This is a genomic window from Viscerimonas tarda, from assembly GCF_054601255.1.
This window is the reverse complement of sequence record NZ_BAAHWV010000001.1, coordinates 1-57,671: the sequence shown is the minus strand read 5'-3', so window position 1 is coordinate 57,671 and position 57,671 is coordinate 1. Positions and strand designations below refer to the sequence as shown.

The window sequence follows — 57,671 nt, the reverse complement described above, 5'->3', positions numbered from 1 at the left end:
TCCAGTTGAAGGTCGGCTAAAACAACTTCCGCTTTCGCCTTTTTCACCGTATTCTTATTCTCCCACAACGGAATACTTACTCCGGCTACGAGACCGTGAAATTTTTCGGGATTGGAAATAACCATCTTGTAACCCAAACTGAATTTGGGCAGCGCCAAGCTTTTTGCCAAACCAACCGATTTTGAGGCAATCGTTTTTTCTTGTTCCAGATTCTTCAATTCGGGATCCACATCCAGTGTTTTCTGCAACAAGTTGTCATATCCGGCAGGAATCACAAGCTCGGAATACACCGTATCGAAAAAATGGATGATTTCACCGCCATTCAGTCCGGCCAGTGTCTGGAGGTTGTTGTTTATTTCCACTTCATTCAGCCGGGCCTCGTTCCGCACATTCAGCAACTCCAGCGCTATTTTATTTGCTTCCAGAATAGTTGCGTCTCCCATCTCCACGCGTTTCCGCGATAATTTATCCAGCCTGTCGGCGTTTTCGAGTTGCCTCTTGATTATCGACTTGTTCTTGTTCAGATAAACCAGTTCGATACACACAATTTTTGCTTCCAGTAAAATATCGCGCCGCGTAATCTGGTATTGGCTATCTGCCCGACCCAATTTCATGTTGGCAATCTTATTCTTCTGAAAATAAGCTGTTGGAAAATCAAAATTCTGAACAACAGTAAGTTCATGCTCGTTCTGATAATCTGTTACATCGTTTCCACGCACATACTCATAGCCAACATTTATGTCCGATAGATAAATTCCGGTCTTAGCATCTATTTTCTGAACCTGTGCCGATTGTTGCGCCGACCTGAGCGCTTTGTTGTTCTTTTCGATGGTCGATAATACCTGTGGCAACGAACTTTGAGCAGCTATATTTACCGATGAAAAGGAAATGACAAATAATAAAAGGTATTTGTTGATACTTTTAATAACCATAATTAAACAATTTTTTCTACAAAAGTAATAAAAAGACCCGTAACCTTAAAACCTCTTGGTTTTCGGCAACTGAAATCAGGCCCTTCTCTTTTTAATTAACGAATAAACAACGGGAATAATAAAGCCGTTGAGCAAGGTAGAAGTGATTAATCCACCCAGAATAACCTGCGCCATCGGACTTTGAATTTCGTTTCCGGGCAAATCGCCTCCCAGAGCCAGCGGAATCAGCGCCAAGGCCGAGCATAAGGCCGTCATAAGAATAGGATTCAAGCGGTCGATAGAGCCGTGTATCAGGGTATAATGGAGGTCGTGTCCTTCGTGCAACAGTTTTTCGTAATGCGACACCAGCAATATCCCGTTGCGGGTAGCTATTCCAAACAAAGAAATAAAGCCGATAATAGACGGAATACTCATCACGCCCGAAGTCATCCAAATCACCGCAACGCCCCCAATCAATGCCAGGGGAAGATTGATAAGCACCAAAATAGCCATTCTACTGCTCTTAAACTCCTGATACAACAAGCCGAAAATCACAATTAAAGCAAACAGGGACGATATGACCAGTGTTTGAGAAGCCGAGGACGCACTTTCAAATTGTCCGCTATACACAATGTGGTATCCTTCGGGCAATTTTATTTTTTCATCAATGTTTTTCTGTATATCCTCCACCACGCTTTGCAAATCCCGTCCGGCAACATTGGCCGAAATCACAATCTTTCGCTGAACATTCTCGCGGTTGATGGCGCTTGGCCCCGACGATGACACAATATCGGCCACATACGATAGCGGAACTTTCTTCAAAACGCCGCTTCCATCGTCAATATGGGCATCCAGCATTAAATTGCCGATGGATTCCATATCAAGGCGGGTATCGTCGTTCGCTTTCAATGTCAAGTCGAAGATGCGTCCGTTTTCATTCACCTGCGATACAATTCGTCCTTGAAATGCCGTGCTCACAAAATCCGTAAATTCATTCACCGGAATGCCGTATTTTGCAAGCATCTCGCGTTTGGGTTTTATTTGCAGCTGGGGCGATTCCACCAATTGCTCCACATTGAGGTCGGCAATTCCCTCTACCGCGGATATGGATGCTTTAATGTCGTTGGCCGTTGAATAGAGTTGCGTCATGTCTTCGCCAAAAAGTTTGATGGCAATATTCGCCCTTGTTCCCGAAAGCATGTGGTCTATCCGGTGCGAAATGGGTTGTCCTATTTCGTAGTTCATGCCGCCAATTTTCCCCAATCGTCCGCGTATATCGGCCAAGACTTCCTCCGGCGAACGGTCTTTCAGCTCAAACGGGACTTCAATTTCCGAGGTATTTACGCCAAACGAATGTTCGTCCAGTTCGGCCCTGCCGGTTTTGCGCCCGACTGTTATTACTTCGGGTATTTCCAGTATCTCCATTTCGGCTTTATGCGCCAATTTATCGGATTCTTCGAGCGATATGCCGGGTATTGTTGTACACGAAATAGTAAACGACCCCTCGTTGAAGGAGGGCAAGAAACTCCGTCCGATAAACAGCAACGAAATCAAGGCAACAGCTAATATTCCTCCCGAAGAAGCGAGCAATGTCTTTTTATGCTGCAAGGCTTTTCCCAACAAACGTTCGTAGCTCTTTTTCAGTGTGCGCGAAAGCCAGGGTTCTTTTTCGTGTTTCAGCAACATGCTGCCGTCGGTGAGCAGGTAATTACACAAAACGGGCGTCAAGGTCAGCGCGACCAACAGCGAGGCAAACAACGACACCACAAACGAAATGCCCAGCGGGCGCAACATACGGCCTTCCATACCGCTCAGGAAGAACAGAGGGATAAAAGTTACAATGGTTATCAGGGTGGCTTTTACGATAGAAGACCTGATTTCAACGGAACTTTCAAACACAACGGTCAAAGAGGGTATTCTTTCGTTCAGCGGTTTTTTATGATTCTCCCGAAGCCGCTTAAATACGTTTTCAACGTCAATAATGGCATCGTCAACCAGCGAGCCGATGGCGATGGCCATTCCTCCGAGGCTCATGGTGTTGAGGGTCAATCCCATCGCTTTCAGCGCCAGAACAGCTACGATTAACGACAAGGGCATTGCAATCAGCGAAATACCCGTCGTGCGCCAATTCATCAGAAAGAGGAACAGAACGATAATCACAAAAACAGAGCCTTCGATTAAAGACTTTTGAATATTATTTATCGAATTTTCGATGAACCGCGATTGCCTGAAAATGTCGGTACTCAAGTTAACATCCTCGGGAAGATTTTTCCGGAGATCTTCTACAATTTCGTCCAAATCTGCGGTCAATTCAAGGGTATTGGTATTCGGCTGCTTTGTTACCGTAAGGATGACGCCCTGTTCTCCTTTTTCGCCGGCAATACCCAGTTTGGGCGATTTATTCCCGATTCGGATGTCGGCAACATCCGATAAAAGCACCGGATTTGAATTTCGGTTGACGATGACTGTTTTCCCGATTTCCTCTACATTATCGGTCGAAACAATTCCCCGGATAATGTATTCGTTCCCGTATTCATACAGTGTGCCGCCCGATGCATTCAGGTTCATGTCCTGAACAACCTCCTCAATTTCTTCGATAGAAATACCGTATGCGCGGGCGCGGGAAGGGTCGAGCAAAATCTGATATTCCTTGATTTCACCGCCAATAACCGACACCTGAGCTACGCCGCCGGTGGCCAGTAACCGCGGACGGATTGTCCAATCGGCCAAGGTTCGCAAATCCTGTAAGGAAGTTGTATCGGCCCTCAGCCCGATGAAAAGGACTTCGCCCAATATACTCGATTGCGGGCCAAGCGTGGGAGCGCCCACATTGCCGGGCAGTTGTCCGCTTACCCCTGCAATTCGCTCGCTCACAATCTGACGCGCCTTGTAAATATCGGCGCCCCATTCAAATTCGATCCAAACCACCGAAAAACCGGTAGTAGAAGAACTTCTTACGCGGCGGACATCCGTAGCGCCATTCACCGCCGTTTCTATCGGGAAAGTTACCAACCGTTCCACTTCTTCGGGCGCCATTCCGTTGGCCTCCGTCATTACTACCACAGTCGGTGCATTCAAATCGGGAAACACATCTACCTCCATGTTTATGGAGACATACACACCGGCCAGCAGTAACAATAGCGATGAAAGCAGCACAATCATCCGGTTGTGCAGCGAAAATTGTATTATTTTATTCAGCATGTTTTCTCATTTTAATGTTCGTGTGAATGTTCGGGCATCGCCCCCTGCAACGAGGCCAGTTTTATGGCATAAGCGCCCTTCGTAACTACCTTTTCACCGGCTTTTAACCCTCTCAGGATTTGCCTGTTCAATCCATCGGAAGCGCCTACGGCGACCTCCTTTTTCAGGTATTCATCGTCATCGTCCTCCTGCTGAACAAATACAAAAAACCGGCCTTGCTCTTCGATTAAAGCGGAGATGGGCAACACAAGAGCATCGGCCACCGGTTGCGCCTTGAGGTAAATTTCCACAAAAGAACCTTCGACCACATCCCCCCGGTTGTCGAACTCAAAACTCACGGGCGTATAAAAAGCGTTGCCATCCGAACTTTTGCCAAAAGACAGTAATTTCCCGTTTAAATCGGATAAATCATACACGGCATTGTCGTAGGGTGTGGCAAAAGAGGCCGTTTGAACGTTCTTTATCAAGGGCATGTAGCGTTGAGATACATCCGCCCTTAGCACCAAGCGTTTGTTCTGGGTAACCGTTGCCAAGGCCTGCCCTATTTCGACATATTGCCCCGATTGAACAAGGATGTTTTTTACATAGCCGTTCATGGGGCTTGTTATCGCTTTCCCATTTGCCGAAACTCCGGTGGAAAGGGTCTTATAATTCAGTTCGGCTTGTTCGTAAGCCAGCTTTAGCTGCTGGTATTCCTTTTGCGAAATGATGTTCTCCTGAACCAAAGACAAAGCCCGCTCATATTCTGATTTGGCATTTTCCAGAACGGCTTTTGCCTCATTTAACCGCGATAAATGGTTGTTCTCGGACAAGCTGCTGCCTGAAACCGAAAACAGTTGTTGCTCCCTTGAAACCAGCATCCCCTCCACCAACTTGGAGCCGGATATGGTTACAATGCCGCTCATGGTGGCCGAAACCAGCACCTCATCGCCCGGGGCAGACAATATTTGTCCCGATGCTTTCACTACTTGATAAAACACCTGCGGCTTTAGGGTTTCAACGCTAAAATCGAGGATGTTCTCGGCTTGTTCGGGTGTGAAGATGATTATATTTTCTTCGTTTTCACCGTGTTCGTGGGCCTGTTCTTCGGCTTTTTCTTCATCCGATGCCGCAGCCTTCGTTCCGCAAGCCGAAAAATACAGTGTTGATGAACACATCAACAGATATACTAAATATTTCATATAATTTATTTTAAAAGTAAGCTAAGGGTAAATTTGATGGTCGCTCCTCGCAATTAGCACACGGATTACACAGAATAAACAGATAAACACGGTTTTATTTTTAACACAACCGGTTATCAGATTTATACGAATAAAAAAAAGTGTTATTCAGTATATTCTGTGTAATCCGTGTGCTAAATTATAGCGACTAGCGATTCTGTTAAACTTGGGGAGGCCCACGAAGAGAATTGGCAGCGTCAATTTCTGCCGAAGTGTATAGGTTGAAGTAAGGTTTATTGATTACTTCCGGCTGGCTGTAATCGAAATCGAAGAAATTTCCGAAAAACACCAAGACCGGAGAAAAGTGAAAATCGCAGCATACATCATGGCAGCCAAAAGCCGACTGATTCTCGTCCTGCGCGCGGATAGCATCTTGCGTATCCAAGCAGCAAGCATGTGCATTTTCCTCGTTTTCATCCTGAAAAGGGGTATCCGTATGCGTCTGTTCAAAACAAACGGTTTCGCCATGCTCGTGATGGGGAATAACCACATGCGCCATCAAAGCCAAGATAGCAGCAAACACAAATAATATGGACAATCGTTTGAACATACAATTGCAAAAATAGGCGGAAATATTGAGAAGTGCAAATGAGGAGGGAAAAACCTAGGGCAAACGCACGAAAAATTACCGCTTATGTCTTTCGATAAAATTGCTGATATGAGCAGGAGATTCCTCCCTTTGGTCGGAATGACTGTCTCCTTTTTGGGAGATGAGATGGGGAAGCGGCGGCAAAGCCGCCGCTTCCCCGTCCCTTAAACCGCCAATAGGCGAGTCATTCCGACCAAAGGGAGGAATCTCATCCGTAACAGTAGTTCTAAAATTTTTCATGGTTTACCCTGTATCATCCCCCTTTCTATTTCTCAGTTTAAAATTATTGAACTATATTTGAATCAAAATCAAGCGAAGATATGACAGCAAAATTGATAGAAAAACAACTTACCGCCTATTCTACACCGGAGAAAAGGGAATTTCTGCCCTACTTTTTTAAAACGGGGAAAGGGCAGTATGGCGAAGGCGATAAATTTTTGGGCGTGGTGGTGCCCGATGTACGCAAAGTGGCCAAAGCGAACAAGGAAATCACATTCGATGAATTGGCGAAACTGCTGAACAACGAATACCACGAATGCCGTCTTTGCGCGCTGTTGATTTTAGTTGAGCGATTCAAAAAAGAGAAGCAGGAAGACGAGCGAAAAAAAATCGTGGATTTTTACCTCTCGCAAACCACCCGCATAAACAACTGGGACTTGGTCGATTTGAGTTCAAAGGATATTGTGGGCGAATACCTTGTCGATAAAAGCGATAGAAGCATCCTCTACAATTTGGCCGACAGCACGCTTTTGTGGGATCAGCGAATTGCCATAGTCAGCGCCTTTGCTTTTATCAGAAGAGGCGATTTGACCGATATTTTCCGGCTTTCCGAAAAACTGCTGCATCATCCGCACGACTTGATGCACAAAGCCATCGGCTGGATGCTTCGCGAGGCAGGGAAGCAGGATAAAAGCGCGCTTATTGGCTTTCTGGATGTCCATTATAAAACCATGCCGCGCACCATGCTCCGGTATTCTATCGAAAAATTTTCGCCCGAAGAACGGGCATACTATATGAAAAAATAATGACGAATTTAAACTACCAGCTTCATACGCTTGCCAACGGCCTCCGAATTGCACATAAGCAAATCCCCTCCGATGTTTCTTATTGCGGTTTCATTGTAAACACCGGAACCAGGGACGAGGAAACGGATGAATACGGAATGGCGCATTTTATCGAGCACATGCTTTTCAAGGGCACCCGGAAACGTCGGTCGCACCACATCATAAGCCGGATGGAAGTAGTCGGGGGCGAGCTGAATGCCTATACCAACAAGGAAGAGACGGTTATCTACTCGGTCTTTCTGGAACAGCATTTCGAACGGGCATTTGAATTGCTATCCGATTTAACGTTCCACTCGCAATTTCCCCAAGCCGAAATTGAGAAAGAAATAGACGTAATCCTCGATGAAATCAACTCTTACGAAGACAGTCCCTCGGAACTAATCTTCGACGAATTCGAGAATCTGGTATTTAAAGGCTCTCAACTGGGACATAACATACTGGGCGAACCCGAGCTGCTGAAAACCTTCGGCAGCCATCAATCGAGCCTTTTCATCGAAAAACATTACATTCCGTCCAATATCGTCTTTTTTTCTATCGGCAGAACCGACTTCCGAAAAGTGGTCAGGCTGGGCGAAAAATACTTGTCGGAACTGCTGGCGAAAGCATTGTCAAGCCAACGCTTAGCCCCATTGGAGATAAATCCGGTTACTCGTCGCGAGGACAAAGATACATCACAGGCACACGTTATGATAGGCAGTCGCTCGTATAGCCTGCACGACCCCAAACGCCGAACCCTGCACCTGCTAAACAACATACTGGGCGGGCCGGGGATGAACAGCCGCCTGAATATTTCGTTACGCGAAAAAAGAGGCTATGTATATAATGTGGAATCGAGCCAGACAACCTACTCCGATACAGGCCTGTTCTCCATTTACTTCGGAACCGACAAGCAATATGTCGAGAAATGTATTCATCTTGTGCAAAAAGAGCTGGAAAAATTGAAGAATACCAAGCTATCGACCATGCAACTATACACGGCCAAAAAACAACTAAGCGGACAAGTAGCCATCGCCGGCGACAATCGCGAGAGCCTTGCCCTGTCCTTCGGCAAAGGAATTATGCGCTACAACCAATACGATACGCTGGAAGAAAGCTTCCTCAAAATAGAGGCCATCACAGCAGAATCGCTACTGGAAGTTGCGAATGAAATACTTGACGAGAAGCGGTTATTCAGGTTGTTGTATGTGTAGGGAAGCTTGTATGTGCTATTCCCTACGATGTCCACGCTCGCTGGCGCAGGCTTGTAACCTGTGTCCAACAACGAATTGGCATATAAGACACAGACAACATGTCCGCGCCAGCAAAGAATGGGTTAGAGGAAACAGTATAAAAATAATTACCATTTCACTTGTATAAAGGTAAATAATTACTTACCTTTACGGTGTCGAATAAGAATATAAGATATGAAATCGTCGGAACTGAACAGAAAAGCGGTAAAAGCAGGGGCGAAATTATTATATCAGGATGGCACAAGCCACAGGGTTTACGAAAAGGACGGGAAAATTATTATCATCCCTTATCACGGCTCAAAAGAGGTTCCGAAAGGGACATGCAACAGTATCTTAAAAGAATTAGGAATTAGATAGCCTTTTGGACTCTAAAAATATAAATTATACGAATTATGAAACAAATCAGAGTAATTTTAGAATTAGGTAAAGACGGTTATGGCGTATCATTTGACCAAATTCCGAATGTCTATGGATTTGGTGAAACGCTCGAAAGCGCTAAAGCAGATGCCAAAGCGGCATTAGATACTTTCAAAGAAGTGTTGTTAAAACATGGAAAAACTATGCCGGATATTTTAAAAGAAGAATATGAACTGGTATTTGAATATGACATTGAAGCCTTATTGAAATACATTGATGGAACCGTAACAAAAACAGCGCTGGCAAAAGCGTCCGGCATCAACGCTTCGCAATTGAGCCATTACAGTTCGGGCCTGAAAAAGCCGAGAAAGGAACAGCGTGAAAAAATAATTTCGGGCTTACATAAATTGGGGAAAGAATTATTATCCGTATCTTAATTTTTTTGATAGTGAGGCATCTCCCCCTTAGGGCAAACGCATGAAAAAATTTACTGCTTATGCCTTTCGGTAAGGTTGCTGATATGAGCAGGAGATTCCCAAGCTATTTTTACAAAATCAGGCTTCATTTCCAAATTTTCTCATGAAAATCAGCGGGTATTATATTTTATTTCATACCTTTGTATATTATATTTGATAATCAAATATGAAATTTACAAAAATTTATTCATTCAAAAATTTAAGAATTATGAAAAAATTGATGATGACTTTGGTCGTTGTATTGGGTATTTCCGCATCGGCATCGGCGCAACAACCAGGACAAATTTGGATTGGCGGTAGCGTTGGTTTTTCTTCTTCCAGCACAAAGGTTGGTGAAGTTAGCAGTGACTACACAGGCTATCAGCTTGTTCCTGAATTTGGTTATGTTGTAAACGACAAAATAGGTGTTGGTATTAACGTTGGATTCGGACAACAAGAGGATGCTGCAGGTAAAGAACAAACTATCGTGATTGCTCCTTTTGTACGTTATTCAGTATTGAAAGGCAATGTTGGTGGACTTTTTGTAGATGGTGGAATTGGTTATACTCAAGCCAAAAACAAAGATGCTGATGTTAAAGCTACCGGATTTGAAGTTGGTTTCCGTCCAGGAGTTGCCTTGAACGTATCGGAAAAAATAAGCTTAACCGGTAAATTCGGATTTTTAGGTTACGAAAGTTTGGAGTTTAAGGATGGCCCTAAAGGAAGTTCCTTTGGTTTAAACCTCGACCTTAGCAATGTTTTGTTCGGTATAAGTCTTGTATTCTAAGAATAGAATCGCTTTATAATAAAAATAAAGGCTGTCCCATCAGTTGGGACAGTCTTTTTTATGCGCTCTGTAAAATCTGCGCCAGCTAAACCAGGTGTTTAGTCCCGCAGGGGACAAAATACATATTCGCGGCAACGGGCGTGTGCCATACGCCCCTACGAAATACGGACGCGGAATACAGACGTGGCGCGCCACGTCTCTACTGAGAGGTTCTGCAATGCACGAGGTTTGTTCCATGCTCAGGGGATTGCGGGTCGGCGCCCGCAATGACAGATGGTGGGTATGTACATAAAAAACCTCATTCCCACCTCATTTCATTTAACTAAATAGCCTCAGTAGCAATGTATTACGACGTGTAATTTAACCACATTACCTCATTGTTCACACGTTTTTTTGTGTCGATAAATTTTGTGTAAAATATCGTAGGGGCTACAACTATTTCGCCCCTACGCATCATGATTCAGACAATATTCACACATAACTGTGTATCCCCCCAAGCAAAAAGCTTACGCCAAAAAAGGTCATGGCTACGGCTAATAGTGCAAGGCTGCAATACAGCTGGAAGTGGTAGGGCGAACGAAAAACCTTGAAGCTGTTTCTGTGCATCGGAATGGCGTAGATAATCAGGGTGATGAGCGCCCAGGTTTCTTTGGCGTCCCAGCCCCAATAACGTCCCCAGGATATATTTGCCCATACTGCCCCCAGAAAGATGCCTGTCGCCAGCAGGAATACCGCCGGATAAAGCAATTTTACATTCCACCGGTACAGCTTTTCCCGTTTCTTTTTCGAGCACAGGGCTATAATTCCCACTACGGTAATGGCAACGAGCAATGCATACGAGGCCATAATAATAGATACATGCGCTGCCAGCATCGGCGAACGCAACACGGGCGTCATCGGGTTCATCTGCGAAATGTAGTACCACAGCATGGCGACGGGGACGGCAATCCCAATCAGCCCTTTCCACGAAATCTGCAGCCAGAGCAGCCACAAGACGGCGATGGCCAGCAGGATGTAACCGGCGTATGTAACCGCTATGCCCCAAGGGTCGTGGTTCACTAGCAGGGCGCTGCCCTCCTCGTCGCTGTCGTACGACAACTGATAGAGCCGGTAGCCTTTGTGCCGGTATATTTTGTTCATCGACACCTTGCAGACTTCGCCGTCAACTATCAGGAAGCTGGTAAAATCGGCAGGATCGTCCGTGCCCGGATGGTATTCAATATCGAAAACCAGTAGCTTAACATCAAAAGGCAATTGCTGCCTGGTCTCGTCCTCTTCGGAGAGGTAATAGTTTAGTATCTGACCTTGGCGGATATGGAGGTATCCCCTGTCTGCCGATACGAAAGTAATCAGGGCGCCGGTCAGTATAACAAGAAAAGAGCAGTGTAGTAAAAACACTGCCTTTTGCTTGTATAACTTAGTGAGAATAATGTAAATGATGGTCGACATACTGAGTATGCCCCAAAGAACGACAAACCACCACGAGCCATAGATACAGCGCATAACCGTTTCGCGCCCGTATAAATTTTCCAGCATGGTAGCCGCTGCCATGCTTATAAGCAAGGCTATCAATGCTCCTGATACGCAGTATTTAATCGTTCGGTTTTTCATCATCATACATTAAATAGCTTCAAGGAATTTAACCAATGCGTCCCTGTCTTCCTTCGACAGTTTATGGAACTTATCCCTCGACCGTGCCGCATCGCCGCCATGCCACATAATTGCTTCAACATAGTTTCGGGCGCGCATGTCGTGCAAGTGGTCGCTTGCTCCTGTGTTCTTTTCCGACAGTCCGCGTCCCCAGAGAGGCGTTGTGCGGCACCAGCCTGTGCGGATGTCGTTCACCATCCCTAATTTGTGTTGCAACAAATCGGTATATGGCCATATTTTCTGATAGGGATATTGGGGCAATTTGCCTTTCACCATCGGATCGCCTGCGTAATCGTCCGGACCTGTTTTCCACGATGGGCGATGACAGGTGGCACAGCCTATTTCGTAGAAATTCTTCTTTCCTTTTTGTACGGTAGCATCATCCAGGTTGCGCGCTGCCGGAACTGCCAAGCCTCTGTGCCAAACCATGAAGTCGATATAATCCTGATCGCTCATTTCAACCGGCAGGTCTCTGGCCATTAAATCGTTGTAGATTTCGGCCTCTGTTTTATTCAATGCCTGCTGAATAGCTGTGTTCTGCGACATGGCAGTGGCATAAGCCGCCGTAATGTAGTGGTACCGGCGGTCGGAACGCGTTACGTTGGTTATGTTCCAGATGGCATTGGCGCCGGGGCCGTTTTGTAAAGTGCCGCGCGTAAGTCCGTAGGTGAAACGTCCCGGGTGCGAAGTTCCGTCCACTTCTTTGATGAAGTTTTCGGGCTGGTATTTCGCATCGTTGAGGATAAAGCCCTTGCTCTTTTCGTATTGGTACTGCGCCAGCAGCGAATCGTCGGGGATGGCATCCAACAAGCCTGTTCCGTAAACGCCGATGGTTGCTTCTAATCGTACCTTGTAGAAATCGGGTACGGGAACGTTAAATGCCGAGCGGTCGATAGTTACTTCGGGATATATCAGGCTATACGTTTCGCCGTCGGGGAATTTGTTCCCGTATTCGTCGATATGGTTCAACCAGTCGATGTGGATGCCCGACTCGTCGATAGGCGGCAAAAAAGGAGCAACCGCTTGAGTTTGGGGCATCCCTGTCAGTTGAGAGATGTAATTGTCGTTTTCGTCGGTAACAACCAGCAGGTATCCGTTTCCATAATCTTTGGAGCGGTATCTTTCCATGCGCTTTCCGTGTCCGTATCCCGGGTGGCAGGTAACGCAGGAGCTGCGGACAGATGCCGGCCCCAAGCCACTTCTTACCCCCGATGTATTGGATGTAAATTCTTTCTCAAAAAGCGCTTCGCCATATTTAAAACTTCTTGCCATAAGCGGGTCTTTTTCTACGGCGGGAGTTGGCTGTTCGTACGAAAAGTTGCTTTCGTTGAATGTTGTGCCCAGCAGTCCTCCCGAATAATATTCTTCCGATAAAGGGAGGGTTGATGAATCACCGCCTCCTTTTTCATCGTCGTTGCACGCGGCAAAGATAAGCGAAAGCGAGCATATTAAGTACAAATTATTTTTTTTCATGTCGATCATTTTTTTATATCGCCTTTTTCAGACACTCTGTATTAATTATTTAAAGCTATTTTTACTTCCTGCAATATTTCGGCCAGTTCGTTACATGCATCCATGGCCTCTCCAGCTTTTGGCGAAGTGAAATTCTGCGCAAAAGGATAGGGGATAGCATCAATTTTGGCAATAGCCTCGGTTATCGCATTTTTTACCCGTGTGTCCAGTGTCGGATTAATCTTTTTGATATAATCGCTGATAGAGGCGCCCCTTCTGGCAGCGTCAGCTCCTCCCAGATAAGTGTTTTCGATGCTTTTGATGTTGCCGATAAAATCCACTTTCGAGTTGAAGCTGTAAGGCGATTCGATGTAGTTGACATCTTCGCCGGTGTGCGGTTGACCAATCTTCGTGGTAGCCACCTCGTCGGCAATGGTGATGCAGCCTTCGATGATGGCCTGACCGGCATCTACCACACTCACGTAACCACTACCGGCTTTTCCGGCATTGAGCATATTGTCGCCATAGGAGCTGCGTCCGCCGGTGATTGTAACTTGCAGTCCCAGTTCCTCCAGCTTTTCGCGTTTTTCGGCTGAAACCTTGTCGAGGCCTGCCCAGGAAGCTTCCAAACGGAAACACTGATTGCGCAAGTCTCCCGATACGGCAATGGCATATACCAATTCTTTGTCGGTGATTCTACTCGCCGCTTTGGTTCCGCCTGCTTCAAACAAGATGTATTCGATGCCGTGAAAGCCCAGCAATCCTTTTCCTAAAAATTCGCCGACATAAGCATCTCCTTCTTCCGAATCCATTCCGTTTATCTGGCTATCGTTTTTTAGTAACGCCAACAGTTCGTCTTTTGCCAGTGGCCAGGTGTCGATATGCGGATCGATGCCAAAATCGCTTGCAGCGCCATACAAGAATGCTTCGCTCAGCTCCCAGTAGTCGCGGGCTTTTATCCATTCGTTGGCGGCAATCTGCACGTTTTCATCTGTTTTGTCGGCTCTTAATGCCACAAGCGCTTCGTGCAAGTCAATGGTTTCATCGGCCAAGGACTTGTAGGTGGCAATCACCGTATTGTTTACATACTGCGGTATGGCCTGCGACAGGGCCGTTTCTTTTTCGGTATCAAAAATGTCGCTGTCGCTATCGCTACACGATGTGGCGACAAAAGCCATTGCTGTTGCAAGCAGCGCAAATGCGGGGAGTTTAAAAAATCTCTTCATTTATTTTTAAGTTTAAAGTTTCAAATTCAGCAGCCCCTCCAACCTCCCCGGCCTCTATCCCCCTACGGGTACTTTCTCCAAAAGGAGAAAGGAAAAGGTAAAAGCTTTTGGAGGCTTTGAATCCCCCCTACGGGGGGTGGGGGGGGCTGTTGTTAATTAAAAAATCCGGCATAGGCCACGCCGATGGAAATGCTGTTTTCGTTGTTGTATTGTGTTTTCAGGATGCCGGACGAATATTCGGCTTTGATAACCACCTCTTTGATGGGGTAGTAATTTACGCCGCCCACTATCCGCTGGCGTCCGCACCATTCGTTGTCGGTAATATTGCTTGCTGTTTTATACATCGGGTCGTAGTATTCGTATTTGCCGAATACAAAAAACTTCTGCTTTTGTTTTGCCATTTCCTTCACTTGGGAAAATATGTCGTAGCCCGCTTCCACGCTGGTAGCTAAGGCATCGGAAGCCACATTGGTGCGTGCCGACGGCGACAGCTTTGGCAGCCCCTTGTTGTAGGCCGATATAATTTCGGAATCGCCCAGATGCCCATAATCGAAATAGCCGCGAGCCACCCAATTGTAGCCTTTGTATTCAAAATCGAATGAGCATATACCTACGGCTCCCTTTACTTTTTTGTACCTGTCGGCCTGGCTGGGCAAAATGCTGTTCGAGAAACTGTATCCGTAGTAACCGCTTACTCCCATGCGCAAACCTGCTATCGAATAGTTATCGAGGCGGAGCGCTCCGGCGTAGGTATTGGCTACCTTAAATTCGTAAGGCGACGCCGAGCCGTCTTTAATCCAGTTTTGTCTGCCGAACAATTCCGAGTCCAGTCCGGGTAAGAGCATAGCCTCGTATCGCCATTTGCCGATATTTCCCCAAAGGCTGACGCCTGTTTCGTGCCATGTACAAGGAAGTATGGTATTCTCTCCCTCCGAACGATAGACGGTGAAAAACTGTGTAGGAAGGTGGTTGCCGTTTGTCAGTCCAACCGGAACAATAATATGCCCCAAGCGCAGATTTATCGCTCTGTTGAATGTTTTTTCGACCCAGAATTGTTCCAGCGCTACTTCGCCGCCACGTTCCACTTCGGTTTCGTATTCACCGGCTTCTTCTGCTTCCAGTTCCACGGCGGCTTCTGTTCCGCCATGTTCAAACTCTATTTCGGAACTTATCCGCCAACCATTGCCAAAATCGTAGTCAACCGAAAAAGTTACGTGCGGTATATCGAATCTGCCATGACCGGCGGCATTTTTATAGTCGGCGGCATGTGTGTAGCGGTTGATATTATCGCTAAAAAAATTGCGGGTCATTGCAATTTCTCCATATCCGCCCAGTCGCAACTTCGATGGCGCATTCTGCACGTATATAGGCTCGTTTACTTCTTCTGTTAGCTCTCCTATTTCGACAGTTTGCGCCGGTAGATGGCAGGTAATGGCCAATAGCGAAAGAAAAATTGATGTGTATTTCATTTGTTCTGTATAATATAAATTAGCAGCTGCAAAGCTATTCGTTATTCTCTCGGGCGGCAATACCTAAAAGTTATGAATTGTTGCCGTTAAAATACTTAGATATGATGATTTGTGTTTTTTAAAAGCAAAAATAGAATCAAAAAGCTACCGTTCTCTTATTTTTGCTATATCTTTGCAGCGCTAATTCATTAAGCTAATTAGCTTGTAAACATCTGATAAGTAAAAAGTAACCATAAAACTATAAATCAAATGCAAAAGGAATTTACCTTAAGTAGAGGCCGCGCAATTATAAACTTCACGTTGAAGTATTGCGATTCGAGGCAAAAAATATTGAGTAGCTATGCGTTTCATAGTGTTGTTGAAACTTTTGTGAAGAAAATAAAGAAAGACAACCAGATTATTTACGACTATTTTATCAAGGATTTTAAATCGGACGAAGAACTGGTCAATTCACTTATCGAGGTCGTAAAACTGCTGAATGTATGTGAAATAGAGGAACTTCTGACAATGAATAATAAATACGCTCCTTTCTTTAAGGATAAGAATATATTCATTGAATTGATAGAGTTACTGTATTCTTTCTGGCGAAAACTGGAACGTGTAACCGTTGTGCACAACAACCGCCTGGGAGACGGATTGCAAAACGTGCGTTTTATTCAGGCCAACGGCTTGTTGAACGAGCTGATTCTGTCGATTTACCGGCGTACCGAAGAAACCGTAATGGGATACAATCACCGTGTTTACAGGCAACTGGTAGCAGGAGCCAACGCCGGGCTGATGCTTAACGATATTAGCTGGAATTGTCCGGTAGAATATAACGGACTGAGCGCTATTCCTTTCATCGGAACAGTGGTAATTAATCCGCCCTACATTTCGTACACCAAAAAGAATACACGGGACGGAATTTTTCAGGAACATCAATCCAATCCGCTAAAAGGCGTTGTGTTGGACGAAAACGATTGGTTCCTTTATCCGGCAAAGGTGGGTAACTTGCTGGCGTTCGTGTATTTCCACAAAGACTTTATGTGTCATGGATTAGGCCTGGCCAATTTGTTTGAACTGGCGAAGGAAAATGACTATATCGGCAAAAAACCCGATTTGATTTATGTCTTCGGCTATCCTGATGGAGAGGAAGAAAAGCGCACATTCTACTACAAGGACAAGAAGAACGACATCCTGATAGGATACGCCAACTACTGCGACGATATAGACTATTTTGGCTACATGAAGAAAATGCTGTTGACATTGCACAATATCAAGCAAATGGAGAATGGCAACTTGCCTATCCACGGGGCGATGGTAAATATTGCATTGAAAAACGGAAAAGAAGCCAACATCATTATCATGGGCGATAGCGGAGCCGGAAAATCGGAAAGCCTCGAAGCATTCCGCACGCTCAACGAAAAATATATCCGCCACATGCGTATTATTTTCGACGATATGGGCTATTTGCAACTCGAAAAAGACGGCATAGTGAAAGGCTACGGTACCGAAATAGGCGCCTTTGTCCGCACGGATGATTTGGATCCCACTTATGCCTTCGAGCAGTTGGACAGGGGGATATATACCAACCCCGACCGGGTGAACGCCCGCGTAACCATCCCCATCTCGACCTACGAAATCATATCGAAGGGCTACACCGTTGACTACATGCTGTATGCCAACAACTACGCCGAAGCGGTAGATAAAATAAAGCTCTTCGCCAACCTCGATTCGGCCATCGAAACCTTTGAAGCCGGAGCCAGAAAAGCAAAGGGAACAACCACCGAAAAAGGGCTGGTGAAATCCTATTTCGCCAATCCGTTCGGACCGGTACAGGAACGGGAAAAAGCCGAAAAACTGGTACGGAAATTCTTCAAAGCCTTGGAAAGCAAAGGAACAAAAATCGGCGAAATACATACCTCGCTAGCCATCGACGGCCAAACCAAAAACGGTCCGCGCGAAGCTGCCGAAGAATTGTTTAGCATGATAAATGAATAGAAAATTGCAGGGGTGCGTAATTGATGCGTCCGAATGTTTATGTAGGGGCAACGCGTGCGTTGCCCCTTTTTTACTTCAATTCTATTTCCTGCTTGAGGTCAATCTCCTCGGCATTTTTATCGTAGAAGTGGTATTCCAGAAATGCGAGGCTTTGGTTGGGTATTATTTTCATACTGCTTGAGTATCTCCATTTCCATCTCCATTTCAGCGAGATAAGTCCTTTGTTGATAAAGGCGGCCACGTATGGATGGACATGCAGGCTGAAATCTTTTACCTGAAGCTTTTTCACCAAGTAACTTATTTTCGATTGCAGGCTGTCGGTAAACAATAAAGATGGTTTTATTTCGCCCTTGCCAAAGCAGGTGGGGCATATTTCGGTGGTAGTTATTTCCATTTCGGGTCGCACGCGTTGGCGAGTTATTTGCATCAGCCCAAACTTACTCAGGGGGAGTATGTTGTGCTTTGCGCGGTCGTTGGCCATCAATTCGGTCATTTTCTGGAGCAACCGGCCACGGTGTTCGCTGTCGCCCATATCAATGAAGTCGATGACAATGATGCCTCCCATATCGCGCAGCCTGAGCTGGCGGGCGACTTCCTCCGCTGCCGAGGAGTTTACTTCCCAGGCATTATTTTCCTGTCCCAGTTGCTGGTTTTTGGCCCTGTTGCCACTGTTGACGTCTATCACGTGGAGGGCTTCGGTATGCTCTATTATCAGGTAAGCGCCGTTTTTGAAGGTTACGGTTTTACCGAAAAGCGCTTTTATTTGTTTTGTAACGGCAAAGTGGTCGAAAATGGGTAATTCGCCGGAATACAATTTCACAATATCTTTCTTTTCGGGAGCGATAATGGTGATGTAGTCCTTTACCTGATTGTAGGTATCTTTGTCGTTGATGTGTATTTCGGAAAAACCCGGATTGAAAACATCGCGAAGAAGCGCCACAATACGCGCTGTTTCTTCGTAAACCAATGTCGGTAATTTGTTTTTCTGAATTTTGGGGAGGTTTTCTTCCCAGTGTTTTACCAGTATTTTTAGCTCTATGTCGAGCTCGGCTACTTTTTTCCCTTCGGCTACGGTTCTCACAATCACGCCAAAGTTCTTTGGCTTGATGCTCTGTATCAGTTGCCTCAGGCGCGCCCGTTCTTCTTTTGTTTTTATTTTTTGCGAAACCGAAACTTTGTTGTTGAAAGGTATCAGCACCAAATAACGTCCGGCAAAAGATATTTCGGAAGTCAGGCGGGGGCCTTTTGTCGAGATGGGTTCTTTGGTTATCTGCACCAAAATCTCCTGGCCTATTTTCAGTATATCGGTTATGCTTCCATCTTTCTCGATGTCGCTTTCAAACGGCATTTTCGAGATTTGGGGGAATTTTCTCTTGTCGGCGAGGGCTTGCTTGTAGAACTTGTCTATCGACTTGAATTGGGGCCCGAGGTCAAGGTAGTGAAGGAAAGCATCCTTTTTGTATCCAATATCCACAAAAGCAGCGTTCAGGCCGGGCATAAGCTTCTTTACCTTCCCTGCATAAACACTCCCAACCGTAAAAGGAACATCCCTTGCTTCTTTTTGTAACTCGACAAGTTTCTTGTCTTCGAGCACGGCAATTGAAACATCCTTAAGCTGGGCATCAATTATAAGTTCGCTATTCATAAATCATTTGTAAATCATTCGTAATCCTGTCATTTCTTCATTAAACAGGACAGTAGTTCCACGCGCGGTTTGTTCAAACACGCAAAGAACAAACTTAAATTTATATCGAATAACCTCTAAGTTTGTTCTTGTTATATTTGAATTTTTCCCGACTCAAAGAAAAAGACGATAGACTAAATTACTTCTTCTTTTTATGCCTGTTTTTTCTTAGTCTTTTTTTACGCTTATGAGTTGACATTTTATGCCTTTTTCTTTTCTTTCCACTTGGCATGGTTGCTATGTTTTAGATATTAATAAATTCTTATTTCTTTACTTGGCTAGTAAAGGTTTTTGCCGGTTTGAATGCCGGGATGTTGTGCTCAGGGATAATGATAGTTGTGTTCTTCGAGATGTTGCGAGCTGTTTTTTTGGCTCTCTTCTTCACGATGAAACTACCGAAACCTCTCAGGTAAACGTTTTCTTCTTTACTCAATGAATCCTTTACTGTTTCCATGAACGATTCAACAGTTTTAAGTACTGTAGCTTTATCAACACCTGTACTTTTTGCAATCTCACTAACAATGTCTGCCTTTGTCATTTTGTATATTCTTTTAAATGTATAATAATTGTTACTAATTTTTTGGACTGCAAATATATAGCTTTTTTATTAACAACAAAAATAATTATTTGTCATTTTTGTTAAATCTTTGTTGTTTTACCCGATTCATTTGAAATAGATATTAATTTTGTGCCGGGAACAAAGATTATTAACTTGTGAACGGCAACTTTTACGATTTTTTCTAGTGATGTATGGATGAACTTATAATGAATGATTTACCCCGGTTTAATAGTCTATTGTTGAAGTGGTACAAGGCCAACAAACGCGAACTTCCCTGGAGGGATACCCCCGACCCCTATATTATTTGGGTATCGGAAATTATTTTGCAACAAACCCGGGTCGATCAGGGATACGACTATTTTCTGCGCTTCACCGAACGGTTCCCTGACCTAAAATCGTTGGCCGAGGCTGACGAAGACGAAGCGCTGAAACTGTGGCAGGGACTGGGCTATTACAGTCGCGCACGCAACTTGCATGCCGCCGCAAAAGACATAATGGGGCGTTTCGGAGGCGTTTTTCCGCAGGAATATGCCGATGTACTCAGCCTGAAAGGGATAGGGGAATATACTGCGGCAGCTATTGTGTCGTTTGCCTACAACCAGGCCTACGCGGTTGTCGATGGAAACGTGTTCAGGGTATTGTCGCGCTTGTTTGCAATAGACGAACCGATTGATACGGGGAAAGGTAAAAAGCTGTTCTACCTGCTGGCACAGGATATTTTGGACAAACGGGACCCGGGAACCTACAATCAGGCCATAATGGAATTGGGCGCTTTGCAGTGTGCGCCGGCGAATCCCCGCTGCGATGTATGCCCCTTGTCGATGCTTTGCCTTGCTTTTGCTGCGGGAAGCGTTTCCCTGTATCCGGTGAAGCAAGGGAAAACAAAAGTCAAAAGCCGCTATTTCAATTATCTTGACATCCGCAACAACGGATATGCTTACCTGAACAAAAGGGAAAAAGACGATGTCTGGAAAAACATGTATGAGTTTCCGCTAATCGAAACATCCGAAGATATTCCGCTGGAGGGCCTTTTGAAGAATGAGCAGTTTAACCGGCTTTTCGAGGGTTCGGGCGATTTGCCGGTAAAACAGGTGTTGCAGGTAAAGCATGTATTGTCGCACCGGATAATCTATGCCAATTTTTACCGGATTGATATGCCGAGAAACCGTTGGAAGAACAAAGACTACCTCGAAATACCTGCCGGCGAAATCCACAACTATCCGGTATCGCGCCTTGTTCATAAATATATCGAGGAGCAGTATTAAGGTAAAAAATTCGGATATAAAGCGGATTTTAGATTCCGAAATGCTTCAGTTATACAATTATTTATTAGTTTTGCTCAGAATAACAATTTAAAACCAGAATCGTATGAAGAAGAAACTGTTTTTTTGGACGAATATATCATTGCTCTTTCTGGGCGTACTTATGTTTAGCGCCTCTTGTTCCGATGATAACGATAGCCGTATTATCCCCGACGAAAGCGCTTACTGGGACAAAAGAACAATTGTTGTTACGCCGCAACAATGGTTGTGGGACAGCGAGCAGGAGTGCTATTTTTATAGCGAACGGGTACCTTGGCTCGATAGCTTCATTGCATCCGATGGCATTGTTATTGCCTTGATTAACAATAGCGGAACCTACAAGCCACTTCCTTTCACCGCCAATTATTACGAGCCAGCCAATCCGGGCGGTTACTTCTATTCCGAAACGATAGATTACGAATACGGAGCCAGCTATATCCGTTTCAACGTAAAAGAATCCCTGTTGTTTAGCGATACCGACCAGTATTATGTTCCCGGCACATACGAATTTCAATTGCGGTTGATTTGGTGATGGATATATGCCCGTTTGGTGCGAACGGGTTTGAAACGGGGATTTTTGATTAACACGATGTAGGGGCGAAATATCTTTCGCCCGCCGCCGCGAACGGATTTGAAACGGGGGATTTCCGTAATTTTTTTTGATTTGCAGGATTAAACGCCCCATTCGCGGCAACAGACGTGGCACGCCACGTCTCTACAATGTAATCATGTTAATCAAGAAAATCAGGTATAATCAACGGTTCAGACAATTGGGCGTCTCGGCGTTATGCCTGTAAAAAAGAAAAGGTTGTCATCACGACAACCAATCTTCATTGTTAACCTTAAATCTAATACCATGAAAAAAACACATTGCAAAGATAAGGATTATATGTTTTAAAACATAAGAATATTCTTCTAATTTTTATTATTTAACCTTGATTAACAAACATGCAACCCCGATTGTATAGTACTAAAATATTGTGATTCACTAAGTTGCAACCTTTATTAACAGCAACCGTCAGTTTTCAACAATATAACATTGTTTGTAGCTACTTCATGCGATTCTCCTTGATTTTCTTCGTTAATTTGCACTCCAAAATCATCACATAACACAAGTCATGGGCAAATTAATCGCTTTAGCCAACCAAAAGGGAGGCGTTGGAAAAACCACAACTACTATTAATCTGGCGGCATCGTTGGCTGCTCTCGAAAAAAAGGTCTTAATTATTGATGCTGATCCACAGGCGAATGCATCGTCGGGATTAGGCATTGATATTAAAAATAACAGGAAAACAATCTACGAATTTCTGCTGGGAAAAACAACCGCCGAAGAAACCATCCTGCACACAGGGGTCGAGAAGTTGGATATTATACCTTCCCATATCAACCTGGTAGGTGCAGAGCTCGAAATGCTGAACCTCGATGGCCGGGAAAAGAGGTTGGCCGCCGTTTTACGTCCGCTTAAAGAGCAGTACGACTATATATTTATTGATTGCTCGCCTTCGTTGGGGCTGATTACCATCAACGCCTTGACAGCCGCCGACTCGGTCATAATACCCGTGCAATGCGAGTATTTTGCCTTGGAAGGGATTAGTAAACTGCTGAATACAATCAAAATCATCAAAACCAAACTGAATCCACAGCTCGAAATCGAAGGATTCCTGCTCACCATGTACGATGCCCGCCTCCGGTTGGCCAATCAGGTATATGGCGAAGTGAAAAAACATTTTCAGGAGTTGGTATTTGAAACGGTTATCCACCGGAATACAACCCTGAGCGAGTCGCAAAGTTACGCTCAATCGGTTATCGAATATGACGTGCTGTCGCGTGGTAGTGTTAATTATATGCAGTTGGCAAAAGAACTTATCGAAAAAAATGCATAACTTTGTAGTATTAAGGTAAACATTTTATGTTATGGCAAAAAAACCAGAAGCGCTTGGAAGAGGGCTTACAGAATTACTCGGAATAAATGAGGTAGAAATACAAGGCTCCTCGTCGATTAACGAAATATCACTTTCCCAAATACATGCAAATCCCGATCAGCCTCGTCGTGTTATCGAAGAAGAAGCATTGAACGAACTGGCCGACTCTATCAGGCAAATGGGTGTTATTCAGCCGATTACACTCCGAAAACTGAGCGAGGACAATTATCAGATCATTGCCGGAGAACGCCGTTACAGGGCATCTCTGCTGGCCGGTCTCGAAAACATACCTGCTTATGTGCGAACAGCTGAAGACGAGGAGGTAATGGAAATGGCGCTGATAGAAAATATACAGCGCGAAGACCTGAACTCAATAGAAATAGCATTGGCCTATCAAAACCTGATTGATTCGTATCACCTGACACAGGAAGGCCTGAGCGAACGAATCGGGAAAAAGAGGACAACCATTTCCAACTACCTTCGTCTGCTGAAACTGCCTGCCGAAATACAAATGGGATTGAGAGACAAGAAGATTGAGATGGCTCACGCCCGTACGCTGATTACCATAGACGAACCTTCGGCGCAATTGGAGGTATATGAATTAATCCTTGAAGAAGGCTTATCGGTGCGGAAGGTAGAAGAATATGCCGCCGCCATAAAAAACGGAGAAAACCTGAAAGACTTTCTGCGTGAAAAAGAAGCAGTAAAAACGGCTAAAAGTGAGCTGAAAAAGGCAACACCGGAAGATTTTGAACTGTTGAAAAAGCATTTATCCAAGTTTTTCCAGACAAAAGTACAGCTAACCTGCAACGATAAGGGAAAAGGAAAAATCAGTATTTCGTTTGAATCGGATAAGGATTTGGAAAGGATAATTACCCTTTTCGACGGTTTGAAAAATAAGTAAGGTCTCCGACCTTTTTATTGTTTTGGTAAACATATATACAACAGCCGGTTACAACTTTGAAATATATCATTAAATATTTTACTGTTTCTTAAAGCAAATTTATCCCCATATTAAAAAATGAAAAAAGGCCTTGTTCTTTTGATATGTCTTATTATCTTTACCCCTCACACAAAAGGACAAGATACTATTTCGGTATATAACGAACAAGCAGAACAACTTTCTTTGATTGGTGATACAGTAACTTTACAGACTGACGAAAAGGCCGGTTTTAATCAGGAACAACTGAAACTGAAGAACGATTTCAAACCCGACCCCAATAAAGCGGTTATTTATTCGGCCATATTTCCGGGACTGGGACAGATTTATAACCGGAAATATTGGAAATTGCCCGTCATATATGGCGGTTTCATCGGATTGTCGTACGGAATTTCGTGGAATGGGCGTTATTACGACGATTATTCTAAAGCATACAGATCCATTGCGGGTGAAGACCCTCGCGGAAGTTATTACGGCGGCTGGGGAAATTTTGTGCCGGGTAGAGACCCGAATGAATTGTCCGACAGCCAGATTGATAATTTAAAAAACGCTTTCCGCCGGAAGAAAGATTTTTACAGGCGCAATCGCGACCTTTGTATAATAGCCGTTGTCGGCGTTTATCTGGTATGCATGGTTGACGCGTATGTGGATGCGCAACTTTTCGATTTCGATATTTCGCCCGACTTGTCGTTGAGAGTAGAACCGGCTGTGATTCAACCGTTTGAATCGTTCGCCACATTACCAATGAATAAATCCTTAGGGGTTCAATGCAGTATTACATTTTGAAAAAACACCAGATCCAAAACCATCAAACTATGCATGGAAAAAATGCAATTATAAGTCTTATCTTTTTCTCGTTGCTACTAACTGTTTCGGGACAGACCAACAGGCAACCGACGCTTAAAGACACCATAACCGATACTTCCATTCAGGTTCCACAGGAACTTGAATACAATCTGGAGCAAATGCTGGTGGATTGGAAAAATTGCTATCGCCAGTCGAATGCCTGCAACCAGTTTGCAAATGCGGACATAACATTTCCCGATTCGGTATATATCCACCGCTTGTACTCATTCCCGACCGAAATGGAACTCGCTTACAACGGAATTGTCCGGTCGTACATCGACTTATATACCTCCCGCCGCCGCACTTCGGTACAATACATGCTGGCCAGTGGAGAATACTACTTCCCTATTATAGAAGAAACTCTTGATAAATACGGATTGCCTTTGGAATTGAAGTATTTGCCGATTATAGAATCGGCCTTGAATCCCATCGCAGTTTCGCGGGCGGGAGCTACCGGCCTTTGGCAATTTATGCTGCGAACCGGACAGATGTATGGCCTGGAGGTGAATAGCCTTGTTGACGAGCGCAGAGACCCTGTGAAAGCCTCCGATGCAGCAGCCCGGTATTTGAAAGATTTATACGATATATACGGCGACTGGAATTTGGTGATTGCCGCCTATAATTGTGGGCCGGGGAATGTGAATAAAGCCATTAAACGGAGTGGCGGAGCTAAAGATTATTGGGCAATCTACTCCTTTTTGCCAAAAGAGACGAAAGGCTATGTGCCTGCTTTTATCGCCGCAACATACGTCATGAATTTCTATTCGGAGCATAATATCTGCCCAATGGAATACGTGTATCCCGTATCGGTTGATACGGTGATGGTGAACCAAATGTTGCATTTTCAGCAAATAGCCAATGTGTTGAACATCCCTATGGATGAAATCAGGAGTTTGAACCCGCAATATAAAAAAGATTTTATCCCGGGCTCGTACAAAGGATACGAATTGTGCCTCCCTTCAAAATCAATTTCCGAATTTATAATGAATCAGGACACGATATTCGCCTACAATGTACAAAGCCTTTTGGCTCACCGCAAAACGGTGGAGATTGAAGGGGCAGACCTTAGTAGCGGAAAAGTAACCCGGACGCATAAAATAAAAAGAGGAGAAACATTGGGTGCGATTTCCCAAAAATATGGGGTTTCGGTCGCCCAGTTGAAAAAACTGAACAATCTGAAGTCAACCAGAGGCATCATGGCCGGAAAAACACTGGTCATCAGCCGGGCGGCGGTGGTGAAGAAAAGTGTGGATGCCGTTAAGCCGGAGACACAACAACTGGCTGCCAATACAACAACAGCGCCTCAGGTTGCCGAAAAACAACAAGCAGTTGATACAGCAACAACGCTGGAGCGGGATACAACGCTGATTGCAAATAATTTGTCCGGTTTTTTTGACAACCAGTCCAAATCGACAGCTACCGGCCAAATAGATGACAAGGCATCGGCTGAAAATAATGCAAGCGATACCCTGTCGCTGGCTGCTGCCGAAGATGAAGATGCGATGGACGACAGAGAGCGTTTGGAAGACAACCGAACAATTTACCATAAAGTGAAAATTGGTGAGACCTTGCCTTTGATAGCGCGAAAATACGATGTAAAAGCCGCTGATATTGTAGCATGGAATAAATTGACCTCGAAAAAGCTAAAGATTGGGCAACGCCTGATGCTGATATTACCCGAAAAAGCAGAAACCCCAGCTAGCGAGTTAGTAGTAGAAGCAACTGTCAGTAACATACAATTTGCTGAAAAAGAATCCGTTAAACCGGTCGTTGCCGAGTCTGGTAAGCCTCAGGCTCCCAAAGCAAATAAGCTTGTATATCGGGTGAAAAGAGGAGATTCGCTGTCCGTCATTGCCAAAAAATACGGAAAAGTTACCCCTGAAGCTATTATGTTGGCCAATAATCTAAAAAACGATAAGTTAAGCATTGGACAAAAACTTAATATTCCTCTAAATTAACTGCATAAAATCTGAGAAGATTTATTAATTTTGCTCTTTCACAAATTAGTACATGAGCAAAGAAGAAAAAAACAAAGAAGATGACTTACTAATAGAGAAGGAATTTAATGCTCTTATCCAGGATTACTTAAATTCTAACCACCGGCGTAAGGTGGAATTGGTAACAAAAGCTTTCAACCTGGCCAACGAAGCCCACAAAGGAGCTCGAAGACGGTCGGGAGAGCCGTATATTCTCCATCCCATATCGGTTGCACGCATTGTTTGCAACGAAATAGGATTGGGTTCTACTTCTATTTGCTCGGCTTTGCTGCACGATGTGGTAGAAGATACCGAATACACGGTAGAAGATATAAAAGCGCTTTTCGGCGAAAAAATAGCCCAGATTGTTGATGGATTGACGAAAATCTCGGGTGGAATGTTCGGCGAGAACGTTTCGGCACAAGCCGAGAACTTCCGGAAACTGCTGCTCACCATGTCGGACGATATTCGTGTGATTCTGGTAAAAATTGCCGACAGGCTCCACAACATGCGCACCTTGGGGTCGATGCTTCCGGCCAAGCAGCATAAAATAGCCGGCGAAACCATGTTCATCTATGCACCGCTCGCCCACCGCTTAGGGCTTTTTGCCATAAAAACAGAGTTGGAGGAATTGAGCTTTAAATACGAAAATCCTGATGAATACAACGAAATCCTGAAAAAACTTCGGGCAACTTACCGGAAAAGGGACGATTTATACCAGCACTTTGCCACCCCCGTTATCGACAGGCTGAACCAGTTGGGCATAAAGTACGAAATTAAAGCCCGCGAAAAATCGGTGTATTCCATCTACAACAAAATGAAGGCCAAGTCGGTCTCTTTTGAGGATGTGTACGATATTTTTGCTGTTCGTATTATATTTGAAAACGAACCGGAGATTGATGAAAAAAAACGGTGTTGGGACATTTATTCCGTCATCACCGATATTTACAAACTTCGTCCCGACCGCATCCGCGACTGGGTGAGCCGCCCAAAATCGAATGGATACCAAGCTCTCCACCTCACTGTGATGGGACCCGACGGCGAATGGATCGAAATCCAAATCAGAAGCCGACGAATGGATGACATTGCCGAAAAAGGATTTGCCGCCCATTGGAAATACAAAGAAGGGAAAGTAGAAGAAGACAACGAACTCGACAAATGGCTCAAAACTATTAAAGAAATACTGGAGAACCCCAATCCCAATGCGATAGATTTTCTCGATACAATCAAGTTAAACCTCTTTTCTCAGGAAATCTTCGTTTTTACCCCCAAAGGCGATATAAAAACACTGGCTCATGGCGCCACAGCCCTCGATTTTGCTTACGACCTGCACTCCAATATAGGCGATCATGCCATTGGCGCCAAGGTCAATCACACCCTGGTGCCCCTGAGCCATGTGCTGAAAAGTGGAGATCAGGTAGAGGTCATCACCTCAAAAAATCAGAGTCCCCAGCAAGAATGGGTGCAAATGATTACCACCGCACGGGCCAAAACCAAACTGGAATATGCCCTGAGAAGAAAGAAAAAGGAAATCATCAAAGAAGGGGAAGCTACACTCGAAAAAATATTTGCAGAAGCCAGTTCCGAACTCTCTATCCCAGTCATCGACAGGCTTTTGGATTACTACGATAAAACCAAGAAAGAAGATTTGTTCTATGCTATCGGGAACCATGATATTGATCTGCCGGACGATGCCGGAAAGTTGCTTTCGCTGAAGAAGCAAGCCTCAAACAATCTGTTGATGCGCTACATGAAGCAGGCATTTAAGGTGGTGAAGAAACCGAACAAGCTAAAACCGGTCAATACCCTGCCGCAAGACGAAAATGTGCCGATAGATACCAAGAAAACCTACTTATTGGAGGAAGAATCGTTCAGAAAGAACTTTATTGTAGCCCGATGTTGCAACCCGATTCCGGGCGACCGCGTTTTTGGGTTTATAAACGACAACAACGAAGTGGAGGTACACAACGTTACTTGTTCGGCCGGACTGAAGCTGAAAGCGAATTTCGGGAATAAAATCCTCAATGTGCAGTGGGGAAGCTATGCGCAATATTCGTTCTTATCGACCATTGTTATCAGCGGAATAGACAGAATGGGCATCCTGAACGATATAACGCAAATCATTATTTCCGATTCGGTCAATATCAAAGCAATGACTATTGATACGAGTGATGGTATTTTTGAAGGGAAAATAACGATATTTGTCCACAACTCAAACGATGTACAATTGCTGTGCTCTCAAATTTTAAAAGTAAAGGGCATTCAATCGGTGAACAGATCTCTGGAATTCAAATAGATGGATAATTCATTCAATATACACGACGATAACTTAAACAGCTCCGAACGCGAGTTTGAGACCGCCTTACGCCCGCTTACTTTCGACAGTTTCAGTGGGCAGAATAAAGTAGTTGAGAACCTGAAAATTTTTGTTTCGGCAGCTAAAATGCGGGGAGAATCGCTCGACCACACGCTTTTGCATGGCCCCCCCGGATTGGGTAAAACTACCCTGTCCAGCATCATCTCCAACGAATTGGGCGTAGGCTTTAAAATAACTTCGGGGCCGGTGCTTGATAAACCCGGCGATCTGGCCGGATTGTTGACCTCTCTGGAGAAGAATGATGTCCTTTTCATCGACGAAATACACCGTTTATCCCCCATTGTGGAAGAATACCTGTATAGCGCCATGGAGGATTACCGGATTGATATAATGATTGATAAAGGCCCTTCGGCGCGTTCGATACAAATAGAATTGAACCCGTTCACGCTGATAGGGGCTACTACCCGCAGCGGCTTACTGACAAGCCCTCTGCGCGCGCGTTTTGGAATCAACATGCACCTCGAGTACTACGATATTGATACGCTCACGGGGATTATCCTCCGCTCGGCATCCATACTCAATATCCCTTGTGCGCACAATGCCGCCGTGGAAATTGCTTCCCGTAGCCGGGGAACCCCGCGTATTGCGAATGCTTTATTGCGCAGGGTACGCGATTTTGCGCAGGTAAAAGGTTCGGGAAAAATAGACAAGGATATTGCAAAATATGCGCTGGAAGCGTTGAATATCGACAAATATGGCCTTGATGAAATAGACAATAAGATTCTGTTGATAATCATCGACAAGTTTAAAGGCGGGCCGGTCGGCATCTCCACCATAGCAACGGCATTGGGCGAAGACAGCGGAACCATCGAAGAAGTTTACGAACCCTACCTCATCAAGGAAGGCTTTGTGAAACGCACACCCCGGGGGCGCGAAGTTACCGATTTAGCCTATACGCATTTGGGGCGAACACGCATCAATGAACAGGGCTTTTTGTTTTAAAGCAAACTAAAAAAACGAACTATCTCCGTTAATGATTACCGATATAAAATACCTGGCCGGAGTAGGACCGAAGAAAGCGGAGATTTTGAACAAGGAAATCGACGTTTTTTCGGTAGAGGATGTTTTATATTATTTCCCCTACAAATACATCGACCGCAGCCACATATACCTCATTCGCGAGATAGACGGCAATATGCCCTACATTCAGTTGAAAGGGCACATTACCGCTTTTGAGACAATGGGGGAAGGGCGCAACAGGCGTTTAGTTGCCCATTTCACCGATGGAAGCGGGTTTATTGACCTGGTTTGGTTTCAGGGCGCAAAATTTATTGCCGATAAGTACAAGACGAATTTTCCGTATATTGTCTTCGGCAAGCCAACGGTATTTGGCAGCCGCATTAATATTGCCCATCCCGACGTGGATCCTTTTATTGATGATAAGAGCCAACAAAACGGCTTGATGGGCTACTACAATACCACCGAAATAATGAAGAAGCATTTTTTGAATTCAAAAGCCATTCAAAAGATTGTTTCTTCGGCTATTTCCTCCATTTTACCGGAGATTCAGGAAACACTTCCGCCTCACATTATCGAAAAAGCGAAGGTGATAGACTTGAAGAGCGCCCTGAGAAGCATCCATTTCCCCGAAAATCCGGCCATTCTCCGAAGCGCCCAGTTTCGGCTAAAGTTTGAAGAATTATTTTATATTCAGCTCAACCTCCTCCGCTACAAAACCGACCGGAGAAAAATAAAAGGCCTGGTGTTTTCGCAGGTGGGAGGAAATTTCAATACCTTTTACGAAAAAAATCTGCCCTTTGAACTCACTAATGCCCAGAAGCGAATTATTCGGGAAATACGGCGCGATATGGCAACCGGCGAACAAATGAACCGCCTCCTGCAAGGGGATGTCGGCAGCGGAAAAACCCTGGTGGCTCTGATGCTGATGCTGATAGCCATTGACAATGGAGTACAGACTTGCCTGATGGCGCCGACCGAAATTTTGGCCAATCAACATTATCAAACAATCAGGGAACTGCTTTTTGGTATGAATATCCGGGTAGAATTGCTTACCGGATCGACCAAAAAATCGGATCGCGAAAAACTGCATTCCGAACTGTTGACGGGCGATATTCAGCTCTTGGTAGGGACACATGCTTTGATTGAAGATACCGTTCAATTCGCCAATTTAGGCTTTGTTGTTATTGACGAGCAGCACCGTTTTGGCGTAGCTCAACGGGCTAAGTTGTGGAATAAAAGCTCGATTCCACCGCACATATTGGTGATGACGGCTACCCCCATCCCCCGCACATTGGCCATGACTGTTTACGGCGATTTGGACGTTTCGGTTATAGACGAACTTCCTCCGGGCAGAAAACCCATACAAACAATTCATCAGTACGACAAAAAACGGGGCGCGCTTTACAACTCCGTGCGCAAGCAATTGCAGGAAGGACGGCAAGTGTATATTGTTTATCCCTTGATTGAGGAGAGCGAAAAGCTGGACTTAAAAAACCTGGAAGAAGGCTATGGACACATCTGCGAAGTTTTTCCCGAATACCAAGTCTGCAAAGTGCATGGCCGGATGAAACCGAAAGAAAAAGACGATGAAATGAGGAAATTTGTGAACAACGAGGCGCAGATTATGGTAGCGACAACGGTTATAGAAGTGGGCGTAAATGTGCCGAATGCATCGGTGATGATTATCGAAAGCGCCCAGCGATTCGGGCTTTCGCAATTGCACCAGCTCCGGGGGAGAGTAGGGCGGGGCGCCGACCAGTCGTTTTGTATCCTGATTACTCCCTACGAATTGTCGGCAGATACGCGGAAGCGCATCAACATAATGGTGGAAAGTAACGATGGATTCGAGATTGCCGAAGCCGATCTGAAGCTAAGAGGCCCGGGCGATTTGGAAGGCACTCAACAAAGCGGCGTGGCTTTCAACCTGAAAATAGCAAACCTGGTAAGAGACGGTGAAATCGTTGTTTTTGCCCGCGAAATCGCCGAATATGTATTGGATAATGACCCCGGCCTCTCCCACCCTCAGAATCAAATACTGAAAAAGCAATTGCGAAAACTGACGGGAGACAGGTATAATTGGGGGCTGATTAGTTGAATAATGACAGATTTTTGAACGCAGATTGCGTATTGTTGACTGTCTCAAAAAAACGCAAATTACGCAGATTACGCAAACAAGACACTATATATTTTCCTTATCTAATTGAATTTCAACAATAAATAAACTGCGATAATTCGCGTAATCTGCGTAATTTGCGTTCAAAAACACTTTCGAGACAGCCCCTTGTGTGCCAGTAATGAACATGGAATCAGAGGGAACCCTAATTGCTGACTACCATTATTTTTGTAACAACGCCTTCTTGTCCATCTTCGCTCGAGCCGAATACGAGATAGACTCCTGTTGCCACTTTCTCTTTTCTTGTGTTTCGTCCATCCCAAATATATTGTCCACCAAGCGATTCGCCCTGTTGAATAAGATTTCCTCTCACATCGGTAATCTTAACGGTGGATTTTTCTTTCAGGCCCGAAATGGTAATCGGCCCATCGTATTCGGGACGCACCGGATTGGGGTAGGCATATACATTTGAATAATCTTTGGCTCCCTCGGTTGCTTCCCCTTTATAGGAGACAAGCCCGTTATCCGTCCCGATATAAACCACGCCTGTCTGCTGATCTATCGCCAGCGACAAAATATTATTGGAGGGTAGAACAGAATTTTCCTTTGTAAAATAGTGGTATGTTTCCATACCATTGGCGCTTACAACATACAAGCCCGACGATGTTGCTATCCATTTCCGGTTGGCTCCGTCCACTTTTATGTCCTGAACAACGGCATTTTCCAACAAAATATTGGCTTCGTTGGTGCCATCGTTTTTAGGCACCTTTATTTTATTGAAAACAATATTTCTGTTAAATATCTGAGGCGAATTGTAAATAACAAACAGGCCTATATCGGAGCCAAGCCAGATATTTCCGTTTTTATCCTCTGTAATACAATATATTAGTTTCAGATCGCTTAATAACTGCCCGTCCTGATCGGCAAATTGGGTTTTAAGCGCCAATTTGGTACTGTGGGCAACGGTGTTTTCAATGGCGGCTTGTCCCTCATTAAATACAAAAATATAGGACTCTGCGTTATATGTAGCCGACCACTTGTTGCCGTATTTATCGACAAGAATCGACCGTGGATTGGTATTTTTCTGAGCAATCTCGTTGTAATGCAGCGAAACCCAGCTACCGTCTTTTTTTCTGACAACAATGCTGTTATTTGTCAGCAAGGGATTTTGTAGCCATAAATTACCGCCTTGGTCGAAAGCCTGCCCATTCATCAATACCACATTGGGGTTTCCGGCTCCGGCGGCGGTTTCTATGCAGGGCGTATTTGTATGATTGTGTAGCCTGACAAACTGCCTGTCTTTAAATTCATATACACCTCCATTTTTAGCGTTTCCATTCGCTCCCGTTCCGCCAAAAGCAGTAACAAAAACATGACCGGGGTCGCTGGGGTCAACAGTAACCCGAACAAAGTCCTTGCTGTCTATTCCCGAAATATCGTCAATTTCTTCTTTGCTGAACTGGAACCAGGTGTTCCCCTTGTATTCATTTAGCTGTGCGGGGTATCTCGATGGCCGGTTTGTTGCACTTCCTCCTACCGAAAGCAATCTCCCCTGTTCGTAAATCATATTGAAATGGTAATTTGAAGTAGGGCCATTTGGCCTTATCGCACTTTTAATAACAGACGGACTACCCTGTTCAATTTTGATGGCCGACAATTGCTTATCCTTGAAAGACACCCAATATTCGTTTGATTTTGTATTATCGGGAATGATGTACTCAAATTGTTCCGGCATATTGTTAATCGCTGCACCGAAATTCAAGGCGCTAAAGTCCCAAAAACCCGATGAATTGGATACAATTAGTCTGTTTTTTGCACCAAGTATCCTTTTGGGAGCGCTTACCTGCGAAACCTGCTCAACACTTGTGCCGTTGTACGAATACAGCGCTTTTGAGGGAACAAGAAACACCAATTTGTTATCGAAAGCAACAGCCTTACGAATCTCATTGTCGCTGAATGTAAGCAATCCGCTGTAGTTAGACGCTAAATTGACGCTTTCCCAACTGTCGGGATATTGTATATTCAAGCCTTTATCTATACGGAATGTGCCATTACTTGTCAGTACATAAATTTTGTCGTTATACATCACCGTGGAATAGAAAGGATACCTGAATAAGGCCGATCCTTTGACTTCTCTGCGTGGAATATCCAAAATAACCAGCCCGAAATTGGTAGATATATAAACAAAATCGTCATCAATAATCAGGTCGTTGATTGTTTTGTCGAGGTTGAACGACATGTTTTTAATATCGGATATGTTCGTCATCCTGCCTTTGGAGTAAATGAAATCGACATCCGAATTTTTTCTCACCACCACAAGGCATTCGTTTTTTTCGCTGTATGCAATATGGCTGATACTGTCCTCGCCGATTTTCGCATACGTTTCCATGCTTTCGTCCGATGTGTCGTAGCTAAATAATTTTCCATCGGAAACGGCGTAAATAATATTTCCGGCTTGTACCATGTTTGCTATATCTTTCTCGTAAGAAAAATACGTATTCCATTCTCCTATTTTCTGCGAAAAAAGGGCGGTACAAGAGACGATGCTCAATAATAATATAAAAACAGGCTTTTTCATATCTAAAACAACGGTATAATAGAGTTTTTATTATCCGAATTCAACTGCAAATATAGGTTTTCATTCTAACAAATTCGCATCCAAAAAGTATTTTAATAGTTTCTGCTTTGCAATTCAATTTATTTTACTTATTTTTATTTGGTGAAAAGTTTCTGTTTCCAACTAAATTTTTACGATATGAAAACTTATATATCATGCTCCCTGTTTCTGTTTTTCATCGCTCTCTCGTCGTGTTCAACAATCGAGACCATCCGAATCAGTGTCGAAAAACCGGCTCAGGTAACGCTGCCGCCATCTATCCGAAGCATTGTAATTGTAAACAATGCTGTCCAGCAACCCGATAGCATAGGCTACACAATAGTAAATGGCAAAGGCGAAGACGATGTAGTTGTCCCCAGCGATAGCCTGAATGCCATCAACAACATGCTGACACAGGCTTTGGCGCAATTTATGGATGACGAAAAATTCTTCGACAAAGTAACGCTTTTCGATAAGCCACTAAGAACCGATAACGTCTTTCTGGCCGAAACGCTTATTGATGATACAACCATACAGCGCATTGCCGCAGAAACCGGCGCCGATGCCGTCGTCTCTCTCGACCGGTTTCTCACAAAAATAATACTGATAAAACAAGCCCGATACCATACCAACCTCAGTATGCTTGAGGTGAAGATCCAAGCCAAATTCAGGGTATATTCCAACGAGGGGAAACTGATGGGGCCTCCGGTTTCGTTTAATGACACGCTCTACTGGAATGATGCAAACGAATACGTTCCATTCCCCGGCATGAAGGAAGGCCTGAAACAAGCCGCCCTCCACACCGCCGATAAAATGGTGCCGATGTTTATCCCGTACTGGATGGAACAAAACCGCTGGTATTACACCAATAGCGGCGGAAAAATGATGAAAGCAACCCAATATGCGGTAGCAAACAAATGGAAAGAAGCGGCATTGATATGGGGCGAGGTGTACGAAACGGAAGAAAGTTCTGTAAGAAGGGCGAAACTGGCATCCAATATCGCCCTGGCCAACGAAATGCTCGATGATGTAGAAAATGCGATGAATTGGGCAAATATCTCCTACAATTTGTTTGAAGAATGTTTCCAGAACCACCGGTCAACAGATACCGACCTTTTCCGCATCATGGCATTCAGGGATGAGCTGAAAAGAAGAGAAGCCGATTTTCATAAACTGGATAAGCAGAAACGGTATGAATAATGTGCTGATGTGCTAATGAGAATAATATGCCAATGTGCTGATGTGCTAATGAGAATAATATGCCTTGTCTCTTTGCGGGCATGACCCGCAATTTCTTAGCCGTTTTTGGGCATGACCCTACATTATTTCTATTATTTCCATTGCCACATTAGCACATTGCCACATCAGCATATTAGCACATCAGCACATTGGCATTTCCCATTTTAAGTATTATCTTTGCAAGCGTGCAGCAGGTCGGTTTGTCGCTGGCCGGTAATAACATTACCGGAAAGAGGAAAGTCCGGGCAACGTAGAGCGCCATACTTCTTAACGGGAAGCTGTTCGCGAGGGCAGAGCAGGATAACAGAAAATAACCGCCCGAAATCTTCGGGTAAGGGTGAAAAGGCGAGGTAAGAGCTCACCGGTTTGTCTGGCAACAGGCAGAGCCGTATCCCTTATGGGTTGTAAGGCCATGTACACCAACGCATGTAGGGTTGCTCGCCCGATGTTGGGGGGTAGGCCGCTAGAGCTTGCTGGAGACAGCAAGCGTAGATAAATGACGAACAATCCCGTTTCGGCGGGAAAACAGAACCCGGCTTACAGACCGGCTGCATTTTTATTTATTTTTCTAATATCAAACACTCACATGAAAAAAAACTTTTTAATGTTATCACTGGGAGCTTCGCTCCTGTGCGCTTTTACCGATGCCAATGCAAAGCAGGCATTGCGATTCGATTTTGGGACGGGCAATCCGGCCAAAGGTTACACCAAAGTTACCCCCAATGATGTTTACACCCAAGACAAAGGTTACGGATTCGATGTGCGTCCGGCGGAGATTAAAGCCGTTGTCCGTGCCGATTCCGAGCTGACGGGCGATTTTATTACATCGGCGGGGCAACCCTTCTATTTTTCGGTGAAATTGCCGGAAGGAAATTACAAAGTCCGTGTTATTTTGGGCGATAAAAATGGCGAAAGCCTTACTACCGTGAGGGCTGAATCGAGGCGATTGATGGAATACCGGCTGAAAACAGCGCAAGGGAAACTCATTACCCGCGAGTTTAATGTAAACATCCGCACCCCGAAACTGGATGACGGCTCCACCATAAAACTGAAACCCCGCGAATACGCCAAACCCGATTGGGACGAGAAACTTACCCTCGAATTCACCGACGAACTGCCATGCGTGTGCGCCGTTGAGATAGAACAGGTTGACCCCATAACTTTCTTTCTGTGTGGCGATTCCACGGTTGTAGATCAGGACAATGAGCCTTGGTGCTCTTGGGGACAAATACTTTCGCTCTTTTTCGATACGCATATTTCGATTGCCAATTATGCCGAATCGGGCGAGGATGCGAAGAGCTTTACCGGCGAAAGGCGCTGGTCGAAACTTATGTCGAAAGTGAAAAAAGGCGATTATGTTTTCATCCAATTCGGGCACAACGATGTGAAGTTTCACGACCCCTTTGGCACTTACAAGGGCGCCTACCGCAAGTATGTGAGGGAAGCGCGCGCCAAAAAATGCATCCCTGTTATTGTAACTCCAATGAACAGGCGAAACTTCGATGAAAACGGCCAGATTAAGCACAGTTTCGACGATTATGTTATGGCTCTGAAGCAATTGGCGCAAGAAGAAAGAGTAAGGCTTATCGACCTCAACGCTAAAAGTATAATCCTTTTCAATGCCCTGGGCGAAGAAGAATCGAAGAAAGCCTTTGTTCATTATCCAGCAGACACCTTTGAGGGTGAACCCAAGAAGTTGGCCGATAATACCCATTTCAGCAGCTACGGAGCATACGAGTTGGCCAAATGCATGGTCGAATGTATTAAAGCAAGCGATTTGAAGATCAAAAAATACATCCGCAAAGATTATGTAGCCTTCAATCCCGCCGAACCGGATGATGTGAGCAGGTTTAAAATGCCATTGAGTTTGTTTGTGCAGACGTATAATGTGGAAGAGCCGGTGGCTAAATGATTTTTTTTGCACACGGATTTTTGCTGGTGAGCCGCCATTTGATTGATTCTGGGGCAGCCTATTCACGGTAGCGGGCGAATAATGATTCGCCCCTACGATATTTTACACAAAATTTGTTGACACACAAAAAACGTGGGAATAATGAGGTTAAATTATACGTTGTAATCCATTGCTACTGAGGTTGTTTTGTCTTTAAAATTAGGTAAAAATGAGGTTTTTATTATTCGTTTATGTAGGGGCGAAATAGCTGTAGCCCGCCGCCGCGAACAAATTTCGTAGCGGGCGTATGGCATACGCCCGTTGCCGCGAATGGATTTAAACGGGGGATTTCCGTAAATTTTTTGATTAACACATTCCTTATCCTCGTCTTATCCGTATCTGTATAGCATTTTTGATAGGGGTTTCGCTGATGAATGAGAAGTAGCCGCCGCCGCCTGCTCCGTTCAGTTTCCATCCCAGGGCTTGTGGCTTGTATTCTTCCAGTATGCTGAGGATGTCGGCTGAAACCATGTTGGGGTACATGACTATTTGTGCCTCGAAACTTTCTATCATGGTTTTGCCGATGGCATTGATGTCTTTTTTCAGTATGGCTTTCCAGCAGTTTTCGGCAGCCTCGCTTAGGTTTTTGGCGTGTGCCAAATCAATTTGGGTGTTTGCGAGCACATCAAAATCGTCGTGGCGGGGATACAATGGGATTAACCATAATCTTTTTTCGAGCCAGTTGAGCAGGTCGTCGTCCAATACGCTTTCTATTTTCGATGGCCAGTAGTCGCCGTCATAATAAATGCGGTTCAGTCCGGGCATTGTAATCCCTATCGAATCCTGGGAACCGCTAACGTATTTTGTGCCGGGAGGATTCTCGAAGCAGAACAGGGTTTTGCTCAGTTTTTCCTTGTCTCCGTACGGAATATCGGTTTGCCACAATTCAATGGCTTTTTTTCGCGAACTGGTTGACATTCCGCTCCGGTCGTTAAAATCGTAATCGGGTTCGATGCAGATTGTCAGCACGGGGCCCGGATACAATTTACTTACGATGGGTTGGTCGAGCCATCCTCCGGCCAGGTCAATCCGGTAAGGTATCTTGCATTCTTCCCTCAGGGCGGTAGTTGAGCGGATGGGTAAGCCTTTGTGGGGCACACGTTGGCTGACGATATATTCTATGCCGAGTTCTTTGCACAGACTTTCTTTCATGGGACTGTGTCCGTCAGAGTTCACGAAGAAAATATCGGGTTTAAGTGTTTTCAATTCGCTCAGAAAGTCCAATATGCCCGAACCTGAATTAACCCAGGCATCCTTAACTACTTTCAGCGCCTTTATCATGTACAGTCGTTCCTGCTCGTTATTAATGGGGATGCGGGCTTTCAGCTCATAGAGTGTTTTATCCGAACCAATGCCAACGTACAAGTCTCCATAGCTTGCCGCCTCTTCAAAAAAAGCAATATGACCGCTGTGAAGCATGTCATAACATCCACTGACAAATATTTTTTTCATATTATGTTTTTTATGTTTCTCCGTACGTCATTGATTATTAAAACTCCTCGATTTATCGCCTAGATAACCGCCATGATGGCGTTTGGCATATTCCGAAGGCTTAAAGTCTATTTTTTTCATCGTATCCACTACCAGAATATCTCCGATAACGGTCATCACCGTTGTTGATGTGGTAGGGGTCAGCCCCAGGTGGCAAACTTCTTTGGGTTTTCCGGTGAAAAGGCTAATATCGGACTCTTTTGCAAGCGGGCTTTCGGTGTTGCTTGTAATGACGATGAATTTTATATCCTTATTCAGGTTCCGGCTGAGGTCGATTAGCTCCATTATTTCGCGGGTTTTCCCCGAATTGGAGATAAGCAGCATAATGTCATTATCCTGAAGTACGCCTAAATCGCCGTGTTGAGCCTCGCTGGGATGTAAAAAAATGGAAGGAGTGCCTGTCGAACTGAAGGTAGTTGCGATGTTTTGGGCAATCTGTCCGGCTTTTCCCATGCCACTAGTTACCAGTTTTCCCTTTCTCTTATGCACATATTCTATAATCAAATCGGTGGCTTCGTCGTACGGATTCGATTCGGGGATATTCAGAATAGCTTTCGCTTCTTCCTCCAAGATGTTTTTTATTTCGTGTTTGTTCATTAAAAAAAATCTCCGTGTTGTTTAATTTGTTTTGAACTTATACTGAACAGTTGACAGTTCTTCGTTGGCTTTCACTATTTTCTTTTTCAGCCCTTCCTTATATAAACTCAGTTTTTGCTGTAAGCCCCCGTTGTCGGTCGCCAGTATTTGCAGCGCCAATATGGCCGCATTCAACGAGCCATTGATGCCGACTGTGGCAACCGGAATGCCGGGAGGCATCTGCACAATGGCCAATAAAGCGTCCATTCCATCGAGCGTTGAGCTGATAGGAACCCCTATTACGGGTAGCGGTGTAGTTGCTGCAATAACCCCCGGCAGGTGGGCGGCCATTCCGGCAGCGGCGATAATCACTTTTATGCCGCGGTTTTTGGCATTTTTTGCAAAATCTTCTACTTTCTCCGGTGTACGGTGCGCCGACAAGGCATTCATCTCGAACGGTATTTCCATATCGTTCAAAAACTGCGCCGCTTTTTCCATCACAGGAAGGTCGGATGTGCTTCCCATGATTATGCTTACCAATGGTGTAGGTTTCATGTTGGATTAATATTTATGATATAATAATTTTTTATTTTTGTATCATTTTATAGAAACGTAAATCCTCTTTCAAAATCCTCTAAATATTCGTCTGGAATGGTAGCTCGTATAGCAGTTTCATCTTGCTCACTTCCCATTTCAAAATTATGGTCTTCATTTAGATTTTGCACAAACTCATTGCAATTTACTCTATTTACAATATTTCCTACCCCTGCGGTGTATGGGAGATTTACAGAAAAGGGATGATTTGAGGTGAAAAATTGTATTCTTCCTTCACTACCCCATGCCCCTTGATTTTCATTGTGCTCCCAAACTAATGACGTTGAACCATCAGATTTTGCTAAAAAGCCCAACAACTCGTAATATTCATGCTCGTCATTGAACTGAATTTGATTTCTTGTTCCAAATGTCGTTTTATACATAACTTTAAAATCTAAGGTTAACAATTATGCTGCGTTATAAATATGAATTAATCGCGTTTTTACATCTCCAAACGTTAAATTTGTTCCAATATTGACAGAAAGCCCTATATTGCAAACATAAATAAACGACTCTTTACGATAGTATTTTTCTCCAAATCGTTGCAATGATTTTTCTATTGTGTCGGCTTTTGCCAATAAACAAGTGAGTTGATAATCCTTGTTTATTTGTTGGGTCTTGTTGCTCGGGTGCGCTTTGGTATTATGCTGTGTTGCTGTTAATAAAATAAGATTCTCTATGTAATGAGCAATTTCCGCAAATTCGGCTTTAGGAAAAATGTGGTGTATTTGGGTTGCCTCGCCATTACTCCATTGATCATGGACTTCGCTTTCTTTTTGTATCTTTCTAAGAAGCGATATAGCCTTTTGTATATAATATGAATTAATTACTTGTTGTGTTTCTTCTGCGTCTGCACTTAGTGCTTCTTGGCGTGTTACTGATTTGTCTTTGTCTAAATCTCTCCAATTCTTTTTATTATACATCAAGTCAGAATAAGTTGCTGCATATTTCCCATTACTACCCGGTATATTGTTTTCAACAGCATACACATTTAGCACCTTATGAAACATACGGCGAATGTCAAGCCGCGAATGTGACGGCGTATTGCCTGATATAAATCTAATATATTTTTCGTACAAATTTTCTCTTGACTCATTTAGGTCCCTTACATAATTCTTTTCGTATTCTTTAAAATATTTCAAAAAACTGCTGTTTTCAAGAACTTGTGTAAAAAAACAATAAAGAAAATTGTATGCGTTTCGGTCTTTACGAGAAATGTAGTCCAATAATTCTTCATTATTTACGGAAAATGTTAAAGTGCCATTTATTTTTTCAACATTTAAGATATGCGTATATGCTAATAATTTCAATGGCTGTGAAAGCACTTTGTTATATTCGTTATGGGCAGCCTTATCATTTGCCCATGGGTTATTGAATATTACTCTTGTATTTTGAATAAAGTATTGGGTTTCCCAGATGTCTTTAATAGTAAATATGGATTTTGTTGCCACCATATTAAGCACGCAATCAGCCATAAAACACACAATATCAGGAGTACATTTATGGTCAACAAATCGAGCGTCGTGTGATTTGCGAATGTCAAAGTCGTATTGCTTTAAGTATGAATTAATTATATCTCTCATATTATCAACTTTTTAGTTTCCCAAAAAAGAAAACAGAATTGTTATCAATATTTAGTGAACGAGTACCCATATTACGGGCTATCGCATAAAAATTAGTAAATTCATCGGTAGCATAAAATGCTAAATCTTGTTTTTCAATATTTATTTTGTCATCAATCAACGTTAAAATTGCGGCCGAACCATCAGCAATACAATTAGGTGGCAAAACACATGCGCGAGGATTATAAGTGAGATTTGGCAATAAAAAACAACCTTTTTGATTAAGAAACTTTGAAACATCAAGTGCACTTACATCATCCATGTAACAATCATAATCCGGTATATCAATAATTTTATTATTCCCAATATTACGCGATTTAAGCACTCGTATTTTACCTGTGTCCTTAGTAATAGTTTTTGTAATGCTTCTATCTCGATAGGCTTTGAAAATATTAAATTGTAATTTACCAGCAACTGCATCAAATTTATCATTCCGATATATTAACCAATACGGAAATGATACATCTGTAATATATGATTGTTCGTGTTTTTGTATGTCATTGGTGATATATGATTCTATAATTGTTTCTGCTGGTTTTGCTTTTGTTTTAAGAATGAAGCAAATAGTTTCTATTTTAACACCCTTGAATCCCTTTTCCCCAAAATCAATAATTCTTGTGATTTGGTGTTTAGTCATCAAATCACGAGTAATATTAAATTCTGGAGCATTAATCAGGCTTTTAGGTACAATCAATGAAATAACGTCTCCCAAAGACATCGCTTTTTCAATAAAAAAAGCAAAGATATTGTTTGTTTCGCGATTGTGTACGTTGGCTTTATATTTTGCCAACAAGGCTTTTTCTTTTGTTACTTTCATGTATGGAGGGTTTCCTACTACAATATTGTATTGTTTTTCAAATGAATATAATAGAAAATCAGCATTGATATAATTGATGGTAATATTTGCCGGGACATCAATTTTCTTTATCAATTCTTTCAGTAACTCAATGCTGTTTTTGTCAATATCAACCACATCAATATTGACAATAGGAACATCTTTATACTTATTGATTAAAGCTGGCAGAAAGTTTCCCACACCGATGGATGGTTCTAATATGTTGAGTGTTGTATAACCTTTGGCCTCTGGTAGATTTTTGATTATTGAAAAACAAATATCTTGTCTAGTGTAAAAAGCTGCATTATTTTCACGTTGAGCGTTTGCTAACTCCGCTATTTTTGATAACATAGCAAACCCTAGTGTATTATTCTCTTTAATATATTTCAATAAATTTGTGTGTTCAACTAACTTCTTTTTTTGAATGAGATTAATAATCTCTTGTTCTGTACATTCCTTTTCTATTAATACTTTACGCATTTTACGTGCTATCTGTCGAAAAATAATAGTAGGAACCGCTTCGCCCAAATTTTGGCGGATATTTATTTCTTCTTTTTTTAAGAATGCCTGTTTCTCTTTCAAGGACATTGTATTGAGTTTATCAAAAGGTATATCCGACCACTTGAAAGAATTTGGCACAGACATCATCAGCATGACTTCTCGAATACTGAAAACACGGTTATCGGTTGGGTGAACAGTATTTTGGCTTGCCATAATGTCATTGCGGGTATGAATACATGGGGCGACTTTATCCCAATATTGGCGAGTATATTTATCTCCGTTTTTGCGTGCGTTGTACACAATTACTCCGTCTTTCACGCTGTGCGGAATTTTTGTAATATCTTCATTGTCAAATGCAGATTGCCCTTCTTTAATGTCAGCAATCCAACTTTCCATGTGTGGCGTGTATTTGCGGAAATTATGATAAATATCATCCGGGTTTATTTCTCCCATTTGTTTGAGTGAAGGTAAATGTCCTACTACTTGGCGCAAAGTGTGTTCTTCTTGTTTATCAGGAAACAGGTCGAAAGGAGTAATCTCTTTCAAATCTTTTCTTACGCCAATCACAAGTGTTCTTGTCCTACTTGACGGATTACCATAATCTTTAAAATTGAGGACTTGAAAATGGATATTATATTCTCCTGATAGATTGTAATCTATGGCTTCTTTTATCGGTTTATCCCGTCCGTCTGTATCTGTACAGATAGAAGTCAAAAATGCTCGAACATTTTCAAAAATAAAAAATTTGGGTTTTATTTTTTTTGTCAGTTTTATTGATTCAACAACTAATGAGTTACGTTGCAATTCATCTTTCTTTTTGTGGTTGGCGACTGACATCCCTTGACATGGAGGAGTTGCAATGAGAACATCTAAATCAGCGGCATTGTAGTTGTTTTTCCACAGGTCTAATTCTGTAAAAACTTTGTCTGTTACTTCTCTGGTCGTCAAGTCTCCACTGATATAGCCACTTTGGTAAATACATTTATCGTTATATGATTGGATTTTCAGCCGTCTTTCCAACAATTCAACTGTTGCAATGCAATGAAATGATTCTTCCTTGAAGCCATAACAACCAATGCCAGCACTGCTAAACAGACTAATATAAGTGAGCAAGCCGTAAGGCGTACTCCTTTCAGCCATAATTTGCGGTACAACATCCATTGATTCATATATTTTCAATTTAGTCATATTCTTGCTCTTTTATTATTCATTTTCTTATTCATATTGTTGCTTGCAATTCCACTAGATAGAAAAAATCGTTTGTTTTTTTATTCTTCCGAGCCATAAATCAAATCCCCAACAACCCCCTATATTCCGCCGAAGAAAGCAATCCGGCTACATTCCCCGGTTCGCTTAGGGTTATTTTCACAATCCAGCCTTCGCCGTATGGGTCGCTATTGACTAATTCGGGTTCGTCTTCCAGTTTGGCATTCACTTCGGTTACTTGTCCTGCTACGGGAAGCAATAGGTCAGAAACGGTTTTTACGGCTTCGATGCTTCCGAAAACTTCGTTTTGCGCCAGCTCGTCGCCTTCGGCGCTTACATCGACATATACAATTTCGCCCAGTTCTTTTTGAGCATAATCTGTTATACCTACAAAAGCTATCTCGCCCTCTATGCGAATCCATTCGTGGTCTTTCGAATACTTAAGATTTTCAGGAAAATTCATTTTATTGTCATTTTTATATGATTATTACAAATTGTATGCCGAATGTGTGTAACAGGCGCCTGCCCAAACACAAAAATAGGCCAGGCAAAGCCCACAAATAAAACCTGCATATAGCTGTGCCGATGTATCCCGTTTAAGTTCCAGCCTCGAAACAGCCAAGCATCCTGCCAGAATAAACAATACGATAAATAATATGAACGGATTTAATCCTTTTACATTAAAACAAACCGACATAATTCCTCCGATTAATCCGCCAATTCCCAACATGTGCGGGCTGATTCCCCAGAATAAATTTATAATGAATGCAAATATAATAATAATTACAGGAATAGATAAGAGGCCTAAAAACCAAACAGGCGGATGTGAAGACTGATAAAAATAATAGACGAGGATTAAATTCGAGAAACAAGTCATCAGGTAGGGTAAAACACGGTCTCTTCGCTCGGTTAATGCATAACCCTTTATCAGTTTCAGGTTGTTTAAAATAATTATAAACAAGACCGGCATAAAGTAACTGAATATAAATACAGGGATAAGGAACCGCAGCATTTGTCCCATATATATATCGTGGAAATTGGTATATGCAAAAAGTAATCCTATGCTGTAAAGTGGCATTAACAAAGGCTGTAAGATAAAAGAAAAAGCATGTGCGAAAAAAATGTTCAGTCTCATAGTCGTATTATTTAGATTTCTTTTCTTAACCGCGCTATTGGTATGCTCATTTGTTCACGGTATTTGGCAACCGTTCGGCGGGCAATTATATATCCTTTTTCCTTCAGAATATCGGTCAGTTTATCATCGGGAAGGGGCTTCTTTTTATTTTCATTTTCGATGCATTCTTTCAGTATTGCTTTAATCTCGCGCGAAGAAATTTCATCGCCGGCATCGTTTTGCATCGATTCGGAAAAGAAGAACTTCAAGGGATAAATACCGAAATTTGTTTGTACATATTTGCTGTTGCTCACGCGCGATATGGTGGAAATGTCGTAACCCGATCGTTCGGCTACATCTTTCAGTATCATTGGTTTTAGCTGTGTTTCGTCTCCCGAAAGAAAAAAGTCGTACTGCAAATCTATGATAATCTGCATTGTCCGCATAAGGGTATCTTGCCTTTGCTTGAGGGCGTCGATAAACCAACGCGCCGAATCCAGTTTTTGTTTGACGAATAACACCGCATTTTTGGCGTCGCTGCTCATACTTTTCTTGTTTTTGTTGTATCCTTGCAGCATATCGGCATATTCGCGGTTTATTTTCAGGTCGGGAATGTTCCGGTTATTTAAACTTAAAAACACTTCATCGTTGTAACTTTCTACGATGAAATCGGGGATTATCGTCCTCATTGCCAGCGCCAGCGAGTCGTCCCAGTTGTTCCCCGGCTTGGGGTTAAGCGATGTGATTAACTGAATGGTTTCCTTCAATAAGTCGTCGGTTATCGAAAGGCTTTTTTTGATTTTTTCGTAATGCTTTTTCGAGAGGTCGTCGAAATATTTGTTTATGATGATGGTTGCCAGTTTCAACATTTCGCTCTCCGGCATTTTTTTCAGTTGCAGCAATAAGCATTCCTGAAGATTGCGCGCGCCCACACCGGCCGGTTCAAAATCTTGTATTATCAGCAAAACTTTTTCTAATTGTTCTACCGGTACGTCAATATTTACCTGAAACAATAAATCGTCGGCAATAGCGCTCAATGGGCGCTCTAAATAGCCGTTTTCATCGAGGTTTCCTATGATATATTTGGCTATTTTCCGCTCTTTATCACCCAGTTCGCACAATTGAAGTTGTGCAAACAAGGATTCGTGAAACGATTCTGTCGCCGAAAAAGGCAGTTCTTCCCGGCGGGTTTCGTCGGGGCGAAACGAGCTGTTGAGCCTGTAGTCGGGAATGTCTTCTTCGTTGAGGTAGTCGCCGAGGGTTATTTCTTCCTGAGTAATATCGCCGCCTTCATCAAAATCGTCGTAATTATCGGCCGGTGCCGGGTCTTCCATTCCTTCGTCCAGCGCCGGATTATCGACCAATTCTTGTTTAATCCGTTCTTCCAACTCAACACTAGGAAGCTCTGTCAACTTAATGACTTGTATTTGAAGCGGGGTGAGCTTTTGTTGTTGCTTCTGTTGCAGTTGTTGTCTTAAGGCCATAACCGTAAAATGTAAATAATCGATCGCATTACAAATGTAATAAATACTTTTTTGAGAAACTAGAATTTAAATAAAAATGCATGTGTTTGCTCTGTATGAATAGTAAAATCTTCAAAAAAAGACTAACTTTGTTGTTCAAATCCATTAATTAACTAGCTTGTACGGGGATGGCAAAAAAGAAAAATACAAAGGAGAAAAAAGATAAGAGCGGAATCTCCTCTTTCTTCCGGTTTGTGAGAAGCGAAAGGGGACAATTCTTAATGGGGGTTTGCCTTGTTTTTTTTGCTGCTTTTATGCTGCTTGGCATGATTTCGTTCTTCTTTGCGGGGGCGGCAGACCAAAGTAAAGTTGTGAACAAATCGTTCCTTTATCTGATTTCGCACAAACAAGAAATAGACAACTGGACGGGGGTAGGAGGGGCCTTTGTCGCCGAGAATTTAATCAATGGTTGCTTTGGTATTTTTTCGCTTATAATACCCCTTTTCATCGGTATTGTTGGTGTAAAACTGATGAAAGTAACAGCCATTTCCATTGTACGTTCTTTCTTGTTGTCGGCCTTTATTCTTATATGGGGGTCGATTACCAGCGCTTTTGTTTTGACTAAATTATTTGGCGATAGCCATATCGTTTGGGGAGGAAGTCATGGTTTTGTTATCGAACAGGCGCTTGAAGCGGCTATCGGAATGTTTGGCGTGGTGATGGTTATTGTTTTGTTGATGATCATTTTTATTCTCATAACCCGACATGCTTCTGTTCCGTTTTTCCGTAATTTATTTGGCAAACCTTTTACCCTCGCTTCGAGGTCGAAAGATAAAGCTGCGGATGGTGATTTTGTTGATGAACCAGACGAAGCGGAGGATGAAATACCCGAATCGGTTTTCTCTTCTACGCAGGTGGATGACGATGGTTTTGTGGTGGAGGTTCCCGCAGGCGAATATCAGGAAGAAGTGAAACAACCCGAACGGACGATAGAACCCCATAATACCGATGAAAGCGATGATATTGACGATATAGATCCGGATACACTCTTAGATGGGAATGGGAACGAAATGGAAGAAATGGAGGATTATGATCCGACAAAGGATTTGTCAAGCTTCGCGTTCCCGTCATCAGATTTACTGAAAATATACGACTATTCGGGGAAAGGCGTTAATATGGAGGAGCAACGGGCAAATAAGGACAAGATAATTACCACCCTCCGAAATTATGGCATAGAGATTACCTCCATTAAAGCAACGGTTGGCCCAACGATTACTTTATACGAGATTGTGCCTCAAGCAGGGGTTCGTATATCCAAAATCCGTAATCTCGAAGATGATATTGCATTGAGCTTGTCGGCTTTGGGTATTCGTATCATTGCGCCTATGCCGGGGAAAGGCACAATTGGTATTGAGGTGCCGAATAAAGACCCTCAAATAGTCTCCATGCAGTCGATAATTGCATCTAAAATTTTTCAAGAGAGCAAATACGACCTTCCTGTGGCCTTAGGAAAGACAATTACGAACGATGTTTTCATGTTCGACTTATGCAAAATGCCTCATTTACTGGTAGCTGGAGCAACAGGGCAGGGGAAATCAGTCGGTTTGAACGCCATCATAACGTCCTTGTTATATAAGAAGCATCCGGCCGAAATGAAAATGGTATTGGTCGATCCGAAGATGGTTGAGTTTAATATTTACTCGCGAATCGAAAAACATTATTTGGCGAAATTGCCCGATGCGGACAAAGCCATCATCACGGATGTTACAAAAGTTACCCAAACATTAAATTCGTTGACGAAGGAAATGGACGACCGTTACGAACTGTTGATGGCGGCCAGCGTGCGAACAATTAAAGAGTACAACGAAAAATTTGTAAAAAGGCGGTTGAATCCGTTGAACGGGCACCGCTATTTACCTTATATAGTGGTAATCATTGACGAGTTCGGCGATTTGATTATGACTGCCGGCAAAGAAATTGAAATGCCGATTGCCCGAATCGCCCAAAAAGCCCGTGCAGTAGGGATGCACATGATTATTGCCACGCAACGTCCTACGACTAATATTATTACCGGTACAATAAAGGCCAATTTCCCTGCTCGAATGGCGTTCCGTGTAACATCGCAGATTGATTCAAAGACGATTTTGGATAAGAGCGGCGCTAACCAGTTAATCGGCCGGGGCGATATGCTTTTCTCGCAAGGAAGCGAAATAGTGCGTATTCAGTGTGCGTTTGTCGATACGCCCGAAGTGGAAGGCATCGCCCAATTTATCGGGAGCCAACGAGGATATGCCCATGCATTTGAACTTCCCGAATATGCCGGAGATGATTCGGACGGCGATAAAATGGGAGATACCAGTTTTGAAAAAGACCCCTTATTTGAAGAAGCAGCTCGGTTGATTGTGATACATCAGCAAGGTTCAACATCGCTCATTCAACGGAAATTTGCTATCGGGTATAACAGGGCCGGACGCTTGATGGATCAGCTCGAAAGGTCGGGAATTGTTGGCCCAACACAAGGGAGCAAACCCCGCGATGTGTTGATTGCCGACGAGTATAGTCTGGAGCAAAAACTGAACGCTTTTTGATGGATTTTTGCGTCTTTTTTCAGGAGTGATAGCGCCTTTTATCCGGTGTTTGTAGAATAACGAGTATATTTATCTATAAAAATAGATAAAGAATAGTATAATATTGTGGTTTAATATTGAAAATTAGATAGTTATGCGATTTATGAGAGTTAAAATAATAGTCGTTCTTGCGCTCTGCACGTTTCAACCGGGCTTTTCTCAGAATGACTCAAAGAGTATTTTGAACGGGGTGTCCAATATTTATTCTAGCGAAGCGGGTTTTATCTTGGACTTCACTCTTAATACGGAAGATACCAAGTCGAAAACAACCTATACTCACGATGGAAAAGCCTACATAAAAGGCAACAAATTTAAGATAGATGTGCCCGATGGTATTACCTGGTTTGACGGAAAAACCCAGTGGGTTTATATGAAAGGGGGAGACGAGATTAATGTCAGTAATCCGACCGGCGAAGAGTTGGCCGCCATCAGTCCGGTGGCTTTGTTGAACTTGTATAAATCGGGTTTCAAGCTATCGAATAAAAAGGAGAAGAAAGAAAATGGCAAGCCGGTTTATGTGATTGAAATGACCCCACAGAAAAAAGGGAGCGATATATCAAAAATTATTCTGGCGATAGAACAGTCAACCAATTACATTGCTTCGATAACATTGCAAGGGAAAGACAAGGTGAATAATCATCTGTTGATAAAGAAGCATCTGAAAGCGACAGCTCTTTCGGATAAAACCTTTGTTTTTAACAAAAAAGAATACCCCAATCTGGAGGTTGTGGACTTGAGATGATATAGATATTTTAGATGAGTTGATAAGAAATATAGAATGCATATATTTTGAACCCTGAGTTGTATATACTATTTTTGTAGTCAGTATTACATTAAAAATTACGGAAAAATGAGTGAAAGAGTACGATGCCTTATTATAGGATCCGGTCCTGCCGGATATACCGCTGCCATTTATACCTCGAGGGCAAATCTGGCTCCTGTGTTGTATGAAGGTATCCAGCCGGGTGGTCAATTAACAACCACAACGGATGTAGAAAACTTTCCCGGATACCCCGAAGGCATAACCGGAGCAGCCCTGATGGACGATTTGAGAAAGCAAGCCGAACGTTTTGGCGCCGATATTCGTGCCGGAGTGGTTACTTCGGTGGACCTTTTGTCCAAGCCCAAAAAGGCAATTATCGACGGTGAAAAGGAGATAGAAGCCGATTCAATTATTATTTCGACCGGAGCTACAGCCAAGTATCTGGGCTTGCCCGACGAGGCCAAATATGCCGGTATGGGCGTATCGGCCTGTGCCACTTGCGATGGCTTCTTCTACCGCAAAAAAGTGGTGGCGGTGGTAGGTGGTGGCGATACGGCCTGCGAGGAAGCAACCTACTTGTCCTCCTTAGCCGCCAAAGTATATCTGATTGTCAGGAAAAGCTACCTGAGAGCATCGAAAGTTATGCAGGAAAGGGCGCTGACCAATCCGAAAATAGAAACGCTATTCGAGACTAATGCCACCGGATTATTCGGTGAAAACGGCGTAGAAGGCGTACATCTGGTAAAACGTCAGGGCGAAGCAGATGAAGAACGATACGATGTAGCCATTGACGGCTTCTTCCTGGCCATAGGCCACCACCCCAACACAGATATTTTTGCCGGCCAACTTGACCTCTTCGAAACAGGATACATCAAAACAATAAACGGAACCCCCAAGACAAATATAGAAGGCGTTTATGCCGCAGGCGATGTAGCCGACCCCGTTTATCGTCAAGCAATTACAGCAGCAGGCAGCGGTTGCAAAGCCGCCCTTGAAGTGGAAAGATATTTGCTGGATAATGGGTTGTGAGAATAATATGCCAATTAGCAATGTGCCAATGTGAATAATCCTCCGTGAAACTCCGTGGTTAATATTTTAATGCAATCCCAGCGCCATGTTCCCCATTATAATAGCCAGCACAAGCAGCGTAATGGCAATATACAGGTAATCCTTCTCCACCAAAAACGCAATGGCTGAGAATGCCACACGAAGAATTGGGGTGGCGATGAGGATGATAACTCCCAATTGGATAATTGCGGCGCCATCCAGCTCCAAAATGCGGGGAATAATGCTCGACAGTCCGCGCAGGTAGGGCGCTGTGCCGGTAAATTCTTTTCCCGAGGCCACTTGGCTGTAATCGGGTATTTGTCCTTGTTGTTGCAGGAGATAAATAAGGCCTCCCAACAAGGTGATGGCACACGATATAAAAACCCCGTATCGCAGGATTTTCCCGATAATGAGTTCGATGTCCCTTTCTGTCCAGTCTTGTTTTTTCATCGTTACAGCCTCCCTGTTAAACCGTTATACATCATTGTGGCAGCGAGGACGAAGATGATGAGGCTGAAAAACAATCTTAAGTTCTTCACGTTGGCTTTCATCAGTAATTTCGACCCAAAGAACGCCCCGATTAATACCCCGACAACAATCGGCATCGTCAGGCCCGGGTCGATGTAGCCGCGTTGCATGTAAATAACCGCACTCGCCGCCGCCGTTACGCCCACCATAAAATTGCTGGTCGTGGTCGAAACCTTGAAAGGGATTTTCATTGCCGTATCCATCGCCAATACTTTCAAAGCGCCCGAGCCAATGCCGAGCAGTCCCGAAAAAATACCGGCTAACGTCATTAACGAAAATCCGCTGGCTACGTTGCTCACTTTGTAGTCGATAAGGCCTTGTGGAGTGGGGTAGGAGCTGTTCAGTTTCAGCTTTTCGGCCAGTTTGCTCCCGGTCTTGGGCGAACCGGTCAATTGCTCCTTTTTGCGCAGGTTGGCCACATTTCGGAATGCCGAAAAAATAAGAACGCAGCCAAATACAATGGCAATGTAGTTTTTATCGAGGTATATGGCAATTATGGCGCCAATGACCGCACCCACCGTAGTAGCAATTTCGAGGAACATACCAATGCGGACATTGGTTATCCCCTTTTTGATATAAGCCGCCGCCGCTCCCGACGAAGTGCCGATAGACGTTACCAAGGCCGCCCCAATAGCATAGCGCATATCAACGCCAAACCCCAGCGTCAGCAGCGGAATAATAATAACCCCCCCGCCAAGGCCGGTCAACGACCCCACAAATCCGGCAGCAATAGCGCCCAGAAAGAGGAGTGTTGTAAATAATTCGAGCGACATATTTTTTTGGTGCAAAGGTATTAAAAATAATGCTTGGTGGGAAATGGGAAATGGCAATTGGAAAATCTTTTGCAGAAATGTAGATATATTCTGGTAAAATTATTACCTTTACATAATTAAATAATTAGGTATATCTAATAAAATTTTATATGACATTTCAACGTGCAGTATTACAGGATATTATAGATCGAATATCTGAATCGAGAAAGTTTATACAAATATTGGTTGGACCTCGCCAAGTAGGGAAAACTACCCTTATCAAACAACTTTTGGGGAAAACAGACATCGCTCATCATTTTGTAACAGCTGATGACTTGTATGCAGCCGATAACACCTGGATTCACAGGGAGTGGAGTAATGCGCGCTTGCAACTACAACAAACCGGTAGCAAAGAGATTCTTTTTATCATTGATGAAGTGCAAAAAGTGTCGAACTGGAGTGAGGCTATCAAAAAAGAGTGGGATGCTGATTCTTTTTCGGATACAGTCATTAAGGTAATTCTGTTAGGGTCGTCGCGCTTGCTTATACAGAACGGGCTTACGGAATCACTGGCGGGCAGGTATGAGTTAACGAACATTACTCACTGGTCGTTTGATGAAATGCGTGATGCTTTTGGATGGAATCTCGACCAATACCTCTATTTTGGCGGTTATCCCGGCTCTGCATCTTTGATAGGAAACGAAGAACGCCGGAAAGATTACGTCCGCGAATCGTTGGTAGAGACCACCTTGTCTAAAGATATTCTGATGATGACACGTGTCGATAAGCCCATTCTCTTAAAGCGATTATTTGACATTGGCTGTAAATATTCTTCGCAGATTTTATCCCTCACAAAAGTACAAGGAGAATTGCAAGAATCGGGGAATCTCACCACCTTGTCGGGATACCTTAGCTTGCTCAAAGAAGCAGGACTGCTTTCGGGATTGGAAAAATATGCTGCCGATATTATCCGTAAACGGGCGTCAAAACCCAAATTTCAGGTACATAACAATGCATTGCTTGCTGCCGGTCAGCATGTGTCGTTTGAAACCCTGCGCAACGACCACAAGGAGTGGGGACGATTTGCCGAATCCGCCGTAGGGGCACACCTGATAAACAGCGGATTAAAATATCGATTCAATGTTTATTATTGGAATCAGGGAGGTTTTGAAGTCGATTATGTGATTGAAAAGGGACACGATATTGTGGCCATAGAAGTAAAAAGCGGCAAAGAAAGCGCTAACAAAGGCTTGTCTTTATTCAATGAAGAATTCCGCCCCCGTGGTATTTATCTGGTGGGAACCGACGGTATCCCATTTGAAAAGTTTTTGAGCATGAATCCTGCGGAATTATTTCAACTGTGAAAACTGCCGGCAAAAAATGTCGTTGTTACGGTTTGATTTTGTGGTAATTATGTTTTATTTTGATGATTTTTGACGGGTAGTAGCGCCCAGAAAGAGGAGTATTGTAAATAATTCGAGCGACATAACTAATGGTTAGTGGTTAATTTCCCTTATTCTATTTTTTTTGCAAAGGTATTAAAAATAATGGTTAATGCTTAATGGCAGGGCAAACACATGAAAATGAGATTCAAAAAATAAACATTATAGATTTTTTTAATAGAATCCGAATGTTATTCTGTTATCTCCGTGTAATCCGTGTGCTAATTACTGCCCCCGACAACGATACAATCCTTAAAAACTCTTATTTTTTACCCGCTGGCGGTAACCGTAACAACTTAATCCTTATATTTGCTTACTGGCTAATTAAACAAATATAACTTTATAACAGTAATAGCATGATTTACAAATTTTGTGGTAATAGCGGGTTAAAATTGCCCATTATTTCGTTGGGATTATGGCATAATTTCGGCGGAATTGACGTTCACGAAAATTCGAGGCAGATGCTTTGTCAGGCCTTTGAAAAGGGAATAACTCATATCGACTTGGCGAACAACTACGGTCCGCCTCCCGGAAGTGCGGAGGAAACCTTTGGGAAAGTACTGAAAACAGATTTGGGCAGCCACCGCGACGAGCTGATCATTTCGTCGAAAGCCGGACATTTGATGTGGGACGGCCCTTATGGTGATGGCAGTTCGCGAAAAAATCTGATGGCCAGCATCAACCAGAGCTTGAAGCGTACCGGATTGGAGTATTTCGATATATTCTACAGTCATCGCTACGATTACGAAACGCCGGTGGAGGAAACCATGATGGCCTTGGTTGACATTGTGCGACAGGGTAAGGCCTTGTATGTGGGCTTGTCGAAATATCCGTACGAGGTGGCGACAAAAGCGTTTAAGATATTGAAAGATAACAATGTTCCCTGCCTCATTTATCAGGATAAGTACAATATGTTTGTGCGAAACATCGAAGAGCAGATGCTGGAATTGACACACGAAGTTGGTTCGGGATTCATCACTTTTTCGCCCCTTGCGCAAGGCTTGTTGACCAACAAATACCTGAATGGCATTCCACAGGATTCCAGAGCAGCCAAAGCAAGCGGATTTCTTCAAAAAGATCAGGTAACCGCCGAGGCTGTGGAAAAAGCGAAGAAGTTGAATACATTGGCTACCGAACGCGGACAGACGCTGGCGCAAATGGCCCTGGCCTGGGCCTTGCGCGACGAGCGGATGACCTCCGTCATTATCGGGACAAGTTCGCTAAAGCAATTGCAGGATAATCTGGATACATTGAACAAGCTGAAATTTTCGGCAGACGAATTGCAACAAATAGATAACATACTGAACGCATGAATCGTATAATGAAAACAGGGATACTTATCCCTGTTTTTTCCCTTTTGCTTTTTTCGTGCGAAAACGAGGAACGGAATCCCTCAGGCTCCTACGTGAACTTTCGTGTAAATTTGAATGGAGTTGATAACAGACTTGCCATTTACCATCATAGCGAAACATACCGAATCCCACGAAATTGCGGGGAAGCCGTTGGATTGGCCGGCCTGTTGATTTTCAACAGTGGCTTCGACTTCAATGCTTCTCCCGAATTAAGAGCCTACGATTTGGCCTGTCCGTACGAAAGTAGTTCTACCGTCAGGGTTGTTCCCAATAAGGATGGGCAGGCCATTTGCGAAAAATGCCAGTCGGTTTACGATTTACAATCGGGAGGAGTAAGGTTGTCCGGCCCCGAATCACCGGTAAAGAGGTTATACAATTATGCAGTGATTAACCGGTACCCGGAATACCTTATAAGGAATTAAGAAGCGAAAAAACTTCCAGGGCAAACGCATGAAAGAAGTCCGAACAGGCTAAGGCTGAAAGCCTTTAATACCCCAGCCCAACGCAGCGCGTTGGGAAAGATAGCCAATACAATTTTGCGCCCTGAAAGGGGCAACATATCATTATGCTGGGCTTACAGCCCGACAACGGATGTCCGAACCTTAACCCAACGCGCCGCGCAGAGGTGTTCGGAAGATTGTAAATTTCAATGATATAATTTCTTTAAGATGCTGCAATCCCTTAGGATTGCATCGCTCGGTAGCATAGAAGTAAGCTAACGAGGACGCATTCCATTCGAAATGCGACCCCTGTTAAGCCTGATTTTTCTACCGGGCGAATCATTCCTGCGGAATGATGCTAATAACACACAGCTTTATATTTGTATAACAAATAATTATAATCTTCCGACCACGACTGCGCGCTGCGTTGGGCTGGGGTATTAAAGGCTTTCAGCCTTAACTTGGCGTAACCCTAAAAAAACTTCCAATATCCTTTGCAGGAAAGAAAAAACGTTTTACATTTGCAGTCGCTTTTGAAATGCGAAAGTAGAAAAAATGCGAAAGTAGCTCAGTTGGTAGAGCACGACCTTGCCCCAAAGATATAGGCTCCGGCCTTGGCAAGGAAAAGCGGTTATTGCGAAGAGAAAAAAATTGCGAAAGTAGCTCAGTTGGTAGAGCACGACCTTGCCCCAAAGATATAGGCTCCGGCCTTGGCGAGGAAAAGCGGTTATTGCGAAGAGAAAAAAATGCGAAAGTAGCTCAGTTGGTAGAGCACGACCTTGCCCCAAAGATATAGGCTCCGGCCTTGGCAAGGAAAAGCGGTTATTGCGAAGAGAAAAAAAATGCGAAAGTAGCTCAGTTGGTAGAGCACGACCTTGCCAAGGTCGGGGTCGCGGGTTCGAGTCCCGTCTTTCGCTCAGATACAGTATGGTCTGCTCGGATGGTGGAATGGTAGACACGCAAGACTTAAAATCTTGTGACCATAACGGTTGTGCGGGTTCAAGTCCCGCTCCGAGTACAAAACTGTTTTATAAACACTTGATTATCAATAAATAATCAAGTGTTCTTGTTTTGTAGGGCAACGGATAGGGGAACGTTTAACGGCTCACCAATTAACCCTCGAAATTATAGCCCGTAGGGCTTACATATCAATAGAAAACAGTCTCATCCCCCTCATAAATTGTCCGTAGGACATTCACCTGCTCATTGGTGTATCCCCTACGGGGAAGAATGGCGAATTGTAATGCTATTTTTCTATTGATAT

The 57,671-nt window shown here is 43.6% G+C and carries 45 protein-coding genes, 2 tRNA genes, 1 other RNA gene and 1 pseudogene (1 of these 49 running past the window's edge); 26 read left to right on the top strand and 23 right to left on the bottom strand.

All coding sequences use genetic code 11. The annotated features are described in order from the left end of the window. The 5 genes from ACYPWY_RS00245 to ACYPWY_RS00225 all read right to left on the bottom strand — a co-directional run. A protein-coding gene (locus tag ACYPWY_RS00245; RefSeq protein ID WP_459683216.1) for a TolC family protein crosses the window boundary here: on the bottom strand, positions 1–932 show its 5' portion. The gene continues 268 nt to the left of window position 1, outside the view; the window shows 932 of its 1,200 coding nt (coding positions 1–932); the start codon lies at positions 930–932; its stop codon lies off the left edge, out of view. A 75-nt stretch (positions 933–1,007) separates the two neighbouring features. Next, a complete protein-coding gene (locus tag ACYPWY_RS00240; RefSeq protein ID WP_459683214.1) occupies positions 1,008–4,112 on the bottom strand; it encodes an efflux RND transporter permease subunit in 3,105 nt (1,034 codons plus the stop codon). Between the two features lie 11 nt (positions 4,113–4,123). Then, positions 4,124–5,293, bottom strand: coding sequence for an efflux RND transporter periplasmic adaptor subunit (locus tag ACYPWY_RS00235; RefSeq protein WP_459683212.1), 1,170 nt, complete (start codon positions 5,291–5,293; stop codon positions 4,124–4,126). 199 nt (positions 5,294–5,492) lie between these two features. Next, complete coding sequence (locus tag ACYPWY_RS00230; RefSeq protein WP_459683211.1) at positions 5,493–5,882, bottom strand: DUF6769 family protein; 390 nt, start codon at positions 5,880–5,882, stop codon at positions 5,493–5,495. 75 nt (positions 5,883–5,957) lie between these two features. Then, positions 5,958–6,161 (bottom strand): hypothetical protein, encoded by a 204-nt coding sequence (locus ACYPWY_RS00225; protein ID WP_459683209.1) that lies wholly within the window; start codon positions 6,159–6,161, stop codon positions 5,958–5,960. 80 nt (positions 6,162–6,241) lie between these two features. Here ACYPWY_RS00225 and ACYPWY_RS00220 point away from each other — a divergent pair, with 80 nt between their 5' ends. The 5 genes from ACYPWY_RS00220 to ACYPWY_RS00200 all read left to right on the top strand — a co-directional run bounded on the left by ACYPWY_RS00220 (position 6,242) and on the right by ACYPWY_RS00200 (position 9,813). Next, positions 6,242–6,946 (top strand): DNA alkylation repair protein, encoded by a 705-nt coding sequence (locus ACYPWY_RS00220; RefSeq protein ID WP_459683208.1) that lies wholly within the window; start codon positions 6,242–6,244, stop codon positions 6,944–6,946. Next, a complete protein-coding gene (locus tag ACYPWY_RS00215) occupies positions 6,946–8,175 on the top strand; it encodes a M16 family metallopeptidase (protein WP_459683206.1) in 1,230 nt (409 codons plus the stop codon). Before ACYPWY_RS00220 ends, ACYPWY_RS00215 begins: the two co-directional genes overlap by 1 nt. A 213-nt stretch (positions 8,176–8,388) precedes the next feature. Beyond that, a complete protein-coding gene (locus ACYPWY_RS00210; RefSeq protein ID WP_459683205.1) occupies positions 8,389–8,571 on the top strand; it encodes a type II toxin-antitoxin system HicA family toxin in 183 nt (60 codons plus the stop codon). Between the two features lie 35 nt (positions 8,572–8,606). Beyond that, entirely contained in the window at positions 8,607–9,008 is a 402-nt protein-coding gene (locus ACYPWY_RS00205) for a hypothetical protein (RefSeq protein ID WP_459683204.1), read from the top strand. Between the two features lie 247 nt (positions 9,009–9,255). Continuing rightward, on the top strand, positions 9,256–9,813 hold the full coding sequence (locus ACYPWY_RS00200) for an outer membrane beta-barrel protein (RefSeq protein WP_459683203.1): 558 nt from the start codon (positions 9,256–9,258) through the stop codon (positions 9,811–9,813). Between the two features lie 471 nt (positions 9,814–10,284). Here ACYPWY_RS00200 and ACYPWY_RS00195 read toward each other — a convergent pair whose 3' ends face one another. The 4 genes from ACYPWY_RS00195 to ACYPWY_RS00180 all read right to left on the bottom strand — a co-directional run bounded on the left by ACYPWY_RS00195 (position 10,285) and on the right by ACYPWY_RS00180 (position 15,610). Further along, positions 10,285–11,430, bottom strand: coding sequence for a cytochrome c biogenesis protein (locus ACYPWY_RS00195; RefSeq protein ID WP_459683201.1), 1,146 nt, complete (start codon positions 11,428–11,430; stop codon positions 10,285–10,287). A 3-nt stretch (positions 11,431–11,433) separates the two neighbouring features. After that, positions 11,434–12,936 (bottom strand): di-heme oxidoredictase family protein, encoded by a 1,503-nt coding sequence (locus ACYPWY_RS00190; protein ID WP_459683199.1) that lies wholly within the window; start codon positions 12,934–12,936, stop codon positions 11,434–11,436. Between the two features lie 41 nt (positions 12,937–12,977). Next, positions 12,978–14,141, bottom strand: coding sequence for an imelysin family protein (locus ACYPWY_RS00185; protein WP_459683198.1), 1,164 nt, complete (start codon positions 14,139–14,141; stop codon positions 12,978–12,980). 152 nt (positions 14,142–14,293) lie between these two features. Continuing rightward, positions 14,294–15,610 carry a hypothetical protein gene (locus tag ACYPWY_RS00180; protein WP_459683196.1) on the bottom strand — a complete coding sequence of 439 codons (1,317 nt, stop codon included), beginning with the start codon at positions 15,608–15,610 and terminating at the stop codon, positions 14,294–14,296. Between the two features lie 249 nt (positions 15,611–15,859). On the opposite strand from ACYPWY_RS00180, the gene ACYPWY_RS00175 reads away from it, so the two are divergent. Then, a complete protein-coding gene (locus tag ACYPWY_RS00175) occupies positions 15,860–17,590 on the top strand; it encodes a phosphoenolpyruvate carboxykinase (protein WP_459683194.1) in 1,731 nt (576 codons plus the stop codon). A gap of 70 nt (positions 17,591–17,660) precedes the next feature. Here ACYPWY_RS00175 and ACYPWY_RS00170 read toward each other — a convergent pair whose 3' ends face one another. Both ACYPWY_RS00170 and ACYPWY_RS00165 read right to left on the bottom strand, forming a co-directional pair. Beyond that, positions 17,661–19,235: an Rne/Rng family ribonuclease gene (locus tag ACYPWY_RS00170; RefSeq protein WP_459683193.1), complete on the bottom strand. Its 1,575-nt coding sequence runs from the start codon at positions 19,233–19,235 to the stop codon at positions 17,661–17,663. Positions 19,236–19,536: 301 nt separating this feature from the next. Next, a complete protein-coding gene (locus tag ACYPWY_RS00165) occupies positions 19,537–19,812 on the bottom strand; it encodes an HU family DNA-binding protein (protein ID WP_459683191.1) in 276 nt (91 codons plus the stop codon). A gap of 212 nt (positions 19,813–20,024) precedes the next feature. Here ACYPWY_RS00165 and mutY point away from each other — a divergent pair, with 212 nt between their 5' ends. The 9 genes and pseudogenes from mutY (at position 20,025) to recG (ending at position 32,250) form a co-directional block, all read left to right on the top strand. Further along, the gene (gene mutY, locus ACYPWY_RS00160) at positions 20,025–21,098 is read left to right on the top strand and encodes an A/G-specific adenine glycosylase (protein WP_459683189.1); all 1,074 of its coding nucleotides are present in this window, start codon (positions 20,025–20,027) and stop codon (positions 21,096–21,098) included. Positions 21,099–21,201: 103 nt separating this feature from the next. Further along, positions 21,202–21,666, top strand: coding sequence for a hypothetical protein (locus ACYPWY_RS00155; RefSeq protein WP_459683188.1), 465 nt, complete (start codon positions 21,202–21,204; stop codon positions 21,664–21,666). A gap of 586 nt (positions 21,667–22,252) precedes the next feature. Beyond that, positions 22,253–23,017, top strand: a complete 765-nt coding sequence (locus ACYPWY_RS00150) for a ParA family protein (protein WP_459683187.1) — start codon at positions 22,253–22,255, stop codon at positions 23,015–23,017. Positions 23,018–23,048: 31 nt separating this feature from the next. After that, a complete protein-coding gene (locus ACYPWY_RS00145) occupies positions 23,049–23,960 on the top strand; it encodes a ParB/RepB/Spo0J family partition protein (protein ID WP_459683186.1) in 912 nt (303 codons plus the stop codon). Positions 23,961–24,077: 117 nt separating this feature from the next. Beyond that, positions 24,078–24,782 carry a DUF5683 domain-containing protein gene (locus ACYPWY_RS00140; protein ID WP_459683184.1) on the top strand — a complete coding sequence of 235 codons (705 nt, stop codon included), beginning with the start codon at positions 24,078–24,080 and terminating at the stop codon, positions 24,780–24,782. A 29-nt stretch (positions 24,783–24,811) separates the two neighbouring features. Then, a pseudogene (locus tag ACYPWY_RS00135) lies at positions 24,812–26,062 on the top strand (lytic transglycosylase domain-containing protein); the annotation flags it as partial. A 790-nt stretch (positions 26,063–26,852) separates the two neighbouring features. After that, entirely contained in the window at positions 26,853–29,114 is a 2,262-nt protein-coding gene (locus ACYPWY_RS00130; protein WP_459683182.1) for a RelA/SpoT family protein, read from the top strand. After that, complete coding sequence (gene ruvB / locus ACYPWY_RS00125) at positions 29,115–30,137, top strand: Holliday junction branch migration DNA helicase RuvB (RefSeq protein WP_459683180.1); 1,023 nt, start codon at positions 29,115–29,117, stop codon at positions 30,135–30,137. Between the two features lie 31 nt (positions 30,138–30,168). Beyond that, positions 30,169–32,250, top strand: a complete 2,082-nt coding sequence (gene recG / locus ACYPWY_RS00120) for an ATP-dependent DNA helicase RecG (RefSeq protein ID WP_459683179.1) — start codon at positions 30,169–30,171, stop codon at positions 32,248–32,250. Between the two features lie 223 nt (positions 32,251–32,473). Here the strand turns inward: recG and porZ are convergent, their stop codons facing one another. After that, positions 32,474–34,846 carry a type IX secretion system anionic LPS delivery protein PorZ gene (gene porZ, locus ACYPWY_RS00115; RefSeq protein WP_459683178.1) on the bottom strand — a complete coding sequence of 791 codons (2,373 nt, stop codon included), beginning with the start codon at positions 34,844–34,846 and terminating at the stop codon, positions 32,474–32,476. Positions 34,847–35,023: 177 nt separating this feature from the next. Here porZ and ACYPWY_RS00110 point away from each other — a divergent pair, with 177 nt between their 5' ends. The 3 genes from ACYPWY_RS00110 (at position 35,024) to ACYPWY_RS00100 (ending at position 38,015) form a co-directional block, all read left to right on the top strand. Continuing rightward, positions 35,024–36,064 (top strand): DUF6340 family protein, encoded by a 1,041-nt coding sequence (locus ACYPWY_RS00110; RefSeq protein ID WP_459683177.1) that lies wholly within the window; start codon positions 35,024–35,026, stop codon positions 36,062–36,064. 226 nt (positions 36,065–36,290) lie between these two features. Then, positions 36,291–36,659: RNase P RNA component class A (gene rnpB / locus ACYPWY_RS00105), an RNA gene on the top strand. 30 nt (positions 36,660–36,689) lie between these two features. After that, complete coding sequence (locus ACYPWY_RS00100) at positions 36,690–38,015, top strand: rhamnogalacturonan acetylesterase (RefSeq protein WP_459683175.1); 1,326 nt, start codon at positions 36,690–36,692, stop codon at positions 38,013–38,015. Positions 38,016–38,372: 357 nt separating this feature from the next. Here the strand turns inward: ACYPWY_RS00100 and ACYPWY_RS00095 are convergent, their stop codons facing one another. From ACYPWY_RS00095 to rpoN, 9 genes are all read right to left on the bottom strand, one after another. Further along, on the bottom strand, positions 38,373–39,506 hold the full coding sequence (locus ACYPWY_RS00095; protein ID WP_459683173.1) for an adenylyltransferase/cytidyltransferase family protein: 1,134 nt from the start codon (positions 39,504–39,506) through the stop codon (positions 38,373–38,375). Positions 39,507–39,533: 27 nt separating this feature from the next. After that, positions 39,534–40,142 carry an SIS domain-containing protein gene (locus ACYPWY_RS00090; RefSeq protein WP_459683171.1) on the bottom strand — a complete coding sequence of 203 codons (609 nt, stop codon included), beginning with the start codon at positions 40,140–40,142 and terminating at the stop codon, positions 39,534–39,536. A gap of 21 nt (positions 40,143–40,163) precedes the next feature. After that, the gene (gene purE, locus ACYPWY_RS00085) at positions 40,164–40,676 is read right to left on the bottom strand and encodes a 5-(carboxyamino)imidazole ribonucleotide mutase (RefSeq protein ID WP_459683169.1); all 513 of its coding nucleotides are present in this window, start codon (positions 40,674–40,676) and stop codon (positions 40,164–40,166) included. 47 nt (positions 40,677–40,723) lie between these two features. After that, positions 40,724–41,098, bottom strand: a complete 375-nt coding sequence (locus ACYPWY_RS00080; RefSeq protein WP_459683167.1) for a hypothetical protein — start codon at positions 41,096–41,098, stop codon at positions 40,724–40,726. 24 nt (positions 41,099–41,122) lie between these two features. Beyond that, positions 41,123–42,298: a hypothetical protein gene (locus ACYPWY_RS00075; RefSeq protein WP_459683166.1), complete on the bottom strand. Its 1,176-nt coding sequence runs from the start codon at positions 42,296–42,298 to the stop codon at positions 41,123–41,125. A 4-nt stretch (positions 42,299–42,302) separates the two neighbouring features. Then, positions 42,303–44,861 carry a DNA (cytosine-5-)-methyltransferase gene (dcm, locus tag ACYPWY_RS00070; RefSeq protein WP_459683165.1) on the bottom strand — a complete coding sequence of 853 codons (2,559 nt, stop codon included), beginning with the start codon at positions 44,859–44,861 and terminating at the stop codon, positions 42,303–42,305. A 100-nt stretch (positions 44,862–44,961) separates the two neighbouring features. Further along, the gene (gcvH, locus tag ACYPWY_RS00065; protein WP_459683163.1) at positions 44,962–45,342 is read right to left on the bottom strand and encodes a glycine cleavage system protein GcvH; all 381 of its coding nucleotides are present in this window, start codon (positions 45,340–45,342) and stop codon (positions 44,962–44,964) included. A 24-nt stretch (positions 45,343–45,366) separates the two neighbouring features. Next, positions 45,367–46,014, bottom strand: a complete 648-nt coding sequence (locus ACYPWY_RS00060) for a hypothetical protein (protein ID WP_459683162.1) — start codon at positions 46,012–46,014, stop codon at positions 45,367–45,369. Positions 46,015–46,025: 11 nt separating this feature from the next. Continuing rightward, positions 46,026–47,477 (bottom strand): RNA polymerase factor sigma-54, encoded by a 1,452-nt coding sequence (rpoN, locus tag ACYPWY_RS00055; protein ID WP_459683160.1) that lies wholly within the window; start codon positions 47,475–47,477, stop codon positions 46,026–46,028. 167 nt (positions 47,478–47,644) lie between these two features. Between rpoN and ACYPWY_RS00050 the strand changes: the two genes are divergently transcribed. From ACYPWY_RS00050 to trxB, 3 genes are all read left to right on the top strand, one after another. Beyond that, positions 47,645–50,044, top strand: a complete 2,400-nt coding sequence (locus tag ACYPWY_RS00050; RefSeq protein WP_459683158.1) for an FtsK/SpoIIIE family DNA translocase — start codon at positions 47,645–47,647, stop codon at positions 50,042–50,044. Positions 50,045–50,186: 142 nt separating this feature from the next. Continuing rightward, positions 50,187–50,825: an outer membrane lipoprotein periplasmic chaperone LolA1 gene (locus tag ACYPWY_RS00045; RefSeq protein WP_459683157.1), complete on the top strand. Its 639-nt coding sequence runs from the start codon at positions 50,187–50,189 to the stop codon at positions 50,823–50,825. Between the two features lie 108 nt (positions 50,826–50,933). Then, entirely contained in the window at positions 50,934–51,875 is a 942-nt protein-coding gene (gene trxB / locus ACYPWY_RS00040) for a thioredoxin-disulfide reductase (RefSeq protein ID WP_459683156.1), read from the top strand. Between the two features lie 66 nt (positions 51,876–51,941). On the opposite strand, the gene ACYPWY_RS00035 is transcribed toward trxB, so the two are convergent. Both ACYPWY_RS00035 and ACYPWY_RS00030 read right to left on the bottom strand, forming a co-directional pair. Beyond that, positions 51,942–52,343, bottom strand: coding sequence for a DUF1634 domain-containing protein (locus ACYPWY_RS00035; RefSeq protein WP_459683155.1), 402 nt, complete (start codon positions 52,341–52,343; stop codon positions 51,942–51,944). Positions 52,344–52,345: 2 nt separating this feature from the next. Beyond that, complete coding sequence (locus tag ACYPWY_RS00030) at positions 52,346–53,194, bottom strand: sulfite exporter TauE/SafE family protein (protein ID WP_459683154.1); 849 nt, start codon at positions 53,192–53,194, stop codon at positions 52,346–52,348. A gap of 149 nt (positions 53,195–53,343) precedes the next feature. Here ACYPWY_RS00030 and ACYPWY_RS00025 point away from each other — a divergent pair, with 149 nt between their 5' ends. The 5 genes from ACYPWY_RS00025 to ACYPWY_RS00005 all read left to right on the top strand — a co-directional run bounded on the left by ACYPWY_RS00025 (position 53,344) and on the right by ACYPWY_RS00005 (position 57,425). Next, positions 53,344–54,537 carry an ATP-binding protein gene (locus ACYPWY_RS00025; protein WP_459683152.1) on the top strand — a complete coding sequence of 398 codons (1,194 nt, stop codon included), beginning with the start codon at positions 53,344–53,346 and terminating at the stop codon, positions 54,535–54,537. Positions 54,538–54,971: 434 nt separating this feature from the next. Beyond that, positions 54,972–55,928, top strand: coding sequence for an aldo/keto reductase (locus tag ACYPWY_RS00020; RefSeq protein WP_459683151.1), 957 nt, complete (start codon positions 54,972–54,974; stop codon positions 55,926–55,928). After that, a complete protein-coding gene (locus ACYPWY_RS00015; protein WP_459683149.1) occupies positions 55,925–56,389 on the top strand; it encodes a hypothetical protein in 465 nt (154 codons plus the stop codon). The genes ACYPWY_RS00020 and ACYPWY_RS00015 overlap by 4 nt, the downstream gene beginning before the upstream one ends. Before the next feature lie 862 nt (positions 56,390–57,251). Next, positions 57,252–57,324: transfer RNA gene (locus ACYPWY_RS00010), tRNA-Gly, on the top strand. A gap of 17 nt (positions 57,325–57,341) precedes the next feature. Then, positions 57,342–57,425 (top strand) — tRNA-Leu (locus ACYPWY_RS00005). Positions 57,426–57,671: the final 246 nt, after the last annotated feature.

What these genes read in the sequence shown, in the direction of transcription:
- ACYPWY_RS00190 (WP_459683199.1), bottom strand. Translation starts at nt 12,936, where the DNA reads ATGAAAAAAAATAATTTGTACTTAATATGCTCGCTTTCGCTTATCTTT.
- porZ (WP_459683178.1), bottom strand. Translation starts at nt 34,846, where the DNA reads ATGAAAAAGCCTGTTTTTATATTATTATTGAGCATCGTCTCTTGTACC.
- ACYPWY_RS00100 (WP_459683175.1), top strand. Translation starts at nt 36,690, where the DNA reads ATGAAAAAAAACTTTTTAATGTTATCACTGGGAGCTTCGCTCCTGTGC.
- ACYPWY_RS00230 (WP_459683211.1), bottom strand. Translation starts at nt 5,882, where the DNA reads ATGTTCAAACGATTGTCCATATTATTTGTGTTTGCTGCTATCTTGGCT.
- trxB (WP_459683156.1), top strand. Translation starts at nt 50,934, where the DNA reads ATGAGTGAAAGAGTACGATGCCTTATTATAGGATCCGGTCCTGCCGGA.
- mutY (WP_459683189.1), top strand. Translation starts at nt 20,025, where the DNA reads ATGGATGAACTTATAATGAATGATTTACCCCGGTTTAATAGTCTATTG.
- ACYPWY_RS00195 (WP_459683201.1), bottom strand. Translation starts at nt 11,430, where the DNA reads ATGATGATGAAAAACCGAACGATTAAATACTGCGTATCAGGAGCATTG.
- ACYPWY_RS00205 (WP_459683204.1), top strand. Translation starts at nt 8,607, where the DNA reads ATGAAACAAATCAGAGTAATTTTAGAATTAGGTAAAGACGGTTATGGC.
- ACYPWY_RS00110 (WP_459683177.1), top strand. Translation starts at nt 35,024, where the DNA reads ATGAAAACTTATATATCATGCTCCCTGTTTCTGTTTTTCATCGCTCTC.
- ACYPWY_RS00225 (WP_459683209.1), bottom strand. Translation starts at nt 6,161, where the DNA reads ATGAAAAATTTTAGAACTACTGTTACGGATGAGATTCCTCCCTTTGGT.
- ACYPWY_RS00170 (WP_459683193.1), bottom strand. Translation starts at nt 19,235, where the DNA reads ATGAATAGCGAACTTATAATTGATGCCCAGCTTAAGGATGTTTCAATT.
- ACYPWY_RS00240 (WP_459683214.1), bottom strand. Translation starts at nt 4,112, where the DNA reads ATGCTGAATAAAATAATACAATTTTCGCTGCACAACCGGATGATTGTG.
- ACYPWY_RS00050 (WP_459683158.1), top strand. Translation starts at nt 47,645, where the DNA reads ATGGCAAAAAAGAAAAATACAAAGGAGAAAAAAGATAAGAGCGGAATC.
- ACYPWY_RS00095 (WP_459683173.1), bottom strand. Translation starts at nt 39,506, where the DNA reads ATGAAAAAAATATTTGTCAGTGGATGTTATGACATGCTTCACAGCGGT.
- ACYPWY_RS00130 (WP_459683182.1), top strand. Translation starts at nt 26,853, where the DNA reads ATGAGCAAAGAAGAAAAAAACAAAGAAGATGACTTACTAATAGAGAAG.
- ACYPWY_RS00175 (WP_459683194.1), top strand. Translation starts at nt 15,860, where the DNA reads ATGCAAAAGGAATTTACCTTAAGTAGAGGCCGCGCAATTATAAACTTC.
- ACYPWY_RS00035 (WP_459683155.1), bottom strand. Translation starts at nt 52,343, where the DNA reads ATGAAAAAACAAGACTGGACAGAAAGGGACATCGAACTCATTATCGGG.
- ACYPWY_RS00140 (WP_459683184.1), top strand. Translation starts at nt 24,078, where the DNA reads ATGAAAAAAGGCCTTGTTCTTTTGATATGTCTTATTATCTTTACCCCT.
- ACYPWY_RS00015 (WP_459683149.1), top strand. Translation starts at nt 55,925, where the DNA reads ATGAATCGTATAATGAAAACAGGGATACTTATCCCTGTTTTTTCCCTT.
- ruvB (WP_459683180.1), top strand. Translation starts at nt 29,115, where the DNA reads ATGGATAATTCATTCAATATACACGACGATAACTTAAACAGCTCCGAA.
- recG (WP_459683179.1), top strand. Translation starts at nt 30,169, where the DNA reads ATGATTACCGATATAAAATACCTGGCCGGAGTAGGACCGAAGAAAGCG.
- ACYPWY_RS00060 (WP_459683162.1), bottom strand. Translation starts at nt 46,014, where the DNA reads ATGAGACTGAACATTTTTTTCGCACATGCTTTTTCTTTTATCTTACAG.
- ACYPWY_RS00220 (WP_459683208.1), top strand. Translation starts at nt 6,242, where the DNA reads ATGACAGCAAAATTGATAGAAAAACAACTTACCGCCTATTCTACACCG.
- ACYPWY_RS00185 (WP_459683198.1), bottom strand. Translation starts at nt 14,141, where the DNA reads ATGAAGAGATTTTTTAAACTCCCCGCATTTGCGCTGCTTGCAACAGCA.
- ACYPWY_RS00200 (WP_459683203.1), top strand. Translation starts at nt 9,256, where the DNA reads ATGAAAAAATTGATGATGACTTTGGTCGTTGTATTGGGTATTTCCGCA.
- ACYPWY_RS00155 (WP_459683188.1), top strand. Translation starts at nt 21,202, where the DNA reads ATGAAGAAGAAACTGTTTTTTTGGACGAATATATCATTGCTCTTTCTG.
- gcvH (WP_459683163.1), bottom strand. Translation starts at nt 45,342, where the DNA reads ATGAATTTTCCTGAAAATCTTAAGTATTCGAAAGACCACGAATGGATT.
- ACYPWY_RS00025 (WP_459683152.1), top strand. Translation starts at nt 53,344, where the DNA reads ATGACATTTCAACGTGCAGTATTACAGGATATTATAGATCGAATATCT.
- rpoN (WP_459683160.1), bottom strand. Translation starts at nt 47,477, where the DNA reads ATGGCCTTAAGACAACAACTGCAACAGAAGCAACAACAAAAGCTCACC.
- purE (WP_459683169.1), bottom strand. Translation starts at nt 40,676, where the DNA reads ATGAAACCTACACCATTGGTAAGCATAATCATGGGAAGCACATCCGAC.
- ACYPWY_RS00075 (WP_459683166.1), bottom strand. Translation starts at nt 42,298, where the DNA reads ATGAGAGATATAATTAATTCATACTTAAAGCAATACGACTTTGACATT.
- ACYPWY_RS00215 (WP_459683206.1), top strand. Translation starts at nt 6,946, where the DNA reads ATGACGAATTTAAACTACCAGCTTCATACGCTTGCCAACGGCCTCCGA.
- ACYPWY_RS00165 (WP_459683191.1), bottom strand. Translation starts at nt 19,812, where the DNA reads ATGACAAAGGCAGACATTGTTAGTGAGATTGCAAAAAGTACAGGTGTT.
- ACYPWY_RS00020 (WP_459683151.1), top strand. Translation starts at nt 54,972, where the DNA reads ATGATTTACAAATTTTGTGGTAATAGCGGGTTAAAATTGCCCATTATT.
- ACYPWY_RS00045 (WP_459683157.1), top strand. Translation starts at nt 50,187, where the DNA reads ATGAGAGTTAAAATAATAGTCGTTCTTGCGCTCTGCACGTTTCAACCG.
- ACYPWY_RS00150 (WP_459683187.1), top strand. Translation starts at nt 22,253, where the DNA reads ATGGGCAAATTAATCGCTTTAGCCAACCAAAAGGGAGGCGTTGGAAAA.
- ACYPWY_RS00080 (WP_459683167.1), bottom strand. Translation starts at nt 41,098, where the DNA reads ATGTATAAAACGACATTTGGAACAAGAAATCAAATTCAGTTCAATGAC.
- ACYPWY_RS00180 (WP_459683196.1), bottom strand. Translation starts at nt 15,610, where the DNA reads ATGAAATACACATCAATTTTTCTTTCGCTATTGGCCATTACCTGCCAT.
- ACYPWY_RS00090 (WP_459683171.1), bottom strand. Translation starts at nt 40,142, where the DNA reads ATGAACAAACACGAAATAAAAAACATCTTGGAGGAAGAAGCGAAAGCT.
- ACYPWY_RS00235 (WP_459683212.1), bottom strand. Translation starts at nt 5,293, where the DNA reads ATGAAATATTTAGTATATCTGTTGATGTGTTCATCAACACTGTATTTT.
- dcm (WP_459683165.1), bottom strand. Translation starts at nt 44,861, where the DNA reads ATGACTAAATTGAAAATATATGAATCAATGGATGTTGTACCGCAAATT.
- ACYPWY_RS00030 (WP_459683154.1), bottom strand. Translation starts at nt 53,194, where the DNA reads ATGTCGCTCGAATTATTTACAACACTCCTCTTTCTGGGCGCTATTGCT.
- ACYPWY_RS00210 (WP_459683205.1), top strand. Translation starts at nt 8,389, where the DNA reads ATGAAATCGTCGGAACTGAACAGAAAAGCGGTAAAAGCAGGGGCGAAA.
- ACYPWY_RS00145 (WP_459683186.1), top strand. Translation starts at nt 23,049, where the DNA reads ATGGCAAAAAAACCAGAAGCGCTTGGAAGAGGGCTTACAGAATTACTC.